The organism is Streptomyces bambusae (genome assembly GCF_020532645.1).
GTDB classification, from domain to species: domain Bacteria; phylum Actinomycetota; class Actinomycetes; order Streptomycetales; family Streptomycetaceae; genus Streptomyces; species Streptomyces bambusae.
Genome location: NZ_JAJAUZ010000027.1, coordinates 56,987 through 100,812 on the forward strand (window position 1 = coordinate 56,987; position 43,826 = coordinate 100,812).

Genomic DNA, 43,826 nt, shown 5'->3' on the forward strand with positions numbered 1-43,826 from the left:
ACCGCGGGCTTCGTCCTGCTCGGCTTCGGCCTCCAGACCACCCTCTTCGGCGCGTACGAGTCGATGCTCAGCGAGGCCCCGGCGCAGCAGGCGGGCGGGGCCGCGGCCATCGGCGAGACCTCGTACCAGTTCGGCGCCGGCATGGGCATCGCCCTCCTCGGCAGCGTCATGAACGCCGCCTACGCGCCCGGACTGCGCGAGGTGCCCGGGGTGTCCGCCGCCGACAGCGCGGGCGCCGCGCACTCCCTCGGCGAGGCGTACGAGATCGCCGCCGGGCTCGGCGGCAGTGCGGGTGACGCCCTGCACGCGGCGGCCCGCCACGCTTTCGTGCAGGGACTGCACGTCACCCTGTTCGTCAGCGCAGGCCTGCTGCTGCTCGGCGCGCTGGCCGCGCTCCGGCTGCCCCGCACCATGGACTGCGGCCAGGCCGCGGAGGCCTCCGCGGCCGTCGTCCCCGCAACACCGCAGCTCGCGGTCCCGGACGCGCCGCGGGCCGGCGAGATCACGCTGCCCGCGCAGGCCGCGTCCGGCCCGGCGGGCCCGGCCGGCACCGGCCCGCGGGGCAAGGTGCCCGCTCCGGCGCGCCGCGGTGCGGCCGCCCCGGCCCGGTCTGGACGCGCGGCACACTGACCCGTAACGTCGGCACCGAAGCCCAGAAACTTACACTGCTAGTTTTCGCGTGCCGCCGGGAGGCCCCGCCGTGTCTTCACCGTCCATGCCGGCTTTCGACCCCGCCGACCCGCTCGGCCTCGACGACCTGCTCAGCCCCGAGGACCTCGCGGTCCGCGACACCGTCCGCAGCTGGGCCGCCGACCGGGTCCTCCCGTACGTCGCCGACTGGTACGAGACCGGCGAGCTGCCCGTCATCCGCGAACTCGCCCGCGAGCTGGGCGCGATCGGCGCCCTCGGCATGTCCCTCGACGGCTACGGCTGCGCCGGCGCGAGCAACGTCCAGTACGGCCTGGCCTGCCTGGAGCTGGAGGCCGCCGACTCCGGTATCCGCTCCCTGGTCTCCGTCCAGGGCTCGCTCGCGATGTACGCCATCCACCGCTACGGCTCCGAGGAGCAGAAGCAGCGCTGGCTGCCCGGCATGGCCGCCGGCGAGCTGATCGGCTGCTTCGGCCTGACCGAGCCCGACGTCGGCTCCGACCCCGCCGCGATGCGCACGTACGCCAAGAAGGACGGCACGGACTGGGTGCTGACCGGCCGCAAGATGTGGATCACCAACGGCTCCGTGGCCGCCGTCGCCGTCGTCTGGGCCCAGACCGAGGACGGCGTCCGAGGCTTCGCCGTCCCCACCGACACCCCCGGCTTCTCCGCCCCCGAGATCAAGCACAAGTGGTCGCTGCGCGCCTCCGTCACCAGCGAACTGGTCATGGACGAGGTACGGCTGCCCGCCGACGCGGTGCTGCCCGGCGTCACCGGCCTCAAGGGCCCGCTCAGCTGCCTCGGGCACGCCCGCTACGGGATCGTGTGGGGTGCCATGGGCGCGGCGCGCGCGAGTTTCGAAGCGGCCCTCGACTACGCGAAGAGCCGCGAGCAGTTCGGCAGGCCGATCGGCGGCTTCCAGCTGACCCAGGCCAAGCTCGCGGACATGGCGGTCGAACTGCACAAGGGCGTCCTGCTGGCCCACCACCTGGGCCGCCGCATGGACGCGGGCCGGCTGCGGCCGGAGCAGGTCAGCTTCGGAAAGCTCAACAACGTGCGCGAGGCGATCGAGATCTGCCGCACGTCGCGCACGATCCTCGGGGCGAACGGGATCTCCCTCGAATACCCGGTGATGCGGCACGCGACCAACCTGGAGTCGGTCCTCACCTACGAGGGAACCGTCGAGATGCACCAGCTCGTCCTGGGCAAGGCGCTCACCGGTCTCGACGCCTTCCGGTGAGCACCCCGCTCAGCTCTGGTTGAAGAAGCCGTCCTGGCCGCGGTGGCCGCCCTCGCTGACGATCTGGGTGTCGGCCGGGGTCAGCAGGAAGACCCTGGTCGCCACCCGCTCGATCGAGCCGCGCAGGCCGAAGGTCAGGCCGGCCGCGAAGTCCACCACGCGCTTGGCGTCCGTCGGGTCCATGGAGGAGAGGTTCACGATGACCGGGACGCCGTCCCGGAACAGCTCGCCGATCGCGCGGGCGTCCCGGAAGCCGTCCGGCGTGACCGTGGCGATCCGGCGGCCCCGCTCGACGGCCGAGTCCTGCGCGACCTGCACCCGGGGGTTGGTCACCCACGGGTCGGACTGCGCGCCCGGAGCAGCCTCCGCGTACTCGTCGTCGTAGTACCGCTCGTCGTCGCTGTCCTCGACGAGACCCAGCCAGGCACTGGCCTTGCGCACCGAACCCATGGACGCCTCCTTTCACCGCGGTCTGTTTGTGGTTCCGCACTGCCTATGGTCGTCCATGATGCTGACAGCGCGCCAAGTGGATAGCCGCCGCGCAGTGGATTCGTGACGGTTCTGGTGCAGAACACCCGTCGCATCGTCAAGGATGTGAGCGCGTACGGCTGCTGACTGAGTGAAAATACGACGCATCCCCCCGAGCGGGTGAGGAGACGGGCGTTCGGGTGAAGGAATCCGGCTCGGTACGATGCCCCGCACGCGCGCAGCGAGACACGGGGGAGCGCCTTGTTCGGGATCGTCAGGCCATGCACGCACCGCCTCGGAGAGCGGTACAAGGCCGAGTGGACGGCCCATCTCTGCGGGCTGTGCCTGGCACTTCGCGGGGACCACGGCCAGTTCGCCCGGATCGTCACCAACTACGACGGGCTGCTCGTCTCGGTTCTGACGGATGCTCAGTCCGGACCCGCCCCGCACACCCGCCGCACCGCCGGGCCCTGCCCGCTGCGCGGCATGCGCACCGCCTCCGTCGCCCATGGCGAGGGCGCCCGGCTCGCCGCCGCCGTCTCCCTGGTGCTGGCCTCGGCCAAGGTCCGCGACCACGTCGCCGACCGGGACGGGCTGTTGGCCCGGGCCCCGCTCGCCGCGGCCGCCCGCCGGGTCGCCCGCTCCTGGGACCGGGCCGGCGCCCGCACCGGCGCCTCCCTCGGCTTCGACACCGCCCTCCTGGTCGACGCCGTCGACCGGCAGACCGGCATCGAGGCCCTGGCCGGCCCCGGCACCCCGCTGCTGCTCGTCACCGAGCCCACCGAGACCGCCACCGCCGCCGCCTTCGCGCACACCGCGCAGCTCGCCGGGCGGCCCGGCAACGCCACTGCCCTCGCCGAGGCCGGCCGGCTCTTCGGCCGCCTCGCCCACCTCCTCGACGCCGTCGAGGACCGCGAGAGCGACGCCCGGACCGGCGCCTGGAACCCGCTCACCGCCACCGGCACCCCACTCCCCGAGGCCCGCCGGCTGTGCGACGACGCCCTGCACGGCATCCGGCTCGCCCTCGAGGACGTCGATTTCGCCGACGGCGGACTGGCCCACCGGCTCCTCGTGCACGAACTGCGCACCTCCGTCGACCGCGCCTTCGGCACCACCGGCTGCGCCCACACCGGCGGGCCGCAGCACACCGCCTCGTACGGCAACCCGTACGCCCCGGGCCCCGGGTCCGGCCCGCCGCAAGCACCCCCGCCCCCGCCGCAGCGGCCCCGCCGCGGCCTGGTCCCCGGCTGCGCGATGGCCCTCGGGCTCTTCTGCACCTGCCGGATGTGCTGCTCGGACCACGAGGGCCCGTGGTCCCGGCAGGAGCGCGAGGCCTGGTACAAGAAATGCGACTGCGACGACTGCTGCGAGGGGTGCGACTGCTGCGGCGACGGCTGCGGTGACTGCTGCTGCTGTCCCTGCGACGGCTGCTGAAGCTCCATCAGCTCCGTACGGGGTACCCGGGGATGTCCCGGGGGCCGCGCGTGGAAGGGTCACGGCATGACCGATCACGATCCCCCCGGCCCGCCGGGCGACGGCCGCCCCGACGACGCGTACACCGCCTGGCAGCAGTGGCACGAGAGCCGGACCGACACCGTCTCCGGCCCTTACGGTCCGCTCGCGCTGACCGCCACCCACTGGCTCGCCGGCCGCCCCGACGGCCGGATCCCGGACGTGCCCGGTGACTGGCAGCCGGACGGGGACGCGGTGCGGCTCACCGCCGGCCCCGGCGACGGGCTCACCCTGGACGGCCGGCCCTTCCAGGGGACCGTACGGCTCGGCACCGAGGACCGTCCGCCCGCCGAGGCCCGTCTCGGCCACGGCGCCCGGCACCTCGTCCTGCTCCGCCGCGAGGGGGAGTGGGCGGTGCGCGTCTTCGACCCGCACGCCCCGGCCCGGCGCGCCTTCCGGGGCATCGAGGCCACCCCGCACCGCAAGGACTGGGTGCTGAGCGGCACGTTCCGGCCGTATCCGGAACCCCGCACGGTCCAGGTGGACAACGCCGACGGCCGCCGCCGCGGCCTCGGCCTCGGCGGCGAGGTCGCCTTCGGCCACGACGGCGCCCGGCACGCCCTCCAGGTCGCCGTGGACCCGCGGACCGGCGGGCTGTGGGCCGTGTTCGGCGACGCCACCGGCGGCGCCACCAGCTACCGCTTCCGGTTCCTCAAGCCGCCCGCCCCCGCGCCGGACGGCTCCGTCACGCTCGACTTCAACCGGGCCCAGCTGCCGCCGTGCGCCTTCGCGGACCAGTTCATCTGCCCGTTCCCGCCGCCCGGCAACACCCTGCCGTTCCCCGTCGACGCCGGCGAGAGGCGGCTGAAAGGCACCCTTGCGGGCTGACACCCCCGCCGCGACACTCCCGTGCAGCGCACCCCCACCACGGGCCCCCGATCCCCTCAGGGAGGACGACAAGTGAGGCTCAAGCGCACCACCCCCATCCGGCTCGCCGCCCTCGGCGCCGCCATCGCCGCCGTCGCCGCCTTCAACGCCCCCGCCGCCGGGGCCACCGGCAGTGACCAGGGCGGATACTCCGCAGCCCGGCTCGCCGCCGCCGGCGCCTCGGTGCTGCGGGCCGACGTGGCCGGCACCGCCTGGCACACCGATCCCGCCACCGGCACCCTCGTGGTCGCCGCCGACTCCACCGTCAGCCCCGCCGACCTCGCCAGAATCCGGCGCGAGGCCGGTGCCGACGCCGGCGCCCTGCGCATCGAACGCGTCCCGGGCCAGCTGCGCCGGCTGCTGTACGGAGGCGACGCCGTCTACGCGTCGAGCTGGCGGTGCTCCGTCGGCTTCAACGTCCGCAGCGGCAGCACCTACTACTTCCTGACGGCCGGCCACTGCACCGACGGCGCGGGCACCTGGTACACCAACTCGTCCCGCACCACCGCCATCGGCCCGACCACCGGCTCCAGCTTCCCGGTCAACGACTACGGCATCGTCCGCTACGACAACGCCAACGTCACCCACCCGGGCACGGTCGGCAGCCAGGACATCACCGGCGCGGTCAACGCGACCGTGAACATGCCGGTGACCCGCCGCGGTTCGACCACCGGCACCCACAGCGGCCGGGTCACCGGCCTCAACGCCACCGTCAACTACGGCGGCGGCGACGTGGTCTACGGGATGATCCGCACCAACGTCTGCGCCGAGCCCGGCGACAGCGGCGGCTCCCTGTACTCCGGCAGCAACGCCGTCGGCCTCACCTCCGGCGGCAGCGGCAACTGCACCACCGGCGGCACCACGTTCTTCCAGCCGGTGACCGAGGCACTGGCCGCGTACGGGGTGAGCGTGTACTGACCCCCGCGCCCCGCGCGCCCCTGGACGTTCCCCCGCCTTCTGGGAGGATGTCCGGGGGCGCGTTGCGGTCGGCCGACGGGGGGAATGCCGGGATGGAGCGCATCGGGGTGACCGGGCACCGGGCGATTCCGGGAGAGCTGCTCGGCCACGTCAGGGAACGGCTGCGGACGGTGCTGCGCTGCCCGGGCAACGGCCCGCTGGAAGCGCTCTCCAGCCTCGCCGACGGCGCCGACCAGCTGTTCGCGGACATCGCCCTGGAATGCGGCGCCGACCTCACCGTCGTGATCCCCAGCGCCGACTACGAAGCCGACTTCGACGATCCGGAGTCCCTCGCCCGCTACCGGCGGCTCAGGGACCGGGCCGCGCAGGAGGTCCGGCTGGACTTCCCGCACGCCACCGACGAGGCCTACTACGCGGCCGGCGCCTTCATCGCGGACAGCTGCGACCGGCTGGTCGCCGTCTGGGACGGGCAGCCGGCCCGCGGCCGCGGCGGCACCGGCGACATCGTGGCGTACGCGCGCTCCCTCGGAAAGCCGGTCACCGTCATCTGGCGCGAGGGCGTCTGCCGGGACTGACGGCGCCGGCAGGGCTGACAGACCTGACAGGACTGCCGGGACTGACGCGGCCTGCCTCAACTGCTGTGGCGGGCCAGCCAGTCGGTGTGCTGCGGGGAGACGTAGCGCTCGGTCTCGTAGACGGCGGCCGGCCACTGGTCCTCGGTGACCGTCGTCTGCATCACCACCATCATCGCCGCCAGGTCCTGCTCGATGAGGCTGTGCGCCTCGATCAGGGGGTGGTGGCGGCGCATCTCGTTCCACGCGATGCCGGCCGCCGCGGCGGCGCTCAGCAGTCCCGCCACCGCGGCGCCCGGGCCCGAACCCACCGCCCGCAGCAGGGCGAAGAACAGCGCGAGTGCGGTCAGCAGCACGATCGTCCAGGACCACACGGCGGTGGCCCGGCGCGACACCTCGGTGCGCCGCCGGTACCAGTTGCGCTGCTCGATCAGCCGGTCCCGGACGTACGTCTCGCGCCGGACGCTGTACACGCGTTCGCGCAACTGCCGCATGCCGGGCGTGATTTCGGCGCCCTGGGCGAGGGTCCCGGTGTCCCGGGGATCGGTCCACCCCATCTTCTTCAGCTCGTTCAGCCCCGACTCCAGCCGGATCCGGTACAGCGTCTCGGGGTCGCGTCCGTGGTCGCCGTCCGGGCCGAACGGGGCGCCGTGCACCGCGTACCGCCAGGCCAGCGACTTGATGAACTCGGCGGCGGAGCGGTTGAGTTGCCATTGCGGGCGGGCCCGCCGCCGGGTCGCCCGGACGCCCACCCCGAGCACGCCGGCGTACGCGAGGGCGCCCAGCGCGCCGAACAGGCGGAGCGGTCCGACCGGCACCGAGGGCAGGGCGCAGCACGCGGCCGCGGCCACCAGGAGGAACAGCTGCGTGCGCGTGGCCTGGGTGGATTCCCGCTGGCGGGAGATCGCGGCGGCGTCGGAGTGATGGAAAAGCGCGGGAAGATCGTCGTTCCGGAACGTCATGCCGTCCAGTCGCCCGGAAAAGTCCACCACAGCCACCAACCCCCCAGTGTCGTGCCCTGGTGCTCACTCTTTCGATAGAACGCTTGACCTGGCGTCATGTCTCGGTTGCCAATAGTGGCCGGAAGAGTAAAGTCCAGACCGACACTAGCGCGTCGCTGTTGTCATTTCCATGCCCATTCCCTAAGGACGGCCGTGAACACCTCTGCCACCCCTTCGACCAGCGTTGAGAAGAACCGTCGCGTTCCCCTGGCCGAGATCAACACCCGCAGTGCCGCCGCCACGGCAGCCCTCAGTCGTGTCCTGCCGTCCGAAACCCGCCGGACCATCGAGGAAGCGATCTTCAACTCGGCGCTCTGACGCCGAAGTCGGCGCCCTAGACTGGTGGAATGACCGGCCTGATCGCCTTTCGCGAGATCGTCCTGAAAGTCCACAGCAGATGCGATCTTGCATGTGATCACTGCTATGTCTACGAACACGCCGACCAGAGCTGGCGGAACAAGCCGAAAACGATCTCCGAGGACGTGGTTTCCCGGACCGCCGCCCGGCTCGCCGACCATGCGCGAGAACACGCGCTCCCCTCCGTCACCGTGATCCTTCACGGGGGGGAGCCCCTCCTGGCGGGCCCCGCCCGACTCCGGTTCGTCTTCGAGGAGTTCAACCGGGCCCTGGCCGGCACCGCGGACCTCGACCTCCGCATCCACACCAACGCGCTCCAGCTCGGGGCCCGTTACCTCGACCTGTTCGCCGAATTCGGCGTCAAGGTCGGCGTCTCCCTCGACGGGGACCGCACCGCCAACGACCGGCACCGCCGCTTCGCCGACGGCCGCACCTCCCACCCGCTGGTCCTCAAGGCCCTCGCCCTGCTCCGCCAGGACCGCTACCGCCACCTCTACCAGGGCATCCTCTGCACGGTCGACACCGAGAACGACCCCCTCACCGTCCTCGACGCGCTCACCGCCCTCGACCCCCCGCGCATCGACTTCCTCCTCCCGCACGCCACCTGGGAGACCCCGCCGCCCCGCCCCGACGGCACCCCCGACGCCTACGCCCGCTGGCTGCTGCGCGTCTTCGACCACTGGGACCGCGGCGGCCGCCGGGTGCCCGTCCGGATCTTCGACTCGCTCTTCAGCACCCTCCGCGGCGGCCCCAGCCTCACCGAGTCCCTCGGGCTCGCCCCCACGGACCTCGTCGTCGTCGAGACCGACGGCACCCTCGAACAGGTCGACTCCCTCAAGAGCGCCTTCGACGGCGCCGCCGCCACCGGCTTCGACGTCTTCCGGCACACCTTCGACGAGGTGGCCGCCCACCCCGGGGTCCGGGCCCGCCAGCTCGGCCTCGCCGGAGTCAGCGCCCCGTGCCGGGCCTGCCCCGTCGTACGCTCGTGCGGCGGCGGCCTCTACACCCACCGCTACCGCGCCGCCAACGGCTTCGACAACCCCTCCGTCTACTGCGCCGACCTGCGCGAACTCGTGGACGGCGTGACCGGCCGGACCGCCCGCGCGGCCGCCGCCGAGTACGCCGCCCCCGCCGAACTCGACGCCGCCCAGCAGCAGCTGACCCGGATGCTGCTCGCCCGCCTGCACGGCGACCTCGCCGGCACCGGCGGCGCCGCCTGGCAGCGGGCCTGGGAGCTCCTCGGCGGGATCGAGGCCGCCGGCGACGGCCCCGCCGCCCTGGACCCCGTACTCGACCACCCCTACACCCGCACCTGGCTGCTCGCCGCGCTGGAGGCCGTACGGGAGGGCCGGCCCGCCGGGGCCGCGGCCGGGAGGCGGCTGGCCGCGCTCGCCGCCGCCGCCGTGGTCCGCGGCCGGCTCGCCGTACGGGTGCCGGTGCCCTTCCGCGACGGGCAGGTCTACCTGCCCACCCTCGGGCTGCTCAAGGCCGCCGGCCACGGCACAGGACCGGCCGAACTGCGTTCCGCCGACGACGGGTTCGCCATCCGGGAAGGCCGCGCCGAGCAGCACTTCCGGACGGCCGCCGGCGACCGCCGCTGGCAGCCGGTACGGGTCTGGCCCGGCGCAGGACCCGAAGCCCCCGGCGCCGTCCTGGACGACCTCGACCCGCACCGCAACTGCTTCGCCCGGCCGCCGCGGCTGCGGCTCGGCGCCGGCGAGGCCGCCGACTGGCAGGACCGGCTCGCCGCCGCCTGGGCGCTGCTCCACCGCACCGTCCCCGAACTGGCCCGGCAGGCCGCCGCCGGACTCACCACCCTCACCCCGCTGGCCGGCGGTCCGCGGACCGCCGGCCGCGGTGAAGCCGGCCGGCACGGCCCCGGCGCCCTCGGCGTGCCCTGGTCGGCCGGGGTCCCGCAGACGGCGCTGGCCCTGCTCACCGGGCGCCGCCGGGCCCGTCTGCGGGCCCTGACCGAGGTCACCGACCTGTACGCGCTGGACGGCGAATGGCTGCACGGCTCCCCCTGGCGCGAGCACCCCGTCCCCGTCTCCCGACTGCTCGCCGACGTACACGAGCGGGTGGCCGTCGAGGCCTGCCGGCGGGCCGGCGCGGGCGGCCCGCTGGACGACGGCGGGTCGGAGGCCGAGGACATCCTGCGGGCCCTGGACCGGCTGGACTCCGCCGCCGAACTCACCCTCGCCGGACAGGCCCTGGTCGGCGACCTGCGCGGGGAACTCAAGGCCGCCGGAGTGTGAGTGCGGAGTACGGGGCCGGAGCCGGGGCCGGGGCGGAAATAGCGCAGGGCATTCCGCCCTTCCGCACCCGATGTCCGGCCCTTCCGGGGAATTCCCCGGATAACCCGCACACTCCTGCCCGGATGACCGAAAATAGGCGTTGATTGACTGAAGGTTGGGGGGATGTGGCATGGAAGCTCCGGAATGATGTTTCCTCGCTCCACCCGATGTGAGCAGTGGTCACGGGACGGGGGTCGTGTGCCTTCAACAGCGCAGCCGTACTTCTTTCTGAGTTATGCGCACACTCCGAGGTACGGAGCCGGCGGGCCGGACCCCGACATGTGGGTCGAACGGCTCTTCCGCGATCTGTGCGGCCACGTGATGGCCCTGACGGATCTCCCGGCCGGATCCCCCGCGGGATTCATGGACCGCGAGATTCGCTCCGGCGAGGGCTGGTCGGAGCGCCTGGGCGCGGCCCTCGCCTCGTGCCTCGTCTTCGTCCCGCTGTTCTCGCCGCGCTATTTCGCCAGCGAGATGTGCGGAAAGGAGTGGTACGCCTTCGCCCAGCGTGCGATCCACCACGGGGCGCTGAACAACGAGCCCACCGAGGCCATCGTGCCCGCCCTGTGGGTGCCGGTGCCGCCCTCGCAGCTCCCCGGACCCGCCGAACGCCTCCAGTTCAACCACAACACCTTCGGCGACCGCTACGTCACCGACGGCCTGTACGGGCTCATCAAACTCCGCTCCTACGCCGAGCAGTACGAGCGCGCCGTCTACGAACTCGCCAAACGCATCGTCCGCGTCGCCGAATCCGTCCGGCTCCAGTCCAGCCGCCCCGTCGACTACCGGATGGTGCCCAGCGCCTTCGGCGGCCGGGCCGCCGGCCGCGGCCCCGCACCGGCCAGCCGCACCCTCCAGATCACCGTCGCCGCCGGCACCCGGCACGACCTGCCCGACGGCCGCAGCTCCGAGTACTACGGGGACTCCGCGCTGGAGTGGAACCCGTACCACCCCGACTCCCGGCGGCCCGTCGCACACGTCGCCGAGGACCTGGTCCGCTCGCTCAACTACCAGACCGTCATGGCCTCCTTCGACGACGAGGCCGGTCACTTCGACAGCAAGCAGCCCCCCATCCGCCCGGAGATCCTGCTCGTCGACCGCTGGGCGGTGGCCGACGAGCGGCGCAGGCAGCGGCTCGCCGCCTTCGACCAGGACCCCCGGCCCTGGGTGAGCGTGGTCGTGCCGTGGAACCGGCTGGACCACCAGAGCCACGCGAAGGAGACCGAGTTGATCCACCGGCTGGAAGAGACGATGCCGGTCAAAATGAGCCAGGGCCGGGCCGCCTGCCGGGTCGCCGCCAACGGCGTCCACAACATGGAGGCCCTCGGCCAGATCCTCCCGCAGGTGGTCGAGGCCGCCGCCCAGCAGTTCCTCAGACACGCCCAGGTCTATCCGCCCGCCGGCAGCCGGCACGGCGAACGCCCCCGTCTCATAGGCCCGATGGGCATGACCGGCGGCACCCCGCCCCCGCTGCCGCCGCCCGCACCGTTCCCCACCGGATCGCGCTTCGACAAGCCGCACCACGAGCACGCGCTGCCCGAGTACGACGAATTCGGCCCCGATGCGGAGGACACGGATGAGCACCGGTCGTGACGGACGCATCGTCACCTTCTACTCGTACAAAGGCGGTACGGGCCGCACCATGGCCCTCGCGAACACCGCCTGGATCCTCGCCGCCAACGGCAAGCGGGTCCTCGCCGTCGACTGGGACCTGGAAGCCCCCGGCCTGCACCGGTTCTTCCACCCGTTCCTCGACCCGTCCACGCTCGGCGCCACCACCGGGGTCATCGACCTGATCACCGAGTACGCCTGGGCCGCCACCAGCCCCGCCGAGCGGCCCGACGACTGGCACACCGACTACGCGCGGATCCAGCAGCACGCCGTCTCCCTCACCCCCGAGAACCTCGGCTGGGAGTTCCCCGCCGGCGGCACCCTCGACTTCGTCTCCGCCGGCCGGCAGAACCGCGAGTACTCCGCGACCGTCTCCACCTTCGACTGGGACAACTTCTACGACCGGCTCGGCGGCGGCCTGTTCTTCGACGCCCTGCGCGCCGACATGAAGCGCCACTACGACTACGTGCTCATCGACAGCCGCACCGGGCTCAGCGACATCGCCGACATCTGCACCTTCCACCTGCCCGACGTGCTCGTCGACTGCTTCACCCTCTCCGACCAGTCCATCGACGGCGCCGCCGCCGTCGCCCGTCAGGTCCACGACCGCTACGGCGGCCGCGACATCACCATCTACCCGGTCCCCATGCGCATCGACGAGGGCGAGAAGGAGAAGGCCGACGCCGGCCGGGCGCTGGCCCGCCTCAAGTTCGACCGCTTCCCCACCGGCCTCGCCGGCGAGGAGGCCACCGCGTACTGGGGCGCCGTGGAGATCCCGTACCGCCCCTACTACGCGTACGAGGAGACCCTGGCCACCTTCGGCGACGAGGCCGGGCTCACCAACTCGCTGCTCTCCGCCTTCGAACGGCTCACCGCCGTGGTCTCCGGCGGCACCGTCACCGCGATGCCCTCGATCGTCGAGGAGGTCCGGCTGCGGATCCGTGACGCCTTCACCCGCCGCCGCCCCGCCCTGCCCGCCGACCTGTTCCTCTCGTACGTCGCCGAGAACCGGATGTGGGCCGACTGGATCGAGTCGGTGCTCACCCGGGCCGGCTTCCGCGTCGTCCCGAGGGACGTCTCCGCCGAACCCCGGCCCGGCGACACCCTCGGCGGCGGCTTCGGCATCGACAACCCCGCCCGTACCGTCGTGCTGCTCTCCAGCGCCTACCTCAAGTCCGCGCGGGCCGTCGACGTGTGGGAGCGGGCGGCCGCCGAGGACCCCACGGGCGGCCGCCGGCTGGTCGCCCTGCGCGTCGGCGACGTCCGGCTGAGCACCCCCTACATCGACCGCAACCCCGTCGACCTGTTCCGCCTCGACGAGGCCCACGCCACCACCGCACTGCTGCGCGCGATGGAACGGCCCGTCCAGCCCGCCGACGGCAGCGGCACGCCGGGGCCCCGGTTCCCCGGCACAGTCCCGAAGATCTGGAACGCGCCGCCCCGCAACCCCGGCTTCACCGGCCGCAGCATCGTGCTGGAGCGGATGCGCGACCAGCTCGGCGGCGGGATCTCCGTGGTGCTGCCGCAGCCGCAGACCCTCTTCGGGCTCGGCGGCGTCGGCAAGACCCAGGTGGCGCTGGAGTACGTGCACCGGTTCATGGCCGACTACGACCTGGTCTGGTGGATCTCCTCCGAGCAGACCGACGACGTGGTCGCCGGCCTCGCGGAACTCGCCGTCCGGCTCGGCGCGCAGACCGGCGAGGACATGGCGGCCGCCTCCCAGGAGGCCATCGACCTGCTGCGGCGCGGTGTGCCCACGTCCCGCTGGCTGCTCGTGTTCGACAACGCGGACGACCCCGAGACCGTCAAGCGGTTCTTCCCGCCGGGCGGCCCCGGACACGTCCTGGTGACCTCCCGCAACCAGAGCTGGTCCCAGTACGGCGACGCCCTGCCCGTCGACGTGTTCCTGCGCGAGGAGTCCGTCGAGCACCTCCAGCGGCGCGCCCCCGGCCTCACCCCGGACGACGCCGACCAGGTGGCCACCGCCGTCGGCGACCTGCCGCTGGCCGTCGAGCAGGCCGGCGCGTGGATCGCGGAGACCGCCACCCCCGTCCAGTCGTACCTGGAGCAGCTGGCCCAGCAGGCCGCCCGGGTCCTCGCCCTCAACCAGCCCGCCGGCTACCCGGAGCCCGTCGCGGCCACCTGGAACGTGTCCATAGAGCGGCTGCAGAGCCGCTCGCCCGCCGCCGTCCGGCTGCTCCAGCTGTGCGCCTTCTTCGCCCCCGAGCCGATCTCCGCGAACCTGCTCTACAGCAAGGAGATGATCGACGCCCTGAAGCCGTACGACTCCTCGCTCCAGGAGAAGCTGGTGCTCGGCCGGGTCATCCGGGAGATCGGTCGGTTCGCCCTCGCCAAGGTGGACCAGGTCAGCAACAGCATCCAGGTGCACCGCCTGGTGCAGGCCGTGATCCGCGCCCAGCTCAGCGAGGAGGAGCAGCGCGAGACCCGGCACGCCGTGCACCGGATCCTCGGCGGCGCCCGGCCCGACGACGACGAGCCCATCGACAACCCGGAGACCTGGCCGCGGTTCGCCACCATCTGGCCGCACCTGCCGACCTCCGAGGCCCGGTACTGCCGGGAGCCGGAGACCCGGCGGCTGCTCATCGACCGGGTCCGCTACCTCTGGAAGCGCGGCGACTTCAAGGCCGCACACCAGCTGGGCACCGAGCTGCGCGAGGTCTGGAAGGAGACCCTCGGCGACGACGACCTCCAGTACCTCTACCTGCGCTTCCACCTCTCCAACATCCTGCGCTCGCAGGGGCGTTACGTGGAGGCGAAGGAGCTGGACGAGGTCACCCTGGAGCGCCAGCGGCGGGCGCTCGGCCCCACCCACCCGCACACGTACATGACCACCAGCGGCCTCGCCATGAACCTGGGCGCGCTCGGCCAGTACGGCAGGGCGATGGAGCTGGCCACCGAGGCCCACGAGGGCTTCGGCCAGATCTTCCACGAGGCCCACCCGCGGACCCTGGCGGCGGCCAACAACCTGGCCCTGAACCTGCGCATGGTCGGGCAGTACGCGCGGGCCCGCGAGATCGACCAGGAGGTCTTCGACCGACGCACCGAGGTGCTCGGCCCGGAGCACCCGTACACCCTCTCCTCGGCCCAGAACCTCGCCCGCGACCTGCGCGAGGTCGGCCGCTACGAGGACTCGGTGCAGCTCCTGAGCAGAGCGTACGAGGTGTACAAGCGGACCCTGGGCCGGGCCTTCCCGGGCACCCTGTCGGCCGCCAAGAACCTCGCCGTGTCGCTGCGCCGGGCCGGGCAGCTGGAGGACGCGCTGCGGCTGACCACGGCCACCCGCAACCGCTACCGGGCCAAGTACACCTCGGTCAACCCGGACCTGCTGGCCTGCGACCTGAACCTGGCCGCGGACCTGTTCGCCACCGGCGACCCGCTCGCGGCCCGGGACATCGCCCAGGAGGTGGTGGACGAGTACATGAAGGTGCCGGGGGAGCGGCACCCGTACACCCTGGCGGCGCGGAACAACCTGGCGGTCTTCCACTGGGGCACCGGCTCGCCGCAGACGGCCGAGCCGATGCTCCAGGACGCGATCCGGGTGATGCGCGAGGTGCTCGGCGACAACCACCCGCACACCATCTTCGCGACCCTCAACCTGGCCAATGCCCATGCCGACCTGGGCGATCCGGCGGGGGCGCTGAAGATCGAGCGGGTCGCGGTCGGGCGGCTGCGCGAGGTGCTCGGGTTCCACCACCCGGAGACCCTGGCCTGCGCCTCGAACATGGCGATCAGCCTGGACCGGATCGGGCGCAAGGAGGAGGCGGCCCGGCTGCGGCAGGAGACGGCCGCCGAGCTCCAGCGGCTGCTGGGCGAGGACCACGGGCTGACCCGGTACGCGCGCGAGGAGCGGCGGGTGCACCGGGACCTGGAGCCGCTGGCGGTGTGAGGCGGAGGAGGGGGCGGTCCGGGGCACCCGGGCCGCGCCTTTCCCCCTGGAGGTGTTGCGGCGGGTCCCTAGGCGGACCGCTGCTGCGGCGGGTCCTGGCCGTCGCGGTCCGCGTCCCGGTCGCGCACCAGCCAGGTGAGGATCTCGGGGAGTGCGCGGAAGGCCGCGAAGTGTGCCGACGCCGGTTCGAAGGCGGCGGTGGACCGCGGGATCCGGCGGGCCAGCCAGCGGGAGTGCCCCACCGGCGAGAACACGTCCTGCTCGCCGTGCCACAGCAGCACCGGGCAGGTGATGTCCGCGGGGTCGAAGCCCCAGGGGCCGGAGAAGGCGTGGATGTCGTCGAGCCATCCGTACGGCGAATGCCGGAGCCCCTCGCGGTAGTTGCGCTCCAGCATCAGCCGCAGCCCGGCGTCGGAGACGATGATCCGGTCGTTGTCGGTGAGCTCCAGGCGCAGTTCCTCCAGCAGCCGGCCGGGGTCCCGGGCGATGGCGTCGGAGCGGGGGATCAGCCGGGCGGCCAGCTCTTCCGGGGCGGCGGTGGCCGAGGTGTACTCGCGCACGTTGAACGTGGTCATGCCGTCGAACCAGTCCAGCCCGTCCGCGTCCCGGGGCGCCAGCCCGACCAGGGTCGCGCACCGGGTCACCCGGCCCGGGAGCAGCGCGGCGCACGCCAGGGCGTGCGGGGCGCCGCCGGAGCGGCCCACCACGGCGAAGGTGTCCAGTCCCAGGGCGTCGGCGATCGCGGCCACGTCCTGGGCCGCGTCGGCGACGGAGCGGCCCGGCCGGCGGTCTGAGCTGCCGTAACCGGGCCGGTCGTGGGTGATGAGCCGGATCCGGCGCTGGTAGAGGACCATCCCGCGGGGCGCGGGGCCCAGTCTGCTCCCGGGGGTGCCGTGGAGGAGGAAGACCGGGGTGCCCCGGGGGTCGCCGAGCGTCTCCACGGTCAGCTTTCGTCCGTCGGCGGTACGCACCCGACTGCGCACGCGCTCCCTCCTCCACGGTCGCTGCAAGCCGTCACGGTGATTGTCCCCGGGGCGCCCGGAGCGCGGTAGGGCGCACTTTCGGGAAATTCTTGTGAAAACTTTCACAAGCTCGCGAGGGTCTTTGGACCCTCATGATCTTGCCTGGTCAGGAAGGGGTCCGGCGAGTTCGGGGAAGATCGGAAAGGCCTTTCGGCCCGCCGTTCGAGGGCTTTTTCGGCGCCTTTGATTCCGCTTCCGGGTGTCGAATGGGGACATCGGGAAAAAGGGGCCGAACGAAGGAGTTGCCGCCATGGACGCCACCGGGACCGCGGACGAGAGGGTGGACGGGACGGTGGACGCGCTGGTCCGGCGGGCGCGCACCGCGCTCGGCCGGTTCGAGGGCTTCACCCAGGAGCAGGTGGACCACATCGTCGGCAAGGCCTCCCTGGCGGCCCTGGCCCGGCACGGCGAACTGGCCCGGCTCGCGGTCGAGGAGACCGGCCGCGGCCTGTTCGAGGACAAGGCCGTCAAGAACCTCTTCGCCTGCGAGCACGTCGTCAACTCGATGCGCGGGCTGAAGACCGCCGGCGTGATCCGGCGCGACGAACTGAACGGCATCACCGAGATCGCCGAACCCGTCGGCGTGGTCTGCGCGATGACCCCGGTCACCAACCCGACCTCGACCACCGTCTTCAAGGCGCTGATCGCGCTGAAGACCCGCAACCCGATCGTCTTCGCGTTCCACCCCTCCGCGCAGCACTGCTCGGCCGAAGCCGCCCGCACGGTCCGCGACGCGGCCGTCGCCGCCGGCGCGCCCGAGGACTGCATCCAGTGGATCGCCGAGCCCTCGATGGCCGCCACCGGCGCCCTCATGCGCCACCCGGACGTCTCCACCATCCTCGCCACCGGCGGCAACGCGATGGTCAAGGCCGCCTACTCGTGCGGCAAGCCGGCCCTCGGCGTCGGCGCGGGCAACGTGCCCGCCTATGTCCACACCAGCGCCCGGCTGGACCGCGCGGTCCACGACATCGTGCTCTCCAAGGCCTTCGACCACGGCATGATCTGCGCTTCCGAGCAGGCCGTCATCCTCGACGCGGAGATCTACGAGCGGGGCATCGCCGAGTTCCGGAGGCTGGGCGCGCACGTGGTGTCGGCGGCCGAGAAGGCCAAGCTGGAGGAGTTCGTCTTCGGCGCCACCGCCGGTGCCGCCGACTGCGCCGGCGCCCGGCTCAACGCCGACGTCGTCGGCCGGTCCGCCCGGTGGATCGCCGAACGGGCCGGCTTCGCCGTCCCCGACGGCACCTCGATCCTGCTCGCCGAGTGCGCCGAGGTCGGCGAGAACGAGCCGCTCACCCGCGAGAAGCTCTCCCCGGTGCTGGCCGCACTCAAGGCCGAGGACACCGCGCACGGCATCGAACTGGCCGCGCAGATGGTCGAGTTCAACGGGCTCGGGCACAGCGCCGCCATCCACGCCGAGGACGCCGACCTGGTCGAGGAGTTCGGCCGCCGGGTCAAGGCCGTCCGTGTCATCGCCAACGCGCCCTCCACCTTCGGCGGCATCGGTGACGTCTACAACGCCTTCCTGCCCTCGCTCACCCTCGGCTGCGGCTCGTACGGCCACAACGCGGTGTCGGACAACGTCACCGCGGTGAACCTGCTCAACATCAAGAGGATCGGACGGCGCAACACCAACATGCAGTGGTTCAAGGTCCCGCCGAAGATCTACTTCGAGCGCAACGCCATCCGCTACCTGGGCGAGATGGAGGGCATCCGCCGGGTCTCGATCGTCACCGACAGGACCATGACCGAACTCGGCTTCGTCCAGAAGGTCACCGACATCCTCCAGGCCCGCGAGGACGCGGTGGCCGTCCAGGTCATCGACGGCGTCGAGCCCAACCCGGAGCTGGCCACCGTCCGGGCCGGCGCCGCCCTGATGCGCGAGTTCAAGCCCGACACCGTCATCGGGCTCGGCGGCGGCTCCCCGATGGACGCCGCGAAGATCATGTGGCTGATGTACGAGCGCCCGGAGGTCGAGTTCGCCGACACCAAGGAGAAGTTCTTCGACATCCGCAAGCGCGCCTACCGGTTCCCCGCACTGGGCGAGAAGGCCCGGCTGGTCGCCGTCCCGACCACCTCCGGCACCGGCTCGGAGGTCACGCCCTTCGCCGTCATCTCCGATCCGGCCGCGGCGCAGAAGTACCCGCTCGCCGACTACGCCCTGACCCCGCACGTCGCGATCGTCGACCCGGTGCTGCCGATGCACCTGCCGCCGTCGGTCACCGCCGACTCCGGCTTCGACGCCCTCACCCACGCCACCGAGGCCTACGTCTCCGCGTACGCGAACGACTACACCGACGGGCTGTGCCTCCAGGCCATCAAGCTGATCTTCGAGAACCTGGAGCGCTGCGTGACCGAAGGGGCCGCCGCCCCCGAGGCGCGGGAGAAGATGCACAACGCGTCCACCATCGCCGGCATGGCCTTCGCCAACGCCTTCCTCGGCCTGGTCCACGCCATGGCGCACACCCTGGGCAACACCTTCCACGTCCCGCACGGCCGCACCAACGCCCTCCTGCTGCCGCACGTGATCCGCCACAACGGCACGGTCACCCACAAGGCCGTCCCGTGGCCGAAGGCCGAGGTCTACCGGGCCCCCGAGCGGTTCCAGGAGATCGCGCGGATGCTGGGCCTGCCGGCCGCCACCCCGGCCGAGGGCGTCGAGTCGTACGCCCGCGCCGTCGAGGAGCTGCGCACCGCCTGCGGCATCCCCGCCTCCTTCGCCGAGGCGGGCGTGCCCGAGGCGGCCTTCCTGGCGGCCCTCCCGCAGCAGGCCCTCAACGCCTACGCCGACCAGTGCGCCCCCGCCAACCCGCGGATGCCGATGCTCGACGACATGAAGGAGCTGATGCGCCGGGCCTACTACGGCACGACCGGCAGCTGACACCGCTCGCACGCACGGAGCCGCCGCCTCCCCGGCCCGGGGGAGCGGCGGCTCCGTGCGTCTGTGCGTCCGTGCGTGCGCGTACGTGCATGCGTGCGTCCGCGTCCGTGCGGCAGCCGGTCAGCGGGCCGCGGGGGCGTCCGCCGGGTCGTCCAGGCCGCTGCCGACCGCCGGCCCGCCGTCGCCCCGCCGGAACAGGGCGCAGGCCAGGGTGACCGCCGCCCCGAGCACCGCCCAGCCGGCCAGGATCAGCATCGACGGGCCCATGCCGTTGCCCTTGAAGTACGCGATCGAGCGGGCCGCGTAGGTGCCCGCGCCGGGCGGCAGCGCCGGACCGATCGCCCGCCAGAACGGCGGCAGCAGCGGGTAGGGGTACGCCCCGCCCGCGCTCGGGTTGCCGAGCACCACCACGAGCAGGATCGCCAGCCCGATGCCGACCACCCCGGCCAGCCCCTGGAAGGCCAGCGTGATCGCGCCGACCGCGAAGACGAGCAGGGTGCCGAGCCCCCAGAAGGCCGCGATGCTGCCGGGCAGCGCGCCCAGCACCGGACCCGCGATCACCGCGCCGAGCAGCCCGGCCACGACCGCGTACGCCAGCAGCGCGGCGAGCCGGATGACGGCGCGCGCCGGGTTCGCGGGCCGGGCCCCGGCGCTGATCGCGAGGATCGCGGCGCACAGGTAGCCGCCCACGCACCAGCCGACGACCAGGTAGAACGAGGACAGCCCGCGGGCGTCGCCCCGGTCCGCGGGGGCCACGTCGGTGACCCGCACCGCCCGCTGCCGGCCCGCCTCGGCGAGCGTCACGACCTGTTCGAGGGCCTGGGACAGCGAGGCGCCCGCACCACTGGCCACCAGCAGCCGGTCGGTCCGCCCGGCCGGGTCGATGATCAGCGCCCCGTCGACCTCGCGGTCCTTGATCAGCCGGAGCGCGGTGGCCTCGTCGGCGGCCGCCTCGGGGTCCAGCGGGTCGCCGGGCAGCGCCGCGAGCTGCCGTACCGCCTGCGCGGCGACCGGCTGGGCGGGGGCCACCACGGCGAGCGGGATCTCGTGCGGCTTCGGCTGGTGGAAGGCGCCGATGTACGAGGTGACGAAGGCGAGCTGGAGCGCCAGCACCCCGACGACCAGCAGCGCCGCCCGGATGGTGACTGCGTCCTTGATCTCGGCGAGGAAGCCCCGGGAGGGGTCTGCGTCCGTCGGTGTCATGCCCCCACGGTCGGCGCGCCGGATCCCGGACGCAGCAGGGGTGGGCCGAACGGATGACCGGGACCGGACGGGCGGGGCCTCGCCGTGCCCGGGCCGGGCCCCACGCACACGCCTCGAACATGTGTGTCGTACGTACGTTCGAAAGTGGTCTATGGTGGAAGAGGGAAAAGGGGGGCGGTCCACCAGGGAAGCAACAAGGGAAAGCAGGAGGCGCGGATGCCCGGCTTCACGCATCTGCACACCGTTTCCGGATACTCCGCGCGCTACGGAGCCTCCCACCCGGAACGGCTGGCGGCCCGCGCCGCCGACCGCGGGATGGACGCCCTCGCCCTCACCGACCGGGACACCCTCGCGGGCACCGTCCGGTTCGCGAAGGCCTGCCGGAAGGCCGGCATCCGGCCGCTGTTCGGCACGAGTCTCGCCGTCGCCCCCCTGGAGCCCCCGCGCCCCGGCCCGGCCCGCACCGGCGAACGGCGGCGCACCCCGGTCAAGGGCGGCGCCTTCGTCGACGAGTCCGCACCCCGCGCCCTGTTCCTCGCCCGCGACGGCGCCACCGGCTGGGCCACCCTGTGCCGCCTGGTCAGCGCCGCCCACGCGGATGCCGGCGGCCGGCCGCTGCTGCCCCGGGAGCACAACCACGGCGACGGGGTCCTCGTCCTCCTCGGCCCCGACTCCGACGTCGGCCGGGCCCTCTCCGAGGGCCGCCCCGACCGCGCCGCCCGGCTGCTCGCCCCCTGGCGCGAGGCCTACGGGGACGCCCTGCGCCTGGAGGCCGTCCACCACGGCCGCACCGGCACCGGACCCGGCTCGCTGCGGCTGGCCGCCCGTACCGCCGGCTTCGCCGCAGAGCAGGGCGTGCCCGCCGTGCTCACCAACGCCGTCCGGTACGCCGACCCCGGCCAGGGGCCGGTCGCCGACGTGCTCGACGCGGCCCGCCGGCTCGTGCCGATCGACCCCCGCGGCCCCCTCGACGGGGGCGAGCGCTGGCTCAAGGACGCCACCGCCATGACGGCCGCCGCCGACCGCATCGCCGAGGCCGCCGGACTCGGCCCGTCCGGCGCCCGCAGGCTGCTGGACCGCACCCGCCGGGACGCCGACTCCTGCCGGGTCGACCCCGAGGACGACCTCGGCATCGGCTCGGCGCACTTCCCCGAACCCCACCTGGTCGGCGCCGCCCACCGCAGCGCCCAGCGGGTGCTGGCCTCCCGGTGCGCCGCCGGCATGGTGCTGCGCGGCTACGCGGACCGGCGCGCGTACTGGGGCCGGATGCACCACGAGCTGGACATCGTCGCCCACTACGGCTACGCCACCTACTTCCTGACGGTCGCCCAGGTCGTCGACGACGTACGGGACATGGGCATCCGGGTGGCCGCCCGCGGCTCCGGGGCGGGCTCCCTGGTCAACCACCTGCTCGGCATCGCGCACGCCGACCCGGTCGAGAACGGCCTGCTGATGGAGCGCTTCCTCTCCAAGCGGCGGCCCGTGCTCCCCGACATCGACATCGACGTGGAATCCGCCCGCCGGCTGGAGGTCTACCGGGCGATCCTCGGCCGGTTCGGGACGGAACGGGTCGCGACCGTCTCCATGCCCGAGACCTACCGGGTGCGGCACGCGATCCGGGACGTGGGCGCGGCCCTGTCCCTGGACCCGGCCGAGACCGACCGGCTCGCCAAGGCCTTCCCGCACATCCGGGCCCGCGACGCCCGGGCCGCCCTCGCCGAACTCCCCGAGCTGCGCGGCGTACGGGCGGAGGAGCACGGCCGGCTGTGGGAGCTGGTCGAGGCGCTGGACGCGCTGCCGCGCGGGGTCGCCATGCACCCGTGCGGGGTGCTGCTGTCCGACGCCTCGCTGCTCGCCCGCACCCCCGTCGTGCCCACCAGCGGCGAGGGGCTGCCGATGTCCCAGTTCGACAAGGAGGACGTCGAGGACCTGGGGCTGCTCAAGCTCGACGTGCTGGGCGTACGGATGCAGTCCGCGATGGCGCACGCCGTCGCGGAGGTCGAACGGGCCACCGGGGAGCGCATCGACCTGGACGACCCGGCGCAGGTGCCGCCGGGGGACGAGGCCACCTACCGGCTGATCCGCTCGGCCGAGACCCTCGGCTGCTTCCAGATCGAATCGCCCGGCCAGCGGGACCTGATCGGCCGGCTCCGGCCCGCGGAGTTCCACGACCTGGTCGTGGACATCTCCCTGTTCCGGCCGGGGCCGGTCGCGGCCGACATGGTCCGGCCGTTCATCGAGGCCCGGCACGGCCGCGCGCCCGTCCGCTACCCGCACGAGGACCTGGCGGACGCGCTGCGCGAGACGTACGGGGTGGTGGTCTTCCACGAGCAGATCATCGAGATCGTGCACGTCATGACCGGCTGCGGGCGGGACGAGGCCGACCGGGTCCGCCGCGGGCTCTCCGACCCCGAGTCACAGGGCCGCATCAGGGTCTGGTTCGCGCGGCAGGCCGAGGGACGCGGCTACCCGGCCGAGGTGATCGCCCGGACCTGGGAGATCGTCGAGGCCTTCGGCTCGTACGGGTTCTGCAAGGCGCACGCGGTGGCCTTCGCCGTGCCGACCTACCAGTCGGCCTGGCTCAAGACCCACCACCCGGCGGCCTTCTACGCCGGGCTGCTCACCCACGACCCCGGCATGTACCCCAAGCGGCTGCTGCTCGCGGACGCCCGGCGGCGCGGGGTGCCGGTGCTGCCGCTGGACGTGAACCGGTCCGCGGCCGACCATCGCATCGAACTGGTGTCCGAGTCTCCTCGAGTGTGGGGGCTGCGGCTCGCTCTGGCCGACGTCCACGGCATCAGCGCGGCGGAGACCGCCCGGATCGAGGACGGGCAGCCCTACGGCTCCCTGCTCGACTTCTGGGACCGGGCCCGGCCGGGCCGCCCGGTGGCCGAACGGCTGGCGCAGGTCGGCGCGCTGGACGCGTTCGGGGCCAACCGGCGGGATCTGCTGCTGCACCTGTCCGAACTCCACCGGGGACACCGGGGCGTTGCCGGGCACGGGCGCCAGCTGCCGCTGGGCGGCGGGCGGAAGACCGCCGAGGCCGGACTGCCCGACCTCAACGAGGCCGAGCGGCTCAGTGCCGAGCTGGGCGTCCTCGGCATGGACGCCACCCGGCACCTCATGGACGACCACCGGGAGTTCCTCGACGAACTCGGCGCCGTGCCCGCGCGGCGGCTGCGCGAGGCCGCGCACGGGGAGACGGTGCTGGTCGCGGGGGCCAAGGCGGCCACCCAGACCCCGCCGGTGCGGTCCGGGCGGCGGGTCATCTTCACCACCCTCGACGACGGGACCGGACTGGTCGACCTCGCCTTCTTCGACGACAGCCACGAGGCGTGCGCGCACACGGTGTTCCACTCGTGGCTGCTGCTGGTGCGGGGCGTCGTCCAGCGGCGGGGTCCGCAGAGCCTCTCCGTGGTCGGCTCCGCGGCCTGGGACCTGGCGGAGCTGGCCGGACTGCGGCGGGACGGCGGGCTGGACGCGGTCGCCGCGCGGCTGGCCGAGCCGGTGCCGGTGCCGGTGCCCGTGCCGGGATCCGGCCGCAGGATCCACCTGCCCACGGGTTACGAGCTGAACCCGTGGGCCGACCTCCAGCCGCCGGGGGTTCCGGCGACGGGCCGCAAACTGTGGCATTCCAGCCCGGGGAGCGCCGGATGACCAAGCCCCCGGCGAAACCTGACTGTCGGGGCTCCGCCCCGGACCCCGCGCCTCAAGCGTCGGCGGGGCTGAGAGGTCGGGGCTCCGCCCCGGACCCCGCGCCTCAAGCGCCGGCGGGGCTGAAAGATCGGGGCTCTGCCCCTGGCCCTGCGCCTCAAGCGTCGGCGGGGCTTGGGTTCGGGGCTCCGCCCCGAACCCCGGTCCTCGGTCGCGGGACGGGCTTGATCGTGCCCCCAGGCCGGACTTTGGCTGCGGGCTTGGACGTGCCCCCGGCGCGGACTTTGCCCGGGGGCTGGATGCTGCGGGGGGAAATCCAGCCTCGCCGGCGTTTGAGGCGCGGGGGTGCGGGGGCGGAGCCCCCGGTCTCTGAGCCCGGCCGGGCCGTCGAGCCGCGCCGGCGTCCGAGGCACGGGGGCCGGGGCGGAGCCCCGGTTCGGGAAGGGGCGGGCAGGGGAAAGGCCCCGCAGGGCCACGGCACCACCGTGCTCTGCGCGACCTTCCACCGCCCGGACGGAACCGCCCCCGACCCCACCGCGTACACCGCCCTGCTCACCGCCCTCACCCCCGTCGTCCAGGCCCTCCCACCCGACACCGCCCTCGCCGACCTCACCCCCGCCCTCCGCTACTTCGCCCGCGACGCCGGCCACCTCGCCGCCCTGCTCCGCGTCAGAGCCCTCGCCCGCTACGGCGCGGACTGCACCATCGGCGTGGCCGAAAACCCCATGCTGGCCAGGATGGCCGCCCGCCGGGCCGCCCCGGGCCGCACCCTGCTGGTCCCCGCGGACCCCGACGCCGTGAAGGAGTTCCTCGCGGACCAGCCCGCCACCGCCCTCGACGGCATCGGCCCCGCCACCGCCCGCACCCTCGGCACGTACGGCCTCGGCACCGTGGGCCGGATCGCCGCCGCCCCGCTCCCCGCCCTCCAGCGGATCCTCGGCGCGAAGGCCGGCCGCGACGTGTACGAACGCGCCCACGGCATCGACCGCACCCCGGTCCGCCCCGGCGCCACCGCCCCCTCCCTCGCCGCCGAGCGCCCCTTCGACCGCGACGAGATCGACCCGGCCCGGCACCGGCGCGCCCTGCTCTCCCTCACCGAGGAACTCGGCGCCCGGCTGCGGGACCGCGGCGAGGCGTGCCGGACGCTGTCCCTCACCGTCCGCTGCGCCGACCGGACCGCGCTCACCCGTACCCGCACCCTCGCCGAACCCACCGCGCACTCCGCCGACCTCACCGCCACGGCCTACGCGGTGTACGGGGCGCTGGGCCTCCAGCGGGCCCGGGTCCGCGGCATCAGCATGCGCGCCGAGGGTCTGATCCCGGCCGAACGCGCCGCCCACCAGTTGAGTTTCGACCCCGGCGACGAGAAGTCCCGCCGCATCGAGGCGGTCGCGGACCGGATCCGGGCGAAGTTCGGCCCCGACGCCATCCGGCGCGGCACCCTGGCCGCCTGAAGGCATCCGCAACACCCCTGTACCTGCCCAAGAGTGACGCCACGCCAGTTTTTACCGGCGCGTAACTTCCCTCTTTTGCTACCCGCCCGTAATTTGGCGGATGCAGCTCACCTTGTGATCCGGATCACGGGCGAATCCCCCATCGCATTTCCCCTTCCCCGCAAGGAGATCACCCGATGCTGCCCTGGAGACGCCTGCTGGGACCCCTCACCGCCCTGATGCTGGCGGGAGCCGTCCTCACCCCCACCGCGGCCGCCCAGGCCGCGACCGCCCCCAGCAGCGGCTGGAACAACTGGTCGTGCAAACCGTCCGCCGCCCACCCGCGCCCCGTGGTCCTGGTCCACGGCACGCTCGGCAACTCCGTCGACAACTGGCTCGGCTTCGCCCCGTACCTGGTGCACCGCGGCTACTGCGTCTACTCCCTCGACTACGGGCAGCTGCCCGGTGTGCCCTTCTTCCACGGGCTCGGCCCCATCGAGAAGTCCGCCGGACAGCTCGACGCCTTCGTCGACCGGGTGCTCGCCGCCACCGGCGCCCCCGAGGCCGACCTCGTCGGCCACTCCCAGGGCGGCATGATGCCGCGCTGGTACCTGAAGTTCCTCGGCGGCGCCGACAAGGTCAACGCGCTGGTCGGGATCGCCCCCGACAACCACGGCACCACCCTGTCGGGGCTCACGCAGCTGCTGCCGTTCTTCCCCGGCGCCGAGGAACTGATCAGCACGGCCACCCCCGGGCTCGCCGACCAGATCGCCGGCTCGGACTTCCTGAACCGGCTCAACGCGGGCGGCGACACCGTCCCCGGGGTCGCGTACACCGTCATCGCCACCAAGTACGACGAGGTGGTCACCCCGTACCGGAGCGGCTTCCTGACCGGTCCCGACGTACGCAACATCGTCGTGCAGGACCTGTGCCCGCTGGACCTCTCCGAGCACGTGGCGATCGGCCTGACCGACCGGATCGCCTTCCACGCGGCCGAGAACGCCCTCGACCCGGAGCACGCCGAGCGCACGACCTGCGCCTCGGTGTTCGACACCGACTGACGCGGGCCGCGCGCCCGGACCGCAAGGCCGCTGCGTCAGCGGCCGTGCCGGCCGGCCACGGCCCGCCGCCGGACCGTTGCGAACAGCACCGCGGCACCGACCGCCAGCGTTCCGGCGCCCGCCACGGCGATCACCGGCGTGGCGGAACCGCTGCCGGTCTCGGCCAGGTCCGCGTCACCGCCGAGCGGAACGGCACCGCCCTGTGCCACCGGGTCACCGCCCCCGGTGGTGGCGGCGGTGCCCTCCGCCGCCGCGGCCCGGGCGGCCGTACCGGAGCCGGCGTCGGAGCCGGAGTCCGGGCCGGAGCCGCTGCCGTGGCCGCCCGTCGTACCGTGGCCGCCGTGGCTGCTCCGGCCGGCGTCCTTCCGGATCCGGTCCTCGTCCGGCGCCTGCGCCGTCGGCCCGGCGGCCGGGGCGGAGCCGGCCGGCGTCTGCGCGCCGCTCCCGCCGCTCTTGCGGAACACCACGTCCGAGCAGGTGTAGAACGCCTCGGGGCTGTCAGAGCGCTGCCAGATGCTGTACACGAGGTGGCGTCCGGACTTCTTCGGCACGGTGCCCTTGAACACGTAGTCCCCGCCGGACAGCCGGGGGTCCGTCACCTTCAGGAACGGCTTGGACTCCAGGTCCGACCACTTCAGCGGCTTCGACGGGTCGTAACCGTCCTTCGTCACGTACAGCGCGAACGTCCCCCGGTGCGGGGCCGTGGCCTTGTAGCGGAACGTGTGCTTCCCGGCGCTGAGCCGGCTGGCCGGCCAGTCCCGGCGCGGCAGGTCCAGCCCCCGGTACTTGGCGTTCCCGGCGGAGCACAGCCTGCCGTCGGGGATCAGGCGCTTGTGGTTGCCGGCCGCGTTGGCGATGTTGACCTCGTTCCAGTCGTACAGCGGCTGCGTCCCGCCCACGCGCACCAGCGCTTTGCAGGCCGCGGACTTCGGCGCCTCGGGGCCCTCCGCGTAGCAGGCGGCCACCCGGCTGACCGGGTCCGTCATCGAGCCGTGCGCGGCGGCGGGCGCGGCCAGCGCGAGCGGCACGAAACCGAGGGCGGCGACGGCGACGGCCGTGCGACGAGCGGTCATGGAGGTTCTCCTTCGGGCGGCGCAAGGGTGCTGCCGGGTGGCCCGGCACAAGGTCTGCGACACGCAAGCTAGCCGTCCGGAGCCCCCCGGAACGGGCCCCGGAGCCGCCCGGAGAGATCCTTACGACGCACTTAAGGCAGGGGTAAGCGGGGGATCAGACTCGGCCCCCCGAAGGCCGTTCCCCGGCCCTCCCGCACCCGTCGCCCGCGCCCGTCCGCCCCCTCAGCCCGTCGGCATGACGAAGCGGCGGACCACCTCGAAGCTGAGGTTGCCGTAGCCGGTGAAGAAGGGGGCGGCGGTCAGTTCGGTGGCCACGGCCTCGTCGCGGGAGACCACCCGGCTCGCCCGGGCCGTGCGGTCCAGGTCAGGTCCCTGCGAGCGGCCCAGCCGGGCGGTGCGCACCACCCCGTCCGCGACGACCTCCAGGAAGCAGTCCCACAGGCCCGGGCCGATCGGCGCGCCCCCGTCGAGCACCGCCAGCTGCACGTCCGCACGGAACCCGGCCATCCCCAGGTCCACGCCCCGCTTCTCGCCGTCCGCCGCCAGGTCCGGCGCCGGGACCGCCGTCGCGGGCACCCGGTGCTCGCGGCCCGTCGCCCGCTCCCGCAGCAGCAGCCGGCTCTCCATCCGCCCGGTGCCCAGGCCCTCGACGTACCCGTGGCCGGTCAGCCGGACCCGGCCGTCCTTCCAGCTCATCCCGTTCAGCCTGTGCCGGGCCTTCAGCTTCTCCGTGACGTCGTACAGCTTGTCCGGCAGCCCCGCCCGCGGGTCCCGGAACAGGGGGAAGCGCCGGTACGCCCGCCCGTTCTCGGCGAACAGCTCCGCAGGCTGCTCCGCCGGGTCGTACGCGGCCAGCTCGGCGAACGCGTCGAACTTGCCCTGCGTGAAGCAGTACAGCCGCAGCAGGTCCAGCGCGGACAGCTCACCGGCCATGTCCGGGGTCCAGTACGCCTCGCACAGCGCCCGCCCCCGCTGGTAGACCTCCGAGGTGTACGCGGGGTCCACCCCGTACACCCGGGCCGCCGGGATCAGCGCCTTGCCCACCATGTTCCGGAAGTGCCGGCCCAGCATCCGGCGGCGGCCCACCGGGTCCGAGACCCGGTCCGACACCATCCGCATGACCCGCTCGATGTGCTGGATGCTCTCGTTCGCCGTCCGGTGCCGGGCCGTGATGTTCTGCCCGTCCTCGCGGCGCCGCAGGTAGTAGCAGTCGTAGTCGCCGACCACGGAGATCCGCTCGGCGGCCAGGTAGGCGGCCGTCACGAACAGCTGGTCCTCGCCGAACCACAGGTCCTCCGGGTAGCGGATGCCGTCCCGCTCCAGGACCTCCCGGCGGTACAGCTTCGCGCTGTGCAGCGACCTGTACACCTCCGAGGTGTACAGGTCGGCCCGCTCCGCGTGCCTGTGCGCCTTCTCGGCGACCGACCGGCCCAGCCCGACCGCCTTGCCGAGCACGACGTCGCTGCCTTGCTCCTCGGCCATGGCCAGCAGCCGCTCCAGGGTCTCCGTGCCCAGGTAGTCGTCCGAGTCGACGACGTACACGTAGCGGCCGCGGGCCAGGTCCAGCGCCCGGTTGCGGGGCACGCTCGGCCCGCCCGTGTTCGCCTGGTGCAGCACCCGGAACTGCGGGTGCTGCGCGGCGAACCGGTCCAGCTCGGCCCCGCTGCCGTCGGTGGAGCCGTCGTTGACCGCGATCACCTCGATCCGGTCGAGGCCCAGCGACTGGCCGACCACCGAGTCCAGGCACTCCGTGAGGTACGGCATCGCGTTGTAGACCGCGATGATCACGGACACGTCCGGGACGGCGGCGTCAGGCGCCTTCACCGGCTCGGGCACCGGCGCCGGCGAAGGCACGTCCGGCGTCCGCGGCATCTCCGGCACCCCCGGCGCGGCGACCGGCACCAGCCCCGCCGGGGGGACCGGCCGGGCCGGCGGCACCGCGAACGGCCCCGGCGGCACGGGCCCGCCCGCCCCCGGGAACGGCATCCCGGCGGAACCCGGCGCGGGGAACGGCGGCGGGACGGGAACGTGCGACAGGGGTCCGTTCGGGCCGCCCGGCAGGGGTGCGTGAGGGGGGAAGGAGCTCATGTGCCGGGACCACTCGTTTCTGCGCTTCGGGTACGGACCATCAACAGAAAGTATGGACCTACGCTCATCACGCCGGTTCGGCGGCCGCCCCCAGGGCACCCAGGGCGCCCGGCCCGCCCCGGCGGGCCAGCTCCTCCAGCTCGTCCAGCGCCGCCACCGCGCGGGCCGCCGCCTCCGGGTCCCGGGCCGCCAGACCGCTCGCCGCGAACTCGTCCTCGTCCAGCCGCAGCACCTGCGAGCCGTCCGCCGACACCCACAGGTCGAGGTCCAGGTCCTCCACCCGGACCTCGCCGTCCGCCACGACCGCCGGCCGGGTCACGTCGCAGTACCAGCCCTTCAGCTCCCCGGCCCCGGTGCGCACCTCCTTCACCGCGTACCAGCGGTCGCGCCAGAAGTGCTCGGTGAACACGTCACCCGGCTCGAACCGTACGAAGCCGAAGTCGCGCACCCCCTCCGCCGCCCACGGGGCCCGCACGCTGATCCGGCTGCCGTCGTCCGCGAGCAGCCCCGCCGAGTACCGGATCTTGATCCGGCCGGCCTTGCTCAGCTCCACGGTGACCGTGTCCTGCACCTGCGTCTCCTCCATCACGCGCCTCCCAGCGCCTTCGCGTACCGCACCTCGGTGGCGCAGACCTCGTATCCGAACCAGTCGTTGACCGCGAGCATCGGCGCGTTCCCGGTGTCGTTCCCGGTGAACGCCTCCGTACAGCCCGCCAGGGCCGCCTTCCGCAGCGCCTCGTGCTTGACGATCCGGGCGAGCCCGCGGCCGCGGAACGCCCGCCGGGTGCCGGTCATGGCCGAGGAGTAGCGCCCTGCGCCGTCGGTGCGCGCCGCGCTGAACGCGGCCGGCTCGCCGTCGACCAGCGCCACCGTGGTCAGCTCCCGGTCCAGCTCGGGGTCCTCCCAGGTGTCCCGGAGCCACTGCGCGTAGTCGTCCAGCCGGGTCCCGATGTCGCCCGGCTCGTCCAGGGTGGTCTCGGAGTCCAGCAGGAACAGCGGCCGCGGGTCGGCGGCGAACTCGGCCGCCGAGCGCAGCACCACCCCGGCGGGCAGCGGCGGCCGCTCGGGCAGGGTGCGCTCCGCGAGGCCGAGGCGCAGGAAGTGGGCCGAGCGGCCCTCCGCATAGCCGAGGTCTTCGACGACGGCCCGCTCCGCCGGATCGTCGGGGATCCACGTGTACACGGCGCGGGCTCCCAGGGCGGCCAGGTACTCCTCGGCGGTGGACCGCAGCAGTCCGGCGGCGGTGTGGTGCGCGCCGGGGAGCACGTAGGAGTTGACGAAGGCCTGTCCGGGCTCGTCGCTGTCGTAGGCGAGGCCGGCCTGCGCGGTGCCGACCACCGCGCCGTCCTCCTCGGCGACCAGCACCCGGTGGTGCTCATCGGGGTGGGCGGACTCCAGCTCGAAGGCCACCCCGGCCACCGTGGAGATCATGAAGGGGAGTGCGGCACGGCGCACCCGGACGACGGCCCCGGTGTCTGCGGCGTCGCCGGGGCGGAGATCACGGACGATGACGGTCATGTGGTCCGACGCTACGTCCGGCCTGGCCGGCGCGCCTCCGAATTTCCGGCCCGTGCGCGAGAATCGCCCGGTGACCTCGAAGAGCGTGAGCCTGAAGATCTCCGTCGACCCGGCCGGAGCCACCGCCCCCTACGAGCAGCTGCGGGCCCAGATCGCCGGGCAGGCGCGCACCGGCCGGCTGCCCGTCGGCTTCCGGCTGCCGACCGTGCGCGGTCTCGCGGAGGAACTCGGCCTGGCCGCCAACACGGTGGCCAAGGCGTACAAGGCGCTGGAGGCGGACGGGGTGATCGAGACCCGCGGCCGCAACGGCACGTTCATCGCCGCCGCCGGCGACACCGCCGCCCGCGAGGCGGCCGCCGCGGCCCAGGCGTTCGCGGACCGCGCGCACCGCCTCGGGCTCCCGCAGGACGAGGCCCTCGCGCTGGCCGCGGACGCCCTCAGGGCCCGGTACGCGGGCTGACCGCGGGCCGGGCCCCGGTCCTTGCCGGTACGGCCCGGCGACTGCGGGCAGGCAGGCCCCCGGTTCCTGCGGGCCGGGTTCCCGGACCTACAGGTACAGCCCGGCGTCCGTGGCCGCCGGCTGGGCCGGGACCGACGCCGGGCCGGTGCCGCGGCGCAGGGCGAACAGCTCGGCCAGGGTGGCCCCTTCGCGGGAGACGCCCTCCTCGCCGCCCAGCCAGTCCACCGCCTCCCGGTGGCTGAGCCGGCCCACCTCGATCCGGGCGAGACAGCGGCCTGGCCGCACCACCGCGGGGTGCAGCCGCTCCAGGTCCTCGTTGGTGGTCACGCCCACCAGCACGTTGCGGCCCTGGCCGAGCAGCCCGTCCGTCAGGTTCAGCAGGCGGGACAGCGCCTGCCCGGCGGTGTGCCGGGCCTCGCCGCGGATCAGCTCGTCGCAGTCCTCCAGGAGCAGCAGCCGCCAGCGGCCCCGCGAGGTGCCCTCGTCCTCGCCGATGGCGATGTCCATCAGGTATCCGACGTCGTTGAACAGCCGTTCCGGGTCGAGGACGCAGTCCACCTGGCACCAGTCGCGCCAGGACCGCGCGAGGGTGCGCAGCGCCGAGGTCTTGCCGGTGCCCGGTGGTCCGTGGAGCAGCAGCAGCCGGCCGGCGATGTCGTCCGGGGTGACCTTCATCAGCCGGTCCATGGCCTCGGCCACCGGGGCCGTGTAGTTGGGCCGGACCTCCGCCCAGGTGCCGGCCGCGATCTGCCGGGTGGTGCGGTGCGGGCCGCGCCGGGGGGAGACGTACCAGAAGCCCATGGTGACGTTCTCGGGCTGCGGTTCGGGCTCGTCCTGGGCGCCGTCGGTGGCCAGGCTGAGGACGGAGGCGGCGAGTTCGTCGGTGACGGCGGTGACCGTGACGTCGGCGCCGCGGTTCCAGCGCGAGACCAGCAGGGTCCACCCCTCGCCCTCGGCGAGCGTCGCGCTGCGGTCGGTGTCCTTGGTGGCGCGCAGCACCCGGGCCTCCGGAGGCAGCAGCGTGGCCCCGGACTTGACCCGTTCGATCGTGACGCTGTGCGAGTACGGCTGCTCGCCGGTGGCGAACCGGCCGAGGAAGAGGGCGTCGACGACGTCCGACGGGGAGTCGCTGTCGTCGACCCCGAGCCGGATCGGCAGGGCGTGCTGCGGGTCCTGAGGCGTGGCTGACATGGCGCCCATGATCCGGCACGAACTGCCCCCGTGCACCCGTGTTTCGCCGGTTCGGCCGCATGGGCGGAGCGCCGAAACCTCCGGCCGGTGAAGGTTTCCGCGGCATTTCCCCGCAGCTCTTCCTCCGAGTTTTTTGGCATGGACACTTCCAGAGAGGGGTGGTCGGCGCTACGACGTACATGGCAGAAAACCTGCTAATGGAGGGGTCCATGAAACTGTCCCGATTCGCGGCATTCACGGCCTCGTTGGCCCTTGCCGCGTCCGCCGCCCTGCTCGGTTCCGCCCCCGCACAGGCCGCGGATTCCGCGGCCGTCTTCGGCTACGTGGCCCTCGGCGACTCGTACTCCTCGGGGGTCGGCGCCGGCAGCTACGACAGCGCGAGCGGCAACTGCAAGCGCAGCACGAAGGCCTACCCCGTGCTCTGGAAGAACGCCCATTCACCCGGCTCGTTCGCGTTCACCGCCTGCTCGGGCGCTCGTACGGGTGATGTCACGGCCGGTCAGCTCGGCCCGCTCAACGCCGACACCGACCTCGTCAGCATCACCATCGGCGGCAACGACGCCGGCTTCTCCGACGTCATGACCACCTGCGTGCTCCAGTCCGAGTCCACCTGCCTCAGCCGGATCGCCCAGGCCAAGGCCTACGTCGACACCACCCTGCCCGGGAAGCTCGACGCCGTGTACGACGCCATCCGCGCCAAGGCCCCCAACGCCCGCGTGGTCGTGCTCGGCTATCCCCGCTTCTACAAACTGAACGGCACCTGTACCACCGGCCTGTCGGAGACCGAGCGCGCCGCCATCAACGGGGCCTCCGACCACCTGAACGCGGCCACCGACAAGCGGGCCCGCGACCACGGCTTCGCCTTCGCCTCGGTGGCGGGCGCCTTCACCGGACACGAGATCTGCTCCGGCAGCGCCTGGCTGCACAGCGTCAACTGGCTCAACATCGGCGAGTCGTACCACCCCACCGCCCCCGGCCAGTCCGGCGGCTACCTGCCCGTCTTCAGCTCCGCCGCCTGACCCGGCCACATCGCGGCCGCCGTGGACTCCCCGGACGGGGGCCGCGGCGGCCGACGACTACACCAGCAGCCACACCAGCAACACGAGCACCAGCGCCAGGGCGACCGCCGCAGCCACCGCCGCCGGGACGGGCCACCCGCGGCCGCCCTGCTCCGGCCGGGACGCCGCGCGTGCGGCGGACGCCACCGATCCGTCCGCTTCCGCCGCAGGGCCCGCCGGTTCCACGGTCCCGCCCTGCGGCCCGTCCGCGGCCCGCACCGCCCCGCCCGCGCCCACCACCCGCAGCATCCGCTCCGCTTCCCCGGCCGACAGCCGCGCCGCCGGGTCCGGGCGCAGCAGACCGTCGAGTACGGGCTCCAGAGCGCCCGCCCGGCGCGGCGGCGGCAGCTCCCCGCCGGCCGCCGGCCGCCCGAAGCCGCCCTCGACCGCCTCGTACAGCAGCGCGCCCAGCGCCCGCAGGTCGGCCTCCGCGCCGCCCGCCGCAGGGTCCGCCCCGTCCGCCGCCCAGTCCGCCGCCGCGGCGAGCCCGAAGTCGCCCAGCACCACCCGGCCGTCGTTGGCGACCAGCACATTGCCCGCCGTCACGTCCCCGTGCGGCACTCCCGCAGCGTGCGCGGCCCGCAGCGCCGCCAGCAGCTGCGCCCCGAGGTGCGCCGCCCGCTGCGGGGCCAGCGGCCCGCCGGCCGCCAGCACCTCCGCCAGTGACAGCCCGCGGACCAGCTCCATCACGATCCACGGCCGGCCGCCCTCGACCGCCACGTCGTACACGGCGACCACCCCGCGGTGGGTGACCCGCTCCGCCGTCCGCGCCGCCCGCTCCAGCCGCTCGTACACCCCGCGCGCAGCGGCCGGGTCCGCCCCGGCCGGCGCCCGTACCTCCCGGACCGCCACCTCGCGGCCCAGCACCTCGTCCCGGGCCTGCCACACCGTGCCCGTCCGGCCGCGGCCCAGCGGACCCCGCAGCCGGTACCGTCCCGCCACCACCCGCTCACCGCTCGGCACCTCGGTCACGAGGGGAGTCTGCCCGCCCGCGGCGCCCTTCCAACGCCGACGGCAAGGCCCCGGAGCGGCCCCCGCCGAAGTGTGGGTGCGGAGAGTAACGGTCGACTTCGGTGAGTGACCGTCAAAAGTGGTGCCGTGACGGTCAAATCACCCTCCCGGGATACCCGACTGCGCCGAGAGGGCGATAGGGTTACCCTGCCCGGGCCGGGTGTCTCGTACGGGTGGGGAGAATCATGGAACAGATAACGATGCGCAGCAGGCCGCCCCGCGTGCCTGCCATCACCTGCGGCAGCAGCGCGACCAGTTCGCGGCTGGACCGCCACCTCGCCGTGCTGGGCGGTCCCGCCGTCCCGCAGCGCGAGGCCGCCGAAGCGACCCTGCTGATGCGGGAGTTGACGGCGCGTGACCACACGCACCGCCACCGGAGCCGGAGCGCGCGCGTCTCGCTGTTCGCCCCGCTGCGCCGGCTGCGCCGTACGCTCTGGGGCAGCCACCGCTGACCCGCCCCACCCGGCACCCCGGCCCTCAGGCGATCACACCGTCCCGGCGTAGTCCGTCGATCTGCGCGTCCGACATCCCCAGGGCGCGCAGGACGGCACCGGTGTGCTCGCCGAGCGCCGGCACCGCGCCCATCAGCGGCTCCGGCCCGCCCGGCAGCACGATCGGCGGGAGCAGGGCGCGCAGCGGACCGACGGCCGAACCCACCTCCCGCCACCGGTCCCGCGCCGCCAGCTGGGGGTGTCCGGCCAGCCCGGCCACCGTGTTCAGACGGGCGCAGGCGATGCCCGCCGCCTCCAGCGCGGCGATCGCCGTGTCCGCCTCCAGCCCGCCGAGCGCGGCGGCCACCACCGCATCCGTCTTCTCCCGGTTCGCAGTCCGCGCCGCATTCGTCGCGAACGCCGGATCGTCCGCCAACTCGGGTTGCCCCAGCACCTGTTCGGCCAGCCGCCGCCACTCCCGGTCGTTCTGCACCGACAGCAGCACCCGGCCCCCGCCCGCCGTCGGATAGGCGTCGTACGGCGCGATCACCGCATGGCCCAGACCCGTACGCGCCGGCTGCTCGCCGCCGTGCATCGTGTGGTGCAGCGGATGCCCCATCCACTCGGCCAGCGCATCCAGCATCGACACCTCCACCGGCCCGCCCCGCCCGGTCGAACCCCGCCGCAGCAGCGCCGCAAGAACGCCGGAGAACGCGTACATCGCCGCCGCGATGTCGGCCGCCGGGATGCCCGCCTTCACGGGCTGCTCCGCCGTCCCCGTCACCGACACCAGCCCCGCCTCGCACTGCACGAGCATGTCGTACGCCCGCTTGTGCGCGTACGGGCCCTGCGCCCCGTACCCGGAGATGTCGACGGCGACCAGCCGCGGATGGCGGGCGCACAGCGAGGCCGCATCCAGGCCCAGCCGGGCCGCCGCCCCCTGTGCCAGGTTCTGCACGAACACGTCGGCGTCCGCGACCAGCCGCTCGACCAGCTCCCGGCCGCGCGGGTCCTTCAGGTCCACGGCCACCGACTCCTTGCCGCGGTTCGCCCACACGAAATGCGAGGCCAGGCCGCCCGCGGCGGTGTCGTAGCCGCGGGCGAAATCGCCGCCGTCCGGGCGTTCCAGCTTCACCACCCGGGCGCCGAGATCGGCGAGCTGGCGGGTCGCGAACGGGGCCGAGACCGCCTGCTCCACGGCGACGACCGTGATCCCGTCGAGCGGGAGGGGTTGCGCCGGGCGGGCGGGGCGTGCGGAAGGGGCTGCCATGACATGCAGACCTATCGGTTGGAACCCCGCTCTGTCACCCCCCGATATCCCACCTTTGCCCTTGTTTGCGTGCCTATGGTGACTGCCGTTTGTCACGCGTCCCGGAAGGCCCGCCCATGCCGCGCCCCACCACCCCCCGGTCCGACCATCCGCGTCCCCGCCCCCGGCTGCGCACCGTCCGGCGGGCCGCGGCCGCCGTCACCGCGCTGCTCGCCGGGCTGGTGCTCGCGGCCGGACCGGCCCCGGCGTCCGTCCGCCCCGGCCTCGCCCCCTTCCCGTTCAACTCCAGCACCTCCGGAGTGAACGGCGCCGTGACCGCCATCGGCACCGACTGCCCCACCGGCGAACTGGACCTGACGAAGCGCTGGACCGCCTCGTCGCCGCTGCCCGCCGGACAGTTCTCGGACCTCCCGGGCACCATGGCCGCGGACATGCAGTTCCTGACCCGGGTGGGCGGCGGGGCCGCGCTGCGCGGCGACGACAGCCGGGTGACGCTCACGAACTCCCGCGGCACCGTGGTCCTCGCCCTGTCCTCCGGCAACTGCACCGCGCCCACCCTCGCGTTCGGCGGCGGCACCGTGGCGGGCTCCGGCACCTGGACCGTGGTCCCCGACGCCACCGCCACGCACGCGTACCGGCAGGCCACGGGCGCGGGAACCTTCACGATCAACGCCGGCGCCTCGCCGGCCACCGGCAACCCGTGGAGCCTCTCTCTCAACGGGACCCTGACCGCGCTGGAGCCCGCCCTCGCGGTCACCCACCGGGCGTTCTGGGGCGGCCCGGGCCCCTACCTGACCCGGACCCTGAGCGTGGAGTACCGGATCCGCAACAACGGCCCCGGCGACGCCTTCAACGTCAAGCTCGTCGACGCGGCCGTGACCGGTTCCGGAGCGACCCGGCTCGGGCCCGTGCCGCAGACCGTCGGCACCATCCCGGCCGGCCGCACGGCGGGCGTCGTGGTCCGGTACCGGGTCTGCGGGATCGCCGTCCTCGGCTGCCGCTTCACGGCGAACGTCCAGACCTCGTACACCGATGCCTTCGGCGTCGCCGCCACGGCCGACTTCCCGCGCACCGTCTTCGTGCCGACCGCGCCGGTGCCGTAGGGGCCTGCCTTCCGGATCGGGGGCTCCGGGGAGCGTACGAGCTGCCCCGGAGCGCCGCGGTCAGAGCAGGGCGAACTGCCCTTCCGGGCCCTCCTCCTGATGGTCCAGCACCGAGGCAGGACGCCGCGCGGCGGCCGGAACGGGCAGCACCCCGGCGGCCTTCAGGGCAGGAACCCCCAGCCACTCGGACCCCGCGTCCCCGGTCTCCCCGGTCTCCCCGGCGGTCGCCGGGTCCGTCAGCAGGGCCAGTGAGGTGACCAGCGCCAGCAGCTCGGACGTCCACTGCTGCGGCCACTGCGCCGGTCCCAGCGCCGCCAGCCCGGCCGCCTCCCGGTGGCCGGTCCGGGCCGCGAACCAGCGCTCCAGCACCCGCACCCCGCCCGCCTCGAACTCCCACACCTCCGCCGGCACCGGCGACACCACCCCCGGGCCCAGCCGCAGCTCCGCCGCCTCCGCGTCGTAACCGATGGCCGCCGGCCGCTCCGGCACCGCAGCCCGCACGTACGGCCGGGAGCCGCCGGGCAGCTTCGGCGGCTCGTCGCCCCGCGCGCCCGCCAGCTGGATGCGCAGCAGCCGGTGCCCGCGCAGCAGCCCGGTCCGCCAGGTCTCCCCGGCGGCCGGGAGCGGCACCACGGTCCCCCGCGGGCCGGGCCGCGCCGCGGCCAGTGCCCACGACAGCAGGTCCTCCGGGGTCACCCGGCAGTGGTACCGCTCGCCCAGCAGGTCCAGCAGGCCCGGCGCCACATTGGGCTCCGCGCCACCCGGCCGCCGGTGCAGCGGCCTGATCCGGCCGGTCCGCCCGGCCGGCAGCAGCGGCGAGGCCGCCAGCGGCACCGCCGCCGCACCCGTCTCCACCAGGAACACCTGCTGCTCGTCCCACACCCGCCACAGCTCTGGGCGGGCGGCGTCGATCAGCCGGTGGTCGGGCAGCAGCCACTGGGCGTCGAAGGCATCGGCCAGGACCCGGACCGGCTCCGGACACGGGCCGGGCGCCTGCGCGAACCGACCCGTCGAGGTGCGCTGCCCGGGCAGCGCCGCTGCCCCGCTGTGCGGGCTGCGGGCCCGGGAGGGCAGGAACAGCTCCTCGCGGGCCGTGCCCTCGGCGGCCGTCAGCGCCGCCCAGCGGTCCCGCAGCGTCCGGGCATCCGGCGCGAGCACCCAGGGCCGGCCCAGCCGCAACGGGGCCACCGACCACGGGAACAGATCGTCCAGCAGAGGCGCGTCATCGCTCACCGCACGCATGCTAGGGCGTCCCGCTCGCCCGTACACAGCGCCCGGGCCGGTTCCCGGCCGACGCGCTACGCTCCGAAGAGGGGCACATGCGGCGACCGAGGAGGCGGCATGAGCCAGTACGACGAATACACGACCCCGTCCCAGGCCGAGGGCGAACGCCTCGACGAGGACATGGACGAGACCGAAAAGAAGCAGCACGACCACCCGCACACGCTGCGGACCACCCCCTCCCAGGCGGAGGGTGAACGCACCGCCGACGACGACGGGAAGTGACGCCCCGGGACGCCCCCGGACACCCTCGGGACCCCCGGACACCCCGGGATACCCGCGAACACCCGCGAACGCCCGCGGACGCCCCGGATCAGGTCGCGTCGACCGTCACCGTGAAGGAGAACCGGTCGCCCCGGTACCGGATCCGGGCCACGTCCACGACCCGCCCGTCCGCGTCGTACGTGACGCCCGTGTAGTGCAGGATCGGGCTGAGCAGCGGCACGTCCAGCAGGTCCGCCGTCACCGGGTCGGCCAGCCGTGCCTCCACGGTGTCCGTGATCCGGCTGATCTTCACGCCGACCACGTCCCGCAGCACCTTCGTCATCGGCCACCGCTCCAGATCGGCGAGGTCGACGGCTTCGGCCAGCTCGGGCAGGACCGCGTTCTCCGCCCAGTTCGTGGGCTCCCCGGTCTTCCCGTCCCGCCGCAGCCGCCGGTACGTGACCACCTCGGCGGCGTCCGGGAAGTACGGCGCGAGCTCCCCGGGCACCGGCCCCCGCTCCTGCCCCAGCACCGTCGTCCGCTCCCCGGACTGCTGGGCCACGATCGCGTCGACCGAACCCAGCAGCCGCACCGGGGCCCCGCGCTGCGCCCCCGGCTCGATGAACGTGCCGCGCCGCCGGTGCCGGCTGATCAGCCCCTCCGCCTCCAGCTCCTTGAGGGCCTGGCGCATCGTGAGCACGCTCACCCCGTAGTGCTCGGCGAGCCGCTCCTCGGTCGGCAGGCGCAGCGAGGCGTCCGGAGAGCGCCCCAGTATCGAGGCGCGCAGGGACTGCGAGACCTGGTACCAGAGCGGCAGCTTCCGGTTCAGGACCACTGAGTCGGGGGCGAAGGCGGTCACGGGTGAATCTCCGTACGAGCGGGGCGACGTGCAGGAACTCTAGGGCCTGTGTCGGACAGACCCTAGAGCCCCCTACGCGCGGAAGTGGCGCTCCATGCCCTCCCAGACCCGGTCGTAGCCGCGCTGGAGGTGGTCGGCGGAGGCTGCCTGTGCGGTCGCGGTGATCGGCCAGCGGGTCTCGAACATGAACGCCAGACCGTCGTCGATCTTCTGCGGCTTCAGCTCGGCGGCGCTGGCCTTGTCGAACGTCTCCCGGTCCGGGCCGTGCGCCGACATCATGTTGTGGAGCGAGCCGCCGCCCGGCACGAAGCCCTCCGCCTTGGCGTCGTACGCGCCCTCGATGAGGCCCATGTACTCGCTCATCACGTTGCGGTGGAAGTACGGCGGACGGAACGTGTCCTCGCCGACCAGCCAGCGGGGCGCGAACACCACGAAGTCCACGCCCGCCAGGCCCGGGGTGTCGGAGGGCGAGGTCAGCACCGTGAAGATCGACGGGTCCGGGTGGTCGTGGCTGATCGTGCCGATCACGTTGAAACGGCTCAGGTCGTACACGTACGGGACGTGCGTGCCGTGCCAGGCGACCACGTCGAGCGGGGAGTGGGCGTAGGTCGCGGACCAGAGGTTCCCGCAGAACTTGTTGACCACCTCCACGGGGCCCTCGACGTCCTCGTACGCCGCCACCGGCGCCTGGAAGTCGCGGGCCGCGGCCAGGCCGTTGGCGCCGATCGGGCCGAGCCCGGGCAGCTCGAAGGGCAGGCCGTAGTTCTCGCACACGTACCCGCGGGCGGTCTCGTCCAGCAGCTCGACCCGGAACCGGACGCCGCGGGGGACCAGCGCGATGTGCCCGGGCTCGGCGCGCAGCAGGCCGAACTCGGTGCGCAGCAGCAGGCCGCCGCGCTCGGGGACGATGAGCAGCTCGCCGTCGGAGTTGCCGAAGACCCGCTCCATCGAGGCGTTGGCGGCGTACAGGTGGACCGCCATGCCGGCGCGCTGGGCGGCGTCGCCGTTGCCGCCGAGGGTCCACAGGCCGGCCAGGAAGTCGGTGCCGGGCGCCGGGTCCGGCAGCGGGTTCCAGCGCAGCCGGTTGGGGTCGGGGACGGTCTCGGTGAACGGTGCGGTGCGGATGCCGCCGTTGTCGGTCCGCACGAACTGCGGGTGGGCCGCCGACGGGCGGATCCGGTACAGCCAGGAGCGCCGGTTGTGGGTGCGGGGCTCGGTGAACGCGCTGCCGCTCAGCTGCTCCGCGTACAGGCCGAGGGGGGCCCGCTGGGGGGAGTTCCGGCCTATGGGGAGGGCCCCCGGGACGGCTTCCGAGCTGTGCTCGTTGCCGAAGCCGGTGAGGTAGGACAGCCCCTCCGCCGTCTTCCTGGCCTGCTCGTTCCCGCTGCTCATCTGCCCGCTCCCGCTCTGCCGAAGGAATCCTATGCCTGACAGTAGGATTCCGTGGCCCGTTCCGTCAACGGTGAGCCGGAGGGCGTCCCGGTGGCGGGGGAGCGCCCGGCGCGGCGGAAGGCCGCCGGAATCCGGTGGTGCACGGGGGGCTCTCAAAAGATGAACATTGCTCTACTCTCTCGCGCATGTCGTGGATCCGCAGGCTCCCAGCCGCGCCGGCGGCGCTGTCCGCCGCCCTCGCCGCCCTCCTCGCCGTGCTCGCCCTCCTGGTCGCCGCCCCGCCGGCGCAGGCCCACGAGGAACGGCCCGTCACCTTCCCCGACGGCTCCGGCAGCGTGCCCGCCTACCGGACCGGCGAGCCGGACCTGCTGGTCTGCAAGACCGACCGGGCCGACTTCGGCCGCCGGACCGCCGCCTTCCCGGAACCCCTGCGCCGCCGCAACCTCGCCCTCTTCGAGCGCTGTCGCAAGGAGGGCTACCGCCACCTCCAGCAGGCCGTGGACGCCGTCGACCGGCCCGGCATGAACATCGCGATCCTGCCCGGCCTGTACGAGGAGGAGCCCTCGCTCCCCGAACCGTCCGGCGCCTGCGCCCGCCTGAAGGCCCCCACCTCGTCGTTCGGCTACCAGATCCTCAGCTACGAGCAGCAGCTCCAGTGCCGCCACAACCAGAACCTCGTCGCCGTCCTCGGCAAGACGGACCTCCAGATCGAAGGCACCGGCGCCTCCCGCCTCGACGTGGTCATCGACGCGAAGTACCACAAGCTCAACGGCATCCGCGCGGACAAGTCCAACGGCATCTACTTCCGCAACTTCACCGCCCAGCGCACCACCTTCAACTCGCTGTACGTGCTGGCCGGCGACGGCTTCGTCATCGACGACGTCCTGACCCGCTGGAACGACGAGTACGGCTTCCTGACCTTCGCCAGCGACCACGGCCTCTACAAGAACTGCGAGTCCTACGGCAACGGCGACTCCGGCATCTACCCGGGCAGCGCCTCGAACATCAACGACGGCCGCGGCTACGACGTCCCCCGCTACTCCATCGAGATCACGGGCTGCCGCAGCCACCACAACATGGTCGGCTACTCGGGCACCGCCGGGGACTCCGTCTGGGTCCACGACAACGAGTTCGACCACAACATGGGCGGCGCCTCCATGGACAGCGCCTTCCCCGGCCACCCCGGGCTCCCGCAGAACCACGCCCGGTTCGAACGCAACGACATCCACGACAACAACCAGGACTACTACCGCTACGTCGCCGACGGCACCTGCGCCAAGCCCCCGGCCGCCCGCGGCTACGAGCAGGGCGTGGTCTGCCCGCAGATCTCCATGCCCCCCGGCACCGGCATCATCACCGCCGGCGGCAACTGGAACCTGTACGAGAAGAACTGGGTCTACGGCCACCGGCGGGCCGGGTTCTTCCTCAGCGCCGTCCCCGCCTTCATCCGCGGCGAAGAGGCCTGGTCCAAGCAGGCCGACACCTCCCACCGCAACCGGTACGCCGGCAACGTCCTGGGCCGCGACCGCTCCGGCGCCTCCCGCCCCAACGGCATGGACGTCTGGTGGGACGGCCAGGGCAAGGGCAACTGCTGGCAGGACGGACCCGACGGCTCCACCCCGGGCACCCTCCCGCAGTGCGGCGCACAGCGCGGCGACGTGAGCGGCGGCTCGTCCCGCCTCGCCGGCGAGCCCGTCAAGCTCGTCCAGCTGCTCGTGTGCGCCGACTACAACGTGCAGGCCCGCCGCCTGCCCGCCGGCTGCGACTGGTACGGCGCCCGCGGCCTGGAGCGGGTCGAAACCCAGATCGCGCTGGCCGCCGCGGCCGTCCTCACCCTCGTCGGCGGCGTGCTCTGGTGGCGCCGGCTGCGCCGCAGCCGCCTGGGCACTGCCGGCGCCCTGCTCGGCGCCGCCGGCCTGGCCCTGGACGTGGCCGGCTCCACCATGCCCCTCCAGCACACCCCCGTCCCGGCCCTCGCCCTGCTCCTGACCGGCGCGGGCCTGACCCTCATGGGCGCAGCCCTGCGCTCCGCCCGGCCGTGGCTGGGCGGCACCACGATCGCCCTGGGCGCCCTCACCCTGCTGGACGCCTTCGACAAGGCGGTCCTGATGCTCCCGTGGATCCCGCTCGGCCCCGCCTGGTTCCGCGGCCTGCTCGCCGTGCCGTGGCTCCTGTGGGCCGTCGTCGCCGCGGCCCGCCCCGACCCCGGCGGCACCCCGGCGCCCCCGGCCGGCGGCGGCC

34 protein-coding genes (1 of these 34 cut by a window edge) are annotated in these 43,826 nt (G+C 73.8%); 20 read left to right on the forward strand and 14 right to left on the reverse strand.

Going from position 1 to position 43,826, the window contains the following annotated elements:
• Positions 1 to 630: the 3' end of an MFS transporter gene (locus LG634_RS19915; RefSeq protein ID WP_226735237.1), read on the forward strand. 1,134 nt of this gene lie to the left of the window's left edge; the window shows 630 of its 1,764 coding nt (coding positions 1,135–1,764); the start codon falls outside the window, past its left edge; its stop codon occupies positions 628 to 630.
• 85 nt (positions 631 to 715) lie between these two features.
• Complete coding sequence (locus LG634_RS19920) at positions 716 to 1,888, forward strand: acyl-CoA dehydrogenase family protein (protein ID WP_226735272.1); 1,173 nt, start codon at positions 716 to 718, stop codon at positions 1,886 to 1,888.
• Positions 1,889 to 1,897: 9 nt separating this feature from the next.
• On the opposite strand, the gene LG634_RS19925 is transcribed toward LG634_RS19920, so the two are convergent.
• Entirely contained in the window at positions 1,898 to 2,338 is a 441-nt protein-coding gene (locus LG634_RS19925; protein ID WP_226735238.1) for a cell division protein SepF, read from the reverse strand.
• A 279-nt stretch (positions 2,339 to 2,617) separates the two neighbouring features.
• On the opposite strand from LG634_RS19925, the gene LG634_RS19930 reads away from it, so the two are divergent.
• The 4 genes from LG634_RS19930 to LG634_RS19945 all read left to right on the forward strand — a co-directional run bounded on the left by LG634_RS19930 (position 2,618) and on the right by LG634_RS19945 (position 6,228).
• Positions 2,618 to 3,790, forward strand: coding sequence for a DUF5685 family protein (locus tag LG634_RS19930; protein ID WP_226735239.1), 1,173 nt, complete (start codon positions 2,618 to 2,620; stop codon positions 3,788 to 3,790).
• Positions 3,791 to 3,856: 66 nt separating this feature from the next.
• The gene (locus tag LG634_RS19935; RefSeq protein ID WP_226735240.1) at positions 3,857 to 4,696 is read left to right on the forward strand and encodes a DUF1684 domain-containing protein; all 840 of its coding nucleotides are present in this window, start codon (positions 3,857 to 3,859) and stop codon (positions 4,694 to 4,696) included.
• Positions 4,697 to 4,768: 72 nt separating this feature from the next.
• Entirely contained in the window at positions 4,769 to 5,653 is an 885-nt protein-coding gene (locus LG634_RS19940) for a S1 family peptidase (RefSeq protein WP_226735241.1), read from the forward strand.
• Between the two features lie 92 nt (positions 5,654 to 5,745).
• Positions 5,746 to 6,228 carry an OTU domain-containing protein gene (locus LG634_RS19945; RefSeq protein WP_226735242.1) on the forward strand — a complete coding sequence of 161 codons (483 nt, stop codon included), beginning with the start codon at positions 5,746 to 5,748 and terminating at the stop codon, positions 6,226 to 6,228.
• 56 nt (positions 6,229 to 6,284) lie between these two features.
• Here the strand turns inward: LG634_RS19945 and LG634_RS19950 are convergent, their stop codons facing one another.
• On the reverse strand, positions 6,285 to 7,187 hold the full coding sequence (locus tag LG634_RS19950; protein ID WP_226735243.1) for a DUF4231 domain-containing protein: 903 nt from the start codon (positions 7,185 to 7,187) through the stop codon (positions 6,285 to 6,287).
• A 192-nt stretch (positions 7,188 to 7,379) separates the two neighbouring features.
• Here LG634_RS19950 and fxsA point away from each other — a divergent pair, with 192 nt between their 5' ends.
• The 4 genes from fxsA to fxsT all read left to right on the forward strand — a co-directional run bounded on the left by fxsA (position 7,380) and on the right by fxsT (position 15,395).
• A complete protein-coding gene (gene fxsA, locus LG634_RS38255; protein WP_226735244.1) occupies positions 7,380 to 7,544 on the forward strand; it encodes an FxSxx-COOH cyclophane-containing RiPP peptide in 165 nt (54 codons plus the stop codon).
• Positions 7,545 to 7,573: 29 nt separating this feature from the next.
• Complete coding sequence (fxsBH, locus tag LG634_RS19960) at positions 7,574 to 9,838, forward strand: radical SAM/SPASM protein FxsBH, inactivated beta-hydroxylase extension form (protein WP_226735245.1); 2,265 nt, start codon at positions 7,574 to 7,576, stop codon at positions 9,836 to 9,838.
• A gap of 186 nt (positions 9,839 to 10,024) precedes the next feature.
• Positions 10,025 to 11,470, forward strand: coding sequence for a TIR-like protein FxsC (locus tag LG634_RS19965; protein WP_226735273.1), 1,446 nt, complete (start codon positions 10,025 to 10,027; stop codon positions 11,468 to 11,470).
• The gene (fxsT, locus tag LG634_RS19970) at positions 11,454 to 15,395 is read left to right on the forward strand and encodes an FxSxx-COOH system tetratricopeptide repeat protein (RefSeq protein WP_226735246.1); all 3,942 of its coding nucleotides are present in this window, start codon (positions 11,454 to 11,456) and stop codon (positions 15,393 to 15,395) included. The genes LG634_RS19965 and fxsT overlap by 17 nt, the downstream gene beginning before the upstream one ends.
• A gap of 68 nt (positions 15,396 to 15,463) precedes the next feature.
• Here the strand turns inward: fxsT and LG634_RS19975 are convergent, their stop codons facing one another.
• A complete protein-coding gene (locus tag LG634_RS19975; protein WP_226735247.1) occupies positions 15,464 to 16,378 on the reverse strand; it encodes an alpha/beta fold hydrolase in 915 nt (304 codons plus the stop codon).
• A gap of 289 nt (positions 16,379 to 16,667) precedes the next feature.
• Between LG634_RS19975 and adhE the strand changes: the two genes are divergently transcribed.
• On the forward strand, positions 16,668 to 19,295 hold the full coding sequence (gene adhE, locus LG634_RS19980) for a bifunctional acetaldehyde-CoA/alcohol dehydrogenase (RefSeq protein ID WP_226735248.1): 2,628 nt from the start codon (positions 16,668 to 16,670) through the stop codon (positions 19,293 to 19,295).
• 120 nt (positions 19,296 to 19,415) lie between these two features.
• Here adhE and LG634_RS19985 read toward each other — a convergent pair whose 3' ends face one another.
• Positions 19,416 to 20,498, reverse strand: coding sequence for a YhgE/Pip domain-containing protein (locus tag LG634_RS19985; protein WP_226735249.1), 1,083 nt, complete (start codon positions 20,496 to 20,498; stop codon positions 19,416 to 19,418).
• 216 nt (positions 20,499 to 20,714) lie between these two features.
• Here LG634_RS19985 and LG634_RS19990 point away from each other — a divergent pair, with 216 nt between their 5' ends.
• The 3 genes from LG634_RS19990 to LG634_RS20000 all read left to right on the forward strand — a co-directional run bounded on the left by LG634_RS19990 (position 20,715) and on the right by LG634_RS20000 (position 26,646).
• Positions 20,715 to 24,155 carry a DNA polymerase III subunit alpha gene (locus LG634_RS19990; protein WP_226735250.1) on the forward strand — a complete coding sequence of 1,147 codons (3,441 nt, stop codon included), beginning with the start codon at positions 20,715 to 20,717 and terminating at the stop codon, positions 24,153 to 24,155.
• A 482-nt stretch (positions 24,156 to 24,637) separates the two neighbouring features.
• Entirely contained in the window at positions 24,638 to 25,606 is a 969-nt protein-coding gene (locus LG634_RS19995; RefSeq protein ID WP_226735251.1) for a DNA polymerase Y family protein, read from the forward strand.
• 176 nt (positions 25,607 to 25,782) lie between these two features.
• Positions 25,783 to 26,646, forward strand: coding sequence for an esterase/lipase family protein (locus LG634_RS20000; protein ID WP_226735252.1), 864 nt, complete (start codon positions 25,783 to 25,785; stop codon positions 26,644 to 26,646).
• 35 nt (positions 26,647 to 26,681) lie between these two features.
• Here LG634_RS20000 and LG634_RS20005 read toward each other — a convergent pair whose 3' ends face one another.
• The 4 genes from LG634_RS20005 to LG634_RS20020 all read right to left on the reverse strand — a co-directional run bounded on the left by LG634_RS20005 (position 26,682) and on the right by LG634_RS20020 (position 31,325).
• The gene (locus LG634_RS20005) at positions 26,682 to 27,719 is read right to left on the reverse strand and encodes a lytic polysaccharide monooxygenase (protein WP_226735253.1); all 1,038 of its coding nucleotides are present in this window, start codon (positions 27,717 to 27,719) and stop codon (positions 26,682 to 26,684) included.
• A gap of 222 nt (positions 27,720 to 27,941) precedes the next feature.
• Positions 27,942 to 29,591 carry a glycosyltransferase family 2 protein gene (locus LG634_RS20010; protein ID WP_226735254.1) on the reverse strand — a complete coding sequence of 550 codons (1,650 nt, stop codon included), beginning with the start codon at positions 29,589 to 29,591 and terminating at the stop codon, positions 27,942 to 27,944.
• Positions 29,592 to 29,874: 283 nt separating this feature from the next.
• Positions 29,875 to 30,393 (reverse strand): ribonuclease FAU-1 family protein, encoded by a 519-nt coding sequence (locus LG634_RS20015; RefSeq protein ID WP_226735255.1) that lies wholly within the window; start codon positions 30,391 to 30,393, stop codon positions 29,875 to 29,877.
• Positions 30,393 to 31,325 (reverse strand): GNAT family N-acetyltransferase, encoded by a 933-nt coding sequence (locus LG634_RS20020; RefSeq protein ID WP_226735256.1) that lies wholly within the window; start codon positions 31,323 to 31,325, stop codon positions 30,393 to 30,395. Before LG634_RS20020 ends, LG634_RS20015 begins: the two co-directional genes overlap by 1 nt.
• A gap of 85 nt (positions 31,326 to 31,410) precedes the next feature.
• Between LG634_RS20020 and LG634_RS20025 the strand changes: the two genes are divergently transcribed.
• Positions 31,411 to 31,785 carry a GntR family transcriptional regulator gene (locus LG634_RS20025; protein WP_226735274.1) on the forward strand — a complete coding sequence of 125 codons (375 nt, stop codon included), beginning with the start codon at positions 31,411 to 31,413 and terminating at the stop codon, positions 31,783 to 31,785.
• A gap of 87 nt (positions 31,786 to 31,872) precedes the next feature.
• Here LG634_RS20025 and LG634_RS20030 read toward each other — a convergent pair whose 3' ends face one another.
• On the reverse strand, positions 31,873 to 32,976 hold the full coding sequence (locus LG634_RS20030; RefSeq protein ID WP_226735257.1) for a DUF5925 domain-containing protein: 1,104 nt from the start codon (positions 32,974 to 32,976) through the stop codon (positions 31,873 to 31,875).
• Between the two features lie 209 nt (positions 32,977 to 33,185).
• On the opposite strand from LG634_RS20030, the gene LG634_RS20035 reads away from it, so the two are divergent.
• Positions 33,186 to 33,995 carry an SGNH/GDSL hydrolase family protein gene (locus LG634_RS20035; RefSeq protein WP_226735258.1) on the forward strand — a complete coding sequence of 270 codons (810 nt, stop codon included), beginning with the start codon at positions 33,186 to 33,188 and terminating at the stop codon, positions 33,993 to 33,995.
• Between the two features lie 57 nt (positions 33,996 to 34,052).
• On the opposite strand, the gene LG634_RS20040 is transcribed toward LG634_RS20035, so the two are convergent.
• Positions 34,053 to 35,006 carry a serine/threonine-protein kinase gene (locus tag LG634_RS20040; protein WP_226735259.1) on the reverse strand — a complete coding sequence of 318 codons (954 nt, stop codon included), beginning with the start codon at positions 35,004 to 35,006 and terminating at the stop codon, positions 34,053 to 34,055.
• A 224-nt stretch (positions 35,007 to 35,230) separates the two neighbouring features.
• Between LG634_RS20040 and LG634_RS20045 the strand changes: the two genes are divergently transcribed.
• Positions 35,231 to 35,497, forward strand: a complete 267-nt coding sequence (locus LG634_RS20045; protein WP_226735260.1) for a hypothetical protein — start codon at positions 35,231 to 35,233, stop codon at positions 35,495 to 35,497.
• Between the two features lie 25 nt (positions 35,498 to 35,522).
• On the opposite strand, the gene LG634_RS20050 is transcribed toward LG634_RS20045, so the two are convergent.
• On the reverse strand, positions 35,523 to 36,746 hold the full coding sequence (locus LG634_RS20050) for a CaiB/BaiF CoA transferase family protein (protein WP_226735261.1): 1,224 nt from the start codon (positions 36,744 to 36,746) through the stop codon (positions 35,523 to 35,525).
• 116 nt (positions 36,747 to 36,862) lie between these two features.
• On the opposite strand from LG634_RS20050, the gene LG634_RS20055 reads away from it, so the two are divergent.
• Entirely contained in the window at positions 36,863 to 37,849 is a 987-nt protein-coding gene (locus tag LG634_RS20055) for a hypothetical protein (protein ID WP_226735262.1), read from the forward strand.
• Between the two features lie 60 nt (positions 37,850 to 37,909).
• Here LG634_RS20055 and LG634_RS20060 read toward each other — a convergent pair whose 3' ends face one another.
• Positions 37,910 to 39,091, reverse strand: coding sequence for a type ISP restriction/modification enzyme (locus LG634_RS20060; RefSeq protein ID WP_226735263.1), 1,182 nt, complete (start codon positions 39,089 to 39,091; stop codon positions 37,910 to 37,912).
• 99 nt (positions 39,092 to 39,190) lie between these two features.
• Here LG634_RS20060 and LG634_RS20065 point away from each other — a divergent pair, with 99 nt between their 5' ends.
• A complete protein-coding gene (locus LG634_RS20065) occupies positions 39,191 to 39,355 on the forward strand; it encodes a hypothetical protein (protein ID WP_226735264.1) in 165 nt (54 codons plus the stop codon).
• Between the two features lie 88 nt (positions 39,356 to 39,443).
• On the opposite strand, the gene LG634_RS20070 is transcribed toward LG634_RS20065, so the two are convergent.
• Both LG634_RS20070 and hmgA read right to left on the reverse strand, forming a co-directional pair.
• Positions 39,444 to 40,193 carry a GntR family transcriptional regulator gene (locus LG634_RS20070; RefSeq protein WP_226735265.1) on the reverse strand — a complete coding sequence of 250 codons (750 nt, stop codon included), beginning with the start codon at positions 40,191 to 40,193 and terminating at the stop codon, positions 39,444 to 39,446.
• Positions 40,194 to 40,265: 72 nt separating this feature from the next.
• Positions 40,266 to 41,585 (reverse strand): homogentisate 1,2-dioxygenase, encoded by a 1,320-nt coding sequence (gene hmgA, locus LG634_RS20075; protein ID WP_226735266.1) that lies wholly within the window; start codon positions 41,583 to 41,585, stop codon positions 40,266 to 40,268.
• Positions 41,586 to 41,770: 185 nt separating this feature from the next.
• Between hmgA and LG634_RS20080 the strand changes: the two genes are divergently transcribed.
• Positions 41,771 to 43,826, forward strand: a 2,056-nt coding sequence (locus LG634_RS20080; RefSeq protein WP_226735267.1) for a right-handed parallel beta-helix repeat-containing protein, incomplete at its 3' end; no start/stop codon positions are given.

Excerpts from the sequence above, each read along its gene's own strand:
- LG634_RS19935 (WP_226735240.1), top strand. The coding sequence starts at position 3,857 with ATGACCGATCACGATCCCCCCGGCCCGCCGGGCGACGGCCGCCCCGAC.
- LG634_RS20020 (WP_226735256.1), bottom strand. The coding sequence starts at position 31,325 with ATGACCGTCATCGTCCGTGATCTCCGCCCCGGCGACGCCGCAGACACC.
- fxsBH (WP_226735245.1), top strand. The coding sequence starts at position 7,574 with ATGACCGGCCTGATCGCCTTTCGCGAGATCGTCCTGAAAGTCCACAGC.
- fxsT (WP_226735246.1), top strand. The coding sequence starts at position 11,454 with ATGAGCACCGGTCGTGACGGACGCATCGTCACCTTCTACTCGTACAAA.
- LG634_RS19985 (WP_226735249.1), bottom strand. The coding sequence starts at position 20,498 with ATGACACCGACGGACGCAGACCCCTCCCGGGGCTTCCTCGCCGAGATC.
- LG634_RS20045 (WP_226735260.1), top strand. The coding sequence starts at position 35,231 with ATGGAACAGATAACGATGCGCAGCAGGCCGCCCCGCGTGCCTGCCATC.
- LG634_RS20050 (WP_226735261.1), bottom strand. The coding sequence starts at position 36,746 with ATGGCAGCCCCTTCCGCACGCCCCGCCCGCCCGGCGCAACCCCTCCCG.
- LG634_RS19990 (WP_226735250.1), top strand. The coding sequence starts at position 20,715 with ATGCCCGGCTTCACGCATCTGCACACCGTTTCCGGATACTCCGCGCGC.
- LG634_RS20060 (WP_226735263.1), bottom strand. The coding sequence starts at position 39,091 with ATGCGTGCGGTGAGCGATGACGCGCCTCTGCTGGACGATCTGTTCCCG.
- LG634_RS20010 (WP_226735254.1), bottom strand. The coding sequence starts at position 29,591 with ATGCCGCGGACGCCGGACGTGCCTTCGCCGGCGCCGGTGCCCGAGCCG.
- LG634_RS20065 (WP_226735264.1), top strand. The coding sequence starts at position 39,191 with ATGAGCCAGTACGACGAATACACGACCCCGTCCCAGGCCGAGGGCGAA.
- adhE (WP_226735248.1), top strand. The coding sequence starts at position 16,668 with ATGGACGCCACCGGGACCGCGGACGAGAGGGTGGACGGGACGGTGGAC.
- LG634_RS19945 (WP_226735242.1), top strand. The coding sequence starts at position 5,746 with ATGGAGCGCATCGGGGTGACCGGGCACCGGGCGATTCCGGGAGAGCTG.
- LG634_RS20035 (WP_226735258.1), top strand. The coding sequence starts at position 33,186 with ATGAAACTGTCCCGATTCGCGGCATTCACGGCCTCGTTGGCCCTTGCC.
- LG634_RS20005 (WP_226735253.1), bottom strand. The coding sequence starts at position 27,719 with ATGACCGCTCGTCGCACGGCCGTCGCCGTCGCCGCCCTCGGTTTCGTG.
- LG634_RS20030 (WP_226735257.1), bottom strand. The coding sequence starts at position 32,976 with ATGTCAGCCACGCCTCAGGACCCGCAGCACGCCCTGCCGATCCGGCTC.
- LG634_RS20055 (WP_226735262.1), top strand. The coding sequence starts at position 36,863 with ATGCCGCGCCCCACCACCCCCCGGTCCGACCATCCGCGTCCCCGCCCC.
- LG634_RS20015 (WP_226735255.1), bottom strand. The coding sequence starts at position 30,393 with ATGGAGGAGACGCAGGTGCAGGACACGGTCACCGTGGAGCTGAGCAAG.
- LG634_RS19950 (WP_226735243.1), bottom strand. The coding sequence starts at position 7,187 with ATGACGTTCCGGAACGACGATCTTCCCGCGCTTTTCCATCACTCCGAC.
- LG634_RS19920 (WP_226735272.1), top strand. The coding sequence starts at position 716 with ATGCCGGCTTTCGACCCCGCCGACCCGCTCGGCCTCGACGACCTGCTC.
- LG634_RS20000 (WP_226735252.1), top strand. The coding sequence starts at position 25,783 with ATGCTGCCCTGGAGACGCCTGCTGGGACCCCTCACCGCCCTGATGCTG.
- hmgA (WP_226735266.1), bottom strand. The coding sequence starts at position 41,585 with ATGAGCAGCGGGAACGAGCAGGCCAGGAAGACGGCGGAGGGGCTGTCC.
- LG634_RS19965 (WP_226735273.1), top strand. The coding sequence starts at position 10,025 with ATGTTTCCTCGCTCCACCCGATGTGAGCAGTGGTCACGGGACGGGGGT.
- LG634_RS19925 (WP_226735238.1), bottom strand. The coding sequence starts at position 2,338 with ATGGGTTCGGTGCGCAAGGCCAGTGCCTGGCTGGGTCTCGTCGAGGAC.